The sequence below is a fragment of the Fulvivirga sediminis genome (assembly GCF_016757215.1).
Taxonomy (GTDB): Bacteria; Bacteroidota; Bacteroidia; order Cytophagales; family Cyclobacteriaceae; genus Fulvivirga; species Fulvivirga sediminis.
In genome coordinates this window covers 173014-230684 of record NZ_JAESIY010000001.1, presented here as the reverse complement: position 1 = coordinate 230684, position 57671 = coordinate 173014, and the positions used below count along the sequence as shown (strand labels likewise).

The window sequence follows — 57671 nt, the reverse complement described above, 5'->3', positions numbered from 1 at the left end:
ACAGGTATTCGGTTATTCCTGATTATGGTAGCCAAAATACTAGAAGCTTTTACCCAGACACAGATAACCTTGAGCCATTTCCTTCTACAGAAAGCAGAGCCAATCTATTTAGATCAGAAGCTAAAAAATTGGGAGAAGAAGCTGCAAACCAAGCTCTTGAAAATGTAAGTAGGAATGAAATAACTCATCTAATTACAGTAAGCTGCACGGGCATGTATGCTCCAGGAATTGACATAGAACTGATTGATCAACTGGGCTTAAATACCTCAGTAGAGAGAACGGGCATTAATTTTATGGGATGTTATGCTGCTTTTAATGCAATAAAAACTGGCCGTTCCATTTGCCTCGGCACCCCTGATGCTAAAGTACTCATCGTTTGTGTGGAGCTATGCAGCATTCATTTTCAAAAAGAAAAAATAGCAGATTACCTGCTGGCTAATGCCATTTTTGGAGATGGAGCTGCCGCACTGGTTATGGAAGGCAAACCTTCTAGAAAACCAGCTCTACAAACAATGGCTTTTCATTGCGACCTTAACCCAGGAGGCAAAAAGGACATGGCTTGGAAGATTGGCAACTATGGATTTGAAATGCGCTTATCTTCGTACATCCCTTCGCTTATAGAACAAGATATTCTTCTTTTAACTAACCGATTACGGCAAAAGCATAGCATTGAAAGCTTTCAATATTATGCGATACACCCAGGAGGGAAAAAAATATTAGAAGTAATAGAAAAGCAATTAGGCATAAGCAGAGAAGACAATCGATTTGCCTATCAGATATTAAAAAAGTATGGCAATATGTCATCTACCACTATCATTTTTGTACTACAAGAGATCATGAAAAATCTGAAAGCAGATGACAATAATAAAAAACTATTGGCTTTAGCTTTTGGTCCAGGTTTAACGCTGGAAAGCATGATTTTAAACATCATTACTTAACCTTACTCCTATGCCCTCTAAATTTGAAAACCGCAGTAACGAGCCTGAGCTCATGGACGACCTTAACAGCTCAGGGCAGGTAATAGATCAGACACTTAAAGAGCTGGAGGTAATCAATAAATGGCTGGGGGGCAATTACGTTACCACCAACGGAATTTCAAAATTAGCATCCAACAGAAAGCAAACAGACTCACCTCTGATTATTGTGGATTTAGGATGTGGCAGCGGGGATATGCTCAAGCGTATAGCCCGGTGGGGCAGAAAAACGAAATTAAAGCTTCAACTCATCGGGATTGATGCTAATCCGAATATTATTGAATGGGCTAAAAATAACAGCAAAGACTATGATGAAATTAGTTACAAATGCCTCAATATATTCTCGGATGAATTTAAAAATATCAAATGTGACTTTATCACTGCCACACTTTTTACACATCATTTTACTGATAAAGAATTGATACAACTTTTAAAGCAATTTAGGCATCAGGCTAAGTTAGGAGTGGTTATTAATGATTTGCACCGCCATTGGTTCGCCTTCCACTCCATAAAAATCCTCACATCTGTATTTTCCAAGTCAGCAATGGTAAAATATGATGCAGCTCTTTCTGTATTAAGATCATTCAGGAAAAAAGATCTTCAAAAAATCTTAAATGAAAGTGGCTGCACGCAATATTCTCTGAAATGGCTTTGGGCCTTTCGTTGGCAACTGATTATTCGATTTTAAAGCCTCAGATTAGGCTGCAGAGCTTACTTCCAACATCGTCTCCTGAAGTTCTCTTTTCAGGTTATAATGAAAGCTAGGGAAATTAAGTAAATCCACATGCCTATTTAAAGTTTTCAATACCGTAATAACAGCTGTAAGTGCATCTACCTCCTTAAAAAAGACCTTATGTTCACTGTTATCATCTTCATTAAGTACCTCCTCTGTAAATTCATCCAGATGTCTCAGTTGTATTCTCTCTTCCTTAGGCTTCCAGTTCATCACAAACATCACCTTAAGGTATTCAGGCAATCTTTTTATAAATTCGGCAGACTCCTGATAAGATAAACTTTTTCTTATCGTGTGCAACACACGACTTACAGCTAAACCAGCTCTTTCTGGGTTGCCGAACCCCAACACTTGGTTAATTTCTTTGATCAGGCCATTATCCTTCAGCGCAAGATCAGAATAGTTTAGAGCTATTGTATTTTCCATATATTTACCTGATGCTAAATATGTTACTATTTGTTTTTCAGTTTAGCATCAGGTAAATAATCGTGCCAATGAGTAACAGCGCTATTTAAATGACATATTAGCAGTATACCCCGTCACTTTTGGCAGATTGTTCGTAGACTGTTTTCACACTGTGGTGAGGCGTAATGCCACTATTCCACAACCCATTCTACTTTGTCAGCTATATCCTTTCTTCTGCCTTTAGGCCACTTATCAGACTTAGGCATACCGATATATAAAAAGCCTAGTAACTTATCATCTTCACCTAGGTTAAAAAAAGGCTTTACCTCCTCATTAAAAGTAATGCCGCCTGTACTCCAATAGCAGCCTATTTTATGAGCTGAAGCAGTAAGCAACATATTTTGCACAGCACAAGCAGTAGCGCATACCTCTTCTATTTCAGGTAAAATAGGAGTTCTTTTCATGCCTATAGCTATAATATGAGAGCATTCTAATGGTTTGGATAATAGCTTTTCATATTTTCCTTCATCAAATGAATCCTGATTTTTGTTCTTATAAAAATCTGCCTGAAACTGACCTAATTTTTTTAACCCCTCACCTTTATAAACCATGAATCTCCAAGGCTCAGTGAGCTTATGAGTAGGAGCCCAGTTTGCATTTTCAAGCATTTGTTCAATTATAGCATCATCTACCTCTTCACCCGAAAACATATTGGTATAAATAGATCGCCTATCACGAATCATATCATTAACCGCTGTTGTAAAATCCATCTTTTATCTTTTATTTATTCTTTAATTTTCAAACGCTAATCTCGCAGAATAGCTTATTTAATATAAAATTTAAAGTTAAATCAATGAAGTTTTTTATTGCACACCTTTTTTTGCTTTTGTTGATATCTCCCTATACGCATGGTCAGAAAAAGTCATTAAAAACCGTATTCGAAAACACCGAAGGAAAACAAACTGGCACCTACGAGGAAACTATTCAGTTCTACAAAAGGCTATCTGCAGAATCACCCTATATTTCTATTCAAGAGGTTGGCGAAACTGATAGTGGTTTCCCTCTGCATCTGGTTTTATTTGATACTGATGAAAATTTTGATCTGGAAGCCGCTAGGTCAAAAGGTAAAACCATCATTCTGATTAACAATGGCATCCACCCTGGTGAGCCAGATGGCATAGAAGCTTCTGAAATGCTACTGAGAGATTATGCCACTAATAAAAGAAATAGAGCGCAATTAAAGGACGTAACGCTAGCTATTATTCCTTTATATAACATTGGTGGAGCCCTAAAAAGAGGGGAGCATAGCCGGGCTAATCAAAACGGACCTAAGTCTTATGGTTTTAGAGGAAATGCCAGAAATTATGATCTTAACCGTGATTTCATAAAAGCAGACAGCAAAAATGCCCGAGCCTTCTATAAAATATATCAAATGGTGCTACCTGATATTTTTATTGATACGCATGTGAGTAACGGGGCCGATTACCAATACAGCATTACTCACTTGGCTACTCAGCACAATAAGCTAGGGAAAGATATGGGAGGCTATTTGCATGAAGAATTTACGCCTGCACTAGAGCAGAAAATGAGGGAAAAGAAAACCGAAATAACGCCTTATGTAAATGTTTACAATACCACGCCGGATGCTGAAGGTATCATCCAATTTATGGATTACCCAAGATATTCTACAGGCTACACCACACTTTTCAACACCCTGGGTTTTATGATAGAAACACATATGTTAAAGCCGTTTGATGTACGTGTAAAAGCTACTTATAACTTTCTTGAAAGCGTTATAGAAATAGCGATTAAAGACGGGAAAGAAATACAGCAACTACATCACAGTTATAGGTTAAACCCAGGAGATCTGCACTACCTAGATTGGGAAGTAGATAAGAAAAATCCAGAAATGTTTGCCTTTAAAGGATATGAAGGAGAAATGATTGAAAGTAAATTCACAGGCCAAAAAAGGCTTTTTTATGATCGTAAAAAGCCTTTCACCAAAGAAATACCTTACTATACTAACTTTAAAGGCACCACTAATGTAATAGTGCCGAAGGCCTATGTTATTCCTCAAGGATGGCATGAGGTAATAGACCGGTTAAAATGGTCTGATATAGATTTTTCAAGATTTGAAAATGATACTGTTATTAATGTAGAAACCTATCGTATCCAAAACTATACTACAGCTTCTAAGCCATACGAGGGCCATTATAGGCATTCAGATATAAAACTAATAAAGGATAAAAAGAATATCGATTTTCGCAAAGGAGATTATATCTTCTACATCAATCAACCAGGAGGCAGGTTTTTAATAGAAACATTAGAGCCACAAGCTCCTGACTCTTACTTCAGCTGGAATTTCTTTGACACCATTTTACAACAAAAAGAACATTTTTCTCCTTACGTTTTTGAAGATATTGCCTATGAGCTTTTACAAAATGACGCTCAGTTAAAAGACGCTTTTGAAAAAAAGAAAAAAGAAGATGAAGGATTTGCCTCTAGCAGTTACAGTCAGCTCAGCTTCATTTATGAGCATTCTCCATACTACGAAGAAGCACACCTTAACTACCCCATATACAGACTGGTAGATTAATAAAAATTATGTCATTTAGCAATTAGCATAGGTAACTAAAACATTATTCTAATGAGATTAATGAATCTGCATCCATCCACAAATTAATGCAGATTACTATAAGGTTTTTTGAGCCAAGCATTGTAAGCTATAAAAGTAATTGCTTATTTTGCTTACTTTAAAAATGGGATGTTAGCTCAGTTGGTTCAGAGCACTGCCTTGACAGGGCAGGGGTCGTTGGTTCGAGTCCAATACATCCCACTTTCCTTTCTCCCACCCAGTATTGGGCATTTTCACTTTTCATTTTGAAACATTATATGCCCTAAAAAAGTGGATTTGTTTCCCCTTCATGCTGCATTAGTTTTATTTTTATTCATAAAAAACTATTAATTTTCACTTTAGAAACTAAATCTATTATTTACAGATAATTTTCCATGAAACCCTCACGTATGAAACCAAACCACAAAATCACTTTTCCCACCATGGTTGTGATGTTATTACTTTGCTTTTGTTTTAGCAGCCATGGCCAGCAAAAAGTAGCAGACACTGACAAAAAGGTAGACGAACTTCTGTCTAAAATGTCTATCGAGGAAAAGGTAGGTCAAATGACACAGGTTACCATTGACTTGATTTTAAAAAACAATTCCACTACCGAAATCGATTCAGATAAACTAAACCAAGCTTTATTAGAAAAACATGTAGGTTCAATACTCAATGTAAAAGGACATGCTTATACCATGGAAACGTGGCATAAAATTCAAAAGGGCATACAAGATGTGGCCACCAAAAAAACTGAACATAAAATACCCGTTTTATACGGAATAGATGCTATACATGGAGCCAACTATATTGAAGGGGCAGTGCTTTACCCTCATAACATAGGTATGGCAGCTACTCGTAATCCTGAGTTGGTAAAAGAATCTGCTCGCCTTACAGCCATAGAAACCAGAGCCAGCGGTATTCGTTGGAATTTTGATCCTGTTTTAGGCCTGGGAAGACAGCCTTTGTGGTCTCGCTTTGAAGAAACCTTTGGTGAAGATGTTTACCTAGTATCTGAAATGGGAAGTGCGGCTATTAAAGCTTACCAAGGAGATGACCTTAGTGCCTACTCTTCTGTAGCTGCATGTCTAAAGCACTTCTTAGGATATTCATTACCTGCCAGTGGCAAAGATAGAACACCTGCTTATATCACTGATTATACAATCAATGAATACTTGTTGCCTCCATTCCAGGCAGCTGTAGATGCTAAAGCTGCCACAGCTATGATCAACTCGGCAGAAATCAATGGAGTACCTGTACATGGAAGCAAGTATTACCTAACAGAAGTTTTGAGAAATCAGTTAGGCTTCAAAGGTGTAGCCGTTTCTGATTGGGAAGATGTAATAAGACTACACACCAGGCACCACATAGCCTCCACCCCTAAAGAGGCTGTAAGAATAGCTGTAGAAGCAGGTCTTGACATGAGCATGGTGCCCATGGATTATTCATTTTATGATCTATTGGTAGAGCTAGTCAAAGAAGGCACCATAAAAGAATCAAGACTAGACCTTTCTGTAAGAAGAATTTTGAAACTCAAATATGAGCTTGGTTTATTTGACAATGCCTATCCTGAAAAGGAAGCTATGAAACTAGTAGATAGAAAGAAAGAAGAAGAAGTAGCCAAAACAGCCGCTTTAGAATCTATGACTTTATTAAAGAATGAAAATAGCGTATTGCCACTACCTAAAAACGCCAAAGTATTATTAGCTGGTCCTGCGGCCAATGACGTAACTTCTCTACACAGCTCATGGTCTTATGTATGGCAAGGCAGTGATGTAAGTCAATATCCGAAAAGCACTAAAACTATAAAAGCAGCTTTGGAAGAAAAACTAGGAGCAGCCAATGTTACATGCCAATCTACTGCAGACTACGCAGCTAAAGCTAATTATGATGTTAACCAGTTTAAAAACAAAGCCGCTGGTTATGACTATATTGTACTTTGCCTGGGAGAAAAAGCCTATGCAGAAAGCCCTGGTAGTATTAATGATCTTACCCTGCCGGAGGAGCAAATAGAACTTGCCCAAGCAGCCATAGCCTCAGGAAAAAAAGTGATCTTAGTATTGGTAGAAGGTCGTCCGCGCATTGTTTCTTCATTTGTAGATGACATCCTTGCAGTATTAATGGCCTACAGGCCTTCTACAAAAGGAGCCGAAGCGATTGCCGATGTACTAGTAGGAGACTATAACCCTAATGGTATACTGCCTTATTCTTACCCTAGGTACACTGGTGATCTTATTAAATATGATTTCAAGTATAGCGAGGCCATAAAAGAAGATGTGCCTAATGAATATACCTTAGGAGAATTTAGCGGTCAATGGCCATTTGGTCATGGTCTGAGCTATACCACTTTTGAGGTATCAGATCTTAAGTCTGATAAAACTACCTTCACGCAATCAGACGTATTGAATATTACAGCTAAGGTAAAAAATACTGGTAAGAGAGAAGGTAAAGTGGCGATTGAACTATATTCCAGTGATCTCTATGCCTCCATCACACCTAATAATAAAAGGTTAAAAGGATTTGAAAAAATCAGCCTAAAGCCTGGGGAAGAAAAAACGGTGAGCTTTAAAATAGATCCTAAAGACCTGGCTTTTGTAAATGCTGAAGGTAAAAAAGTGACAGAACCTGGTGAATTTGTATTCACGGTGAAGGACAAAAAAGTGAAGGTCACGTATAAGTAAACTTATTTTAAGAATAATGGCTGAGGCTGAAAAGCTTCAGCCTTTTTATTCTGAAGAATAATGAATAGGTATTATTATTTTAAAATAGGCGAAATTAGATTGATTAGCCACATACATTACACGTCCGCCTACGCGAGAAACCGCCATTTTAACCATATATAGCCCCAAGCCAACATTACCATGAATAGCTGCCGAACGGGTGAACATTTCAAATAGAGATGGAATATCGTCTTCTCTTATGCCAATACCATTATCCACAATGTTAATTTCCAGTACCTCCTCGTCTTGAAGAGCGTTTATTTCTATAGTATGTTTTTCTTTCGTAGTATCTATAAATTTTATAGCATTATCCAGCAAGTCTGAAAGGGCAAATTTTAATAGATTATAATCCGAATAAACATAAAGACTATCTTGACAACGCATCTTTACAGAAAAAGCCTCCAACCGTAGCTTGTTTTCCTTTACGAGTTGCTCTATTAATGAATTAACATCTATTTGTACGGGCTCTACCCGGGCCACACTTACATCATGCACTGATGACAATCTTGACAGAATCCTATTAAGATACTGAGAATCGTTATAAAACATATTAAAGTAGGCCCTGGCCTTCTTTTCCTTAACCTCCATAAGTGCAAGATTAGATAAACCTAAAAGCCTGGCTAGCGGTCCTTTTATGTCATGGGCTGTTTTATATATGAAAGTATCCAGCTCCTGATAAGACTTTTCCAGTTGCTTATTTTTCTGCTGTATGATTTTCCTTCTTTCCTCTGCCCTCCGGGTTTCCAGCCTTTCATTTTCTAAAGTCTGCTGTGCCAGTACGTTTTTTATCACATTAATTCTTTCTGCCAAACCTATAGAAAGCAAAGCTACCTCTAAAAGAATACCTATTTGAACAGCGTATTGACTCATGTCACTGGCCAATGCCCCACTTAAACGCTCTAGCGCAAAAACAATCCCGCCTACAAGAAAAAATGCATTAGCAGCCATAAAATAGCGGGCAGGTGTAAAGCCGCGCCTTATATTCTTGATGGCTAGTATAAAAATAAGTAAAAAGCTCGTAGCAGCAGAAATTATAACCAGCGTACGCCCTAGCTTCCAGAAACCAATGAACATGATCAGTACAAGTAAAACTTGCAGTATCATCATGACCAAAGTGGCCTTACTGAGCTTTCGATTTCTTTTATTAGTTTGTAAAAAACTTCTGGCAAAAGCCAGATAGGTGAAGGTTACAAAGGCAGGCGATAAGAACCTAATATAGAGATCTACTCTGGGCGAGTTCATTAATAAATAATCTGTCAGATAACCACTGTTGGAAGAAAAAAACAGAATCAGAAAAAACAGGAAGATAACATAGTACAGATAGCTGGCGCTTCTAAGAGTAGTAAAGAGAAAAAAGTTATAGAAGAACATTATAAAAAGTGCCCCATAAAACAACGCCTGAAATATTTTCTTTCGGTCAAAATTCAGGTAATAGGCATCTCCTGCATACAGCTTTATAGATTTTAAAGTGAATTTTTTAAACTGATAAGAAATGTCTGTAGTACTTTTTAGCTTTACGTATACCTTGCGAACACTTTTAGCAGGAATCTCAATATTATGAAAAACCATAAGCCCAGATTTAACAGGTCTGTCATTTACATTAAATAAATCACCGCTTTTGGCCTGCCTTATTAATAGATTACTTTCATTTAGTATATAAAAATCAACCCAGTCTGTAAAAGTGAAATTGATTTTACCCTGCACGTTATCTTCAAGTTGATTTTCTATGGTAAAAGAAATCCATTGACTTTTTTCCAGAGAGCTCCCCCTCTCAAATGCCACAAAATTTCCTTGAGTCAAAGCTTCTTCTAAAGACTCATCTCCATTAATATTCCAGTACCTCAAATATGGAGTAAGATCAGTAACACTATTTGGCTCCCTTAGTACGAGCCTATTGTGTTGAGCTACTACTCCATTAGCCACAACCAAATTCAGCAGCACACTCCAAAATATTATTACTGGTTTAAAAGCCATCAATATCCAGATTTATTTTAGACTTTAATTACAGCTGCCCCTACTAGTAGTAACCCTTTTATATCGGATGAAATATGATAAAATTTCCACTGAATATTATTTTCAAATGAAATTACAATTACTTCCTTTACTCCACTGGCGGTTAACGATTTATTTCTCGATTTTCACTGTTACATAAAAGTTACCTACTTTTTTCTCATGAAGCTACTTAGAAATTTTTCTATCAGTATATTTTTTTTACTGATTTGTGCGGAGGTAAATGGTCAGATTATCAGACTCAACAGTGAGCAAGAAGAAAAAATTGTGGCCATCAATCACTTAAAATTTTATCAGGATGCTACCGGAAAAACGTCATTCGAAAAACTGAAGCACGAACCTGAACTCTTCAGAAGCAATCAAAACTTTGCTGTGAAAGATTTTGACCCTAGCTCTACCTATTGGGTAAAAATGAAGGTGCGATTTCCTGAAGGAACACAAAAGCAGTGGATTATTGAGTTTTATGACCAAACTATAGACCACATAGAAGCCTATATACCCAATAAAAACGGAAAATATAAAAAGCTCATTTTAGGCGATCGCTACAATTTTGATCAGAAACCTTTTTTACATAAAAACTTTGAAATACCACTAGATTCAGAGCTTAAAGGTACACAAGAGTTTTATTTCATGTTTCGCTCAGCCACCAAGGCCGATGTGAGAATAGCCCTTAGAACCATCAACAGATTCATTCATTATTCACTTAATGAGTATTACCTCTATGGTCTATTTTATGGCATGATATTAATTATCAGCCTTTATAACTTACTCATTTACACAGCCATTCGCGAAAGCAAATATCTTTTTTACACATTTTATATTCTAAGTGTGGGCGTGTATGCTATGTGCGTAGATGGCATAGCGTACCAATACCTATGGCCTAACTGGCCTGACTGGAATCAGATTGCCTATGGTTTTGCTCTCTTTCTGCTTATTTTCTGGTCACTGGTATTTGGTCAGAGGTTTTTAAACACCAAAGTAAGGGCCCCTAAGTTGCATATCATTTTGCAATGGACTATTGTGCTGAGAACTGCATTATTTTTATATGCTCTTTTCATTGATAATTCTATGTTTGAGAAAAGAAACATAGAAATCATTCCGCTCTCTCTCATTTTCTATGCAGGCATTTACGTACTTATAAGAGGTTATAAACCCGCCCGTTTTTTCGTAATGGCTTATGGCATGTTGTTCTTGGGATTTTTGTTCAAAGCTTTGCTTAATCTTACCTTTTTGCCTTTCAATATCATCACCTATTACAGCCTGCACATATGCTTCTTGTTTGAAATGTTGTTTCTAAGCTTCGCCCTGAGCGATAGGGTAAGAATACTAAAAGATAACCGTGATAGGGCTCTTAAAAGAACGCTAATTCAGCACCAGGAAAATGTAAAACTGAAAGACAAGGTAAATAAGGAGCTGGAAAACCTGGTAGCCAAAAGAACCAAGCAGCTAGAAGAAAAAAATCTGCTTTTGGAGCAAAGCAATCAAAAGCTGTATGAGCAAACTAACGAGATTAATAAGATTAACTCTATGTTAGACCTGGATAACTGGAAGTTAAAAAACAATATAAAGGAAATTCTCCAAGACCGGCTAATCAATAAAAACCTGACTCCGGAACAGTTTAATAATATTTTCCCTGATAAAATTAGTTGTTATAAATTTCTTGAAAAGCTTAAATGGGGGGCTGGTTATGAATGTCAGAAATGTGGTAACACCAAATATTCAGACGGACAATCAAAATTAGCTAGAAGGTGTTCTAAATGTGGTTATGACGAATCGATAACCAGCCACACCGTATTTCATCGAATAAAATTTCCTATTGAAAAGGCCTTTTATATACTTTATATTACCAATAACAAAGATGTTGATTACACTCTAGACGAACTCAGTGAGATGCTAGATCTTCGTCGTAATACGGTTTGGAACTTCAAAAAGAAAATTGAAAGTGTATACCAGTCTGCAGACAGCTCGAACATACTTATCCATGATCTTTTTACTGCCCACCTGAATTAAAACAACTTATAATGGCCTCCTCTTCTAAAAAGCGAGGTATCCATTGTAGGGACATGACGCCCTTTCATGTGCCTCTCTACTGAAGCATGAAAAAGCTGTGAGATTATATCAGATATCTGCCCGGATCCACGCATCCTACGACCAAACTCACTATCATTTACATTTCCACCGTGAACTTCACAGATTTGGTTCCACACCTTATCAAATCGGTCAGGAAAGTTCTTCCTCAGCCAATCTTCAAAGACTTCTCCAATATATCCATTGAGCCTGACCACAGTGTAGCCTGCAGAAACAGCTCCATGATCTGCCGCAGCTTTTATGATCTGAGGAATTTCATGATGGTTTAAACCTGGAATAATAGGAGCATTCATAATCGACACTGGTACTCCTGCTTTGGTCATTTGCTCTATAGCCTTCAGCTTTCTGGCTGCACTTGCTGTCCGAGGTTCTAGTTTAGACCTCAACTTTTCATCTAAAGAGGTGATCGACAAAGTTACTCTCACCAAATTAAGCTTTGCCAATTCACTCAGGATATCAAGATCTCTGAGCATAGTTACATTCTTAGAAATAATGCCAACCGGGTTCCTGTATTTCAAAAAGACCTCTAGCAGTTTCCTTGTAATCCCTAATTTCCTCTCTATTGGCTGATAACAGTCAGTATTACCAGATAGCATAATGGTTTCAGGTTTCCATGATTTTTGAAGAAAATGCTTCTCTAGAAGCTCAGGGGCATTTTTCTTAACTATTATTTTTGTTTCAAAATCAAGACCTGCATTATACCCCCAATATTCATGTGTTTTACGAGCATAACAATAGATACAGCCATGCTCACACCCCTGATATGGATTCAATGAATAGGCCATACCTACGTCAGGGCTTTCTACCTTGTTTACTATTTTTTTGGGAGTCTCATATAAAATCTGAGTAGGAATTTGCTCCATCAGCAGTTCTTCATCCAGCCCTTCCCAGTGCTCTGTTACGTACTCCTGACTTAGATAAGGATTCTTGGTTTGAATTTGTGATCCTCTTCCTTTTCTATAATCTCGATCCATAAAGTAAATTTACCAATATTTTTAGTAATTACTACTTTATATAGTTTTAGCATAGAAATTTAAAGCCTACACCATGATGGTTAATAATCTCTACTGAATGATCATCTTTAAGGTATTTTCTTAGTTTAGAAATAAAAACATCCATGCTACGGCCAACAAAGTAATCATCACTTCCCCATACCTCCTTCAAAATATCTTCTCTCTTTACTACTTCCCCTTTATGAGAACATAGAACTCTTAGAACATCAGCTTCTTTTTGAGTAAGCATTTTTTCTTTACCATGCAATTTCAGACTAAGGTTGGAATGATCGAAGACATACTTGCCTATAGCGAAAGTGGAGACACCTGGCTTACGGCTAGTTCTCTTAAGAAAAACCTCAATCCTGTAAATAAGCTCTCTCATATGAAATGGCTTGGTAATATAGTCATCGCCACCTACCTCAAAACCTGTCAGTTTATCTTCCTGCATGGCTTTGGCCGTTAAAAAAATAATCGGCACTTCATTATCAATTTTTCGCAGCTCTTGTGCCAGGGTAAAGCCATCTTTCTTGGGTAGCATTACATCTAAAATGCACAAATCAAAGGACTCATTCTGGTATACAGACAGCCCCTCATCGCCGTTGTAACAACGAGACACTTTATAGCCATGTTGTATCAGGTTATCCTGAATTACAAAACCCAGACTACTATCATCTTCTACCAGTAAAATATTTCTATTTGACATTTAAAAAACTGATTTCAAAAGTACTTCCTCTATCAGGTTCACTGCACACTTCTATGGTTCCTTTATGAGCTCTGGTTACTATTTTAACATAATTCAAGCCCAGGCCAAACCCTTTTACATCATGAATATTTCCCGTAGGCACCCTGAAAAACTGATCAAATATTTTAGTTTGATGCTGCTTACTAATGCCTATACCATTGTCTTTTACTTCTATGAAAACGCGTCCATTTTCATTATGTGTACTGATCATAACCGTAGGGTTAGTAGCACAATATTTAATGGCATTATCTATCAAATTAAAAACTACATTAGTGAGGTGCAGCCTGTCGCCCATAATTTCGGCATTTTCTGCCTCTAGTTGGCAAATGATATCCCCCCCCTTTTCTCCTAAGCCAAGCATCATGCTCTTCTGAGTATCTTCTATGATATGATGCACATTCACCAACTCTGATTTCAGACTAATTTCATGCTTGTTTAAGTTGGCCATTTGCAGCACTCGCTCCACCTGATGCTTCAAGCGAAGGTTTTCATTTTCTATGATCATAGCATAATTTCTAAGCCTTTCTGGCTGCTCTACAATACTTGGATCTTTAAGTACATCTGTAGATAAAGCTATAGTAGCAATTGGCGTTTTAAATTCATGAGTCATGTTATTAACAAAATCCTTCTGAATTTCTGAAAGCCTCTTTTGTTTTAAAATCACGAAAAGAGCATAAGCAAAAAATATTACCACTGTGAAAAGCACAGTAGAAGAAAATATCCATATACCCATCCTATCAGTGATGAAAGAAGCTTTATTCGGAAACTGTACACCAAAATAATAATTCTGATTCTTCCACTTAGGTAGCATAGTGGTAGAGGAAACAGGCCTATCCGGAGTCATAGAAACATAACTACCATACACCATCTTATCGCTGGTGCAGTCATAAATACCGTATTCAAAATCTGCAGAGATATTCCTTTTTTCAAACTCAGATCTTAATAAATGCTCTAAAAGGCCCGCATCTATTTCATTGTTAATCATTACCACATAATAATTAGTAGAAAGCTGTTTGATGGGATTATTTGCAGGTTCTGCATCAGTTAATTTAAAAAAGCTTTGTGCTACATGATAAAGAGCCGTATTCACTTCTCTATCAAAACGCTCCGTTTCGGTATTAAAGGCCTGTTTAAACCAATAGGTTTGAGTCACTACAATACCTATGATAGATATAGCTGCCAATATGACTAGCAAACGGATGGTTGTTCTCCTCATAACTCAAAGCTACTTTTTATTCAATAACTGATTTGATAACAACTTTCAAAGAAATAACATTATAAAAATATCCTGCCTTTTTTCTTATATTAATTGACATAAATTGATCTTTTGAAAATCGTTCTTGAGTATTTCAACCTCTATTTGATGGAAATAAGAGCATGAATTACCGCCTGAGGAGCGTTTAATTACACTAAAAAAATTTCTCAAACAATTAGTATGCATGCATAACATATTTAGTTATATTTGTTAAGCGCACTTTAAAACGATTGCAGTGAAGAGAGAAGAAACTATAGATCATAATATAAAGACCACTTGGCATGCTATATCAAGAATGTATAATCAGCAAGCGGCCAAGGAAGAAATAACTACTTCAATAGGATTTGTCCTTCTCAATATTTCATCAAAAGAGGGCACACCTGCAACCAAAATAGCGCCGCTTATGGGTTTAGAATCCCGAAGCCTCACGAGAGTGCTGAAAAATATGGAAGAGAAAGGTCTAATCTACAGAAAACCCGATGCCTCTGATAAACGATCTGTTAGAATACACCTCACTGATGTAGGCAAACGCAAAAAGGAATTTTCAAGACAAACCGTACTGGCTTTTAATAACCATCTTAAGGAAGAAATTTCAAATGAAAAATTAAACACCTTTTTTGAAGTTATTGAAACCATTAATAGGACTATAGAACATAATAAAATATAAACAACTGAAAACCGTAAAATCAACAATGAGAAGAATTAACAAAGTAGCCGTGTTAGGTTCGGGAATCATGGGTTCCCGCATAGCATGTCACTTCGCGAATATTGGAGTACAGGTGCTCTTGTTGGATATTGTCCCTCGTGAACTCAACGAGCAGGAAAAGAAAAAAGGACTCACCCAAGAAGACAAAGTAGTAAGAAACAGGATTGTACAACAATCTTTTGACACTGCTATAAAATCTAAACCTGCACCACTGTATGACAATGCCTTCGCCAGCAGAGTTTCTTTAGGAAACTTTGATGATGACATGGAAAAGATCAAAGACTATGACTGGATCATAGAGGTAGTGGTAGAAAACTTGGATATTAAGAAAAAGGTATTTGACCAAGTAGAAAAGTACCGCAAGCCAGGCACGCTTATCACATCTAACACTTCTGGTATTCCTATCCACCTCATGCTTGATGGTAGAAGCGAAGACTTTCAAAAACACTTCTGTGGCACGCACTTTTTCAACCCACCACGCTACTTAAAGTTACTTGAAGTTATCCCAACACCTAAAACAGATCCTGAGATAGTAGATTTCTTCATGAACTATGGAGATTTGTATTTAGGAAAAACTACCGTACTATGTAAAGACACGCCTGCCTTTATAGCTAACCGTGTAGGTATTTATGCCATCCTTAAGGTAATAGATACTATGCAAAAGCTAGATCTCAATGTAGATGAAGTAGACAAACTTACAGGACCGGTAATAGGAAGGCCAAAATCCGCTACCTTTAGAACCTCTGATGTAGTAGGTCTTGATACATTAATAAAAGTAGCTAACGGACTATATCAAGGGCTGCCTAATGATGAAGGAAGGGAAATTTTCAAACTACCAGAAGTAGTTTCCAAATTAGAAGAAAACAAGTGGCTTGGAGATAAAACAGGACAAGGCTTCTATAAAAAGACTAAGGATGAAAAAGGTAAAACTCAAATTCTTACCCTTGACCTAAAAACTTTAGAATATAAGCCTAAAGCTAAAGCTAGCTTCGCCACCCTTGAAGCCACCAAACCTATAGACAATTTAAAAGAAAGGTTCAAAGCCCTATTTGCCGGTAAAGATAAAGCAGGTGAATTCTATAGAGACTCATTCTATGCTCTATTCACCTATGTGTCTAACCGTATTCCGGAAATTGCCGATGAGCTTTATAAAATTGATGACGCTATCTGTGCTGGTTTTGGTTGGGAAGTAGGCCCATTTTCTACCTGGGACGCTGTAGGCGTAAAAAAATCCATTGAAAAAATGGAAGAAATGGGCTATAAGCCTAACCAATGGGTATACGACATGCTCGATGCAGGGTTTGACGCCTTTTACACCGTTAAAGATGGCCTGAAGCATTATTATGATATAGAGTCTAAATCATATAAAGCTATACCTGGAGCCGAAGAATATATTATTCTAGATGATATCAGAGGAAGCAAAAAACTTTGGAGTAATGCTGGAGCTTCCATTTTCGACCTTGGAGATGGAGTTCTCAATATAGAATTCCACAGTAAGATGAATACACTGGGCAGCGAAGTAGTAGAAGGAATTAACAAAGCCATTGATATGGCAGAAAAAGACTACCATGGCTTGGTTATAGGAAACCAAGGCGCACAGTTCTCAGCAGGGGCCAACCTCGGGCTTATCTTCATGTATGCCATAGAGCAGGAATATGATGAAGTAGACTTCATGATCAGGCACTTCCAAAACACCATGATGCGCGTAAGGTATTCATCGGTACCTGTAGTAGTAGCTCCTCACGGACTTACTCTCGGTGGTGGTTGTGAAATGACTATGCACTCTGATGTAGTACAAGCAGCAGCAGAAACCTACATAGGTCTGGTGGAAGTAGGCGTTGGCCTTATACCTGGCGGCGGCGGTACTAAAGAACTTACTAAGAGAGTATCTGACTCCCTAGAGGCTGGTGATGTAGAGCTCAATGCATTACAAAACTCATTTATGAACATAGCTACAGCCAAAGTAGCCACGTCAGCTCATGAGGCCATAGGCATGAACATATTAAGTTCAAAAGATAAAATAACTATTAATAAAGACCGACAAATAGCCGAAGCCAAAGCAACTGTACTAGAACTAGCTGAAGCAGGCTATACGCAACCTATTCAGGCAACCAATATTAAAGTACAAGGTAAAACAGGTATGGCTTTATTTATGGCAGGTGTTCACGGCATGAAAATGGGAAGATACATCTCTGATCACGATGTGAAAATAGCCAATAAAATAGCCTATGTAATGAGTGGAGGAGACCTTTCTTATCCTCAGGAAGTATCAGAACAATATCTTCTTGATTTAGAAAGAGAAGCCTTCCTTTCTCTCACTGGAGAAAAGAAAACATTGGAAAGAATTCAGAGTATTTTAACTACTGGAAAACCATTGAGAAATTAAAGAATATAGTATTGAGCAGATAGTAATTAGTACATAGAAGTTAGTAACAATTTAAAAATGAGTAGCTATAAGGATATAAAGGTTGAGCAAAAGCAGTGTCCAGCCTTTGAAAAGTCCCTAATAGACTAGGAGCTATTTACTAAATACTAATCACTAAAACTAAAGAAACAATGAACGCATATATAATAAAAGGATATAGAACAGCAGTAGGTCGGGCTAAAAAGGGTGGCTTTCGTTTCACCCGTCCAGATGACCTGGCTGTAGAAACCATCAAACATTTAGTAAACTCTATTGATGGCCTGGAAAATGAAATGGTGGACGACCTCATAGTAGGTAATGCCGTACAAGAGGCAGAGCAAGGCATGCAGATGGGTAGAATGATTTCCCTCATGGCCTTAGGTATAGACACTCCAGGCATGGTGATCAACCGTTATTGTGGCTCTGGCTTAGAGGCTATTCATCTAGCTTCAGCAAAGATTAATGCAGGCATGGCTGATGTCGTGATTGCAGGAGGAACAGAATCCATGTCTATGGTGCCAGTAATGGGGTATAAAACTGCATTAAATTATAAAATTGCTGCTGAGCACCCTGACTATTACACGAGCATGGGGCTTACCGCTGAGCAGATAGCTCAAGAATGGAAAATCTCCAGAGATGAGCAAGATGAGTTTGCCTATAACTCTCATATGAAAGCTGTGGCAGCTCAGAAAGAAGGAAAGTTTAAAGATGAAATATTGCCGATTACCGTAAAAGAAACTTATGTAGAAGACGGTAAAAAGAAGAATAGAGAATACACCGTAGATACTGACGAAGGCCCAAGAGCGGATACTAGCGTGGAGGTTTTAGGCAAACTAAAGCCTGTATTTGCCGCTGGCGGATCAGTAACAGCAGGAAACTCATCTCCTACTAATGATGGTGCTGCTTTCGTAGTAGTGATGTCAGAGAAAAAAGTGAAAGAACTCGGACTAGAGCCAATTGCCAGATTAGTAAGCTACGCTGTAGCCGGAGTAGAGCCCCGTATTATGGGCGTAGGTCCTACCTATGCAGTGCCTAAAGCACTTGACAGAGCAGGCCTAAAACTTAAAGACATTGACTTAATAGAACTAAACGAAGCTTTCGCTGCTCAATCTTTATCCGTAATACGTGATCTGGAAATGGACATGTCTAAAGTAAATGTAAACGGTGGAGCTATTGCCTTGGGGCACCCACTTGGTAGCACAGGAGCACGCCTATCAATCACTTTGCTCAATGAAATGAGAAGAAGACAAGGCAGCAAATATGGTATGGTCACCGCTTGTGTAGGCGGAGGACAAGGAGTGGCAGGAATATATGAATTCCTGAAGTAAAAAGTGTATAAGACCTAAAATTGAATCAAGCACTTTAAAACATTAATCAACAAAAAATTTGATTTGAGCTATAAGCCTCAATACTACCTTCTAAAAATCTAATTACTTATGAGCACTACAGCAACGGAACAATCAAAAGAAACTACAGAAGCCATAAAAGGTGGTGAGTTTTTAATTAAAGAGACAGACGCCAAAGATGTATTTATTCCTGAAGAATGGAGTGAAGAACAGAAAATGATAGCTCAAACCTGCAAAGATTTTCTAAAACAAGAAATTCTTACCCGATTAGACGAAATAGACTCTATGAAGCAACCTGAGCTTATGCCTTCTCTGCTAGATAAAGCGGGTGAGCTAGGTCTTCTAGGGACCTCTGTACCAGAAGAATACGGTGGATTTGGAATGAATTTCAACACTTCCATGCTAGTAACAGAAGTACTCGGCGCAGGTCACTCCTTTGCAGTAGCCATTTCTGCACATACCGGTATAGGTACACTACCCATTTTATATTATGGCAATGATGAGCAAAAAGCCAAATACCTTCCTAAACTAGCTTCAGGAGAATGGAAAGCTTCATACTGTCTTACAGAACCAGATTCAGGATCTGATGCTAACTCAGGCAAAACCAAAGCCAAGCTTACTGATGATGGAAAACACTACATTATCAACGGACAAAAAATGTGGATAACCAATGGCGGCTTCGCTGATGTATTCATAGTTTTTGCCAAAATTGATGATGACAAAAACCTCTCTGCCTTTATCGTAGAAAAAGACTTCGGCGGTATTACCATGAATGAAGAAGAGAAAAAAATGGGAATTAAGGGCTCTTCTACCAGACAAATCTTTTTCAATGACTGCAAAGTACCAGTTGAGAACATGCTTTCTGAAAGAGAAAACGGCTTTAAAATAGCAGTAAACATTCTTAACATAGGCAGAATTAAACTAGGTGCAGCAGCCATAGGTGGTAGCAAGGCAGTAATAGATAATGCTGTAAATTATGCAAATGAAAGAAAGCAATTCGGCACAGCTATCTCCAGCTTTGGCGCTATCAAACATAAATTGGCTGAAATGGCCACTAAAGTTTATGCCTCTGAATCAGCTCATTATCGCGCAGGCCAAAATATTGATGATGCTTATGAAAGACTAGTGCAAAATGGCATGGAACCGGCTAAAGCCAGATTAAAATCAGTAGAAGAATTTGCTATTGAATGTGCAATCTTAAAAGTTCACGGTTCTGAAATACTAGATTATGTTACAGATGAGGGTGTACAAATCTATGGAGGTATGGGTTTCTCTGCAGAAAGCCCTATGGATCGCGCTTATCGTGATGCACGTATAAACAGAATATTTGAAGGAACCAATGAGATCAATAGAATGCTCTGTATTGATATGCTCCTAAAAAGAGCTATGAAAGGCCACTTAGATCTTATGAAACCCGCCATGGAGGTACAAAAAGAACTGATGTCTATTCCTGACTTTGGGGCCTCTGACGATGAAACCTTATTTGCTAAAGAGAAAAAAGCATTACTCAACCTGAAAAAAGCAGGACTTATGGTAGCGGGAGCCGCCGTTCAAAAGTTCATGCAAAAACTTAGCAGTGAACAGGAAATTCTCATGAATCTCGCTGACATGCTTATTGAAGGCTATGTGGCAGAATCTTGCTTATTGAGAGTGGAAAAACTAGTAGCCCAAAAAGGTGAAGATGCTATGAAAATAGAAGCTGACATGATGAGAGTATATCTCTATGAAGCAGTTGAAAAAGCAGCATCTGCTGGAAAAGAGGCGATATATGCTTTTGCACAAGGAGATGAACAGCGTATGATGCTTATGGGATTAAAAAGGTTTACCAAGCTAGAGCCTTTTAACCTTAAAGATGCTCGCAGAAGAATTGCTGATCATATCATCGAAAAAAATGAGTACACCTTCTAAAAGAAATAAAAAAACTCTCTTGTAATTGCAAGCCATAGATTCTTTAAGAATTTATGGCTTCTTTTTTTAATATAAATCAAATCCAGAAACATTATTTTTAATATATATGTTATGATCCTTCAGTGACCCAAATATAATCTAGTGTATAAAAACAGGGTGAAATATTTTGCTTATGGCTCTAACATGGATATAGAGCATCTGGAACGATTAAAAGTGAAAGTGTTTAAAGCAGAGCCTGCAATTTTACCAGAATACCAACTAACCTTTAACGTGAAAGACTATGATTTGCCAGGGGTTGGGTATGCTAATATTATTCAAAGCTATACTGATCAAGTGGAAGGCATTTTGATCACTACAGACGAGGCATCAGTAACTTATATAGATCTTTATGAAAACTTTCCGGTAGACTATAAAAAAGAGAACCATAAAGTGAAGCTTAGGAATGGAGAGACTGAAACAGCTTATTTGTATATAGCCAATGATTCTCGTTGTGAGGAAGGATTGAAACCTCTTAATAATCATTTATTTCATCTGCTAAAAGCAAAGCACTTTATAAGTGAGGAATATTATGAAAAACTGAAGCAAATAGATTCTATCCCTGTATCTGAGTATAAATAACTTTTAACAATTTGAAGCTGTTAGCTTATACATGGAAGCCTCCATTGTATTTCCACATCAGCTATACTACCCTAACCCTGCCATAAAGAGTGATAGGAAGGTTTACCTTATTGAGGACCATCTTTATTTTACCCAGTTAAAATTTCATAAGAAAAAAATATGGCTGCACCGCGCTTCCATGAAATATTATGAAAGCTACCTAAATCAAAAAGAATATACCACCAAATATATTGATGCTCATTCACATACTAGCCTAAACCACTTTTTCGAAAAAATCCTGGATAAAAGGGTCAATGTGATTCATTATGTAAAAACAACTGACTTCCTCCTCGAAAAAAGACTTCGAATAAGTGCCAGAAAATATTCAATTGATCTTATAGCTTACGATAGTCCTGGCTTCCTATCCACACCTGTAGATTTAAAGGAAATGTTGCCAGATAGAAAATATTTCATGGCTAGTTTTTATAAAAAGCAACGTATTAAACATGATATCTTAATTAACAATGGCGAGCCTCAAGGAGGCAAATGGAGCTATGATGAGGAGAACAGAAAAAAATTACCAAAAGATATATCTATTCCCGAGCCATATCAACCACAAGAAAATCATTACGCGCAAGAAGCCAAAGAATATGTAAAAAAACACTTTGATCAAAACTACGGTAGCTTAGAGGGAGTGAGCTACGCTATTACTCATTATCAGGCAGAACAATCACTCATAGACTTTTTAGATAACCGCATGCAACTCTTCGGAGATTATGAAGATGCTATAAGTAAAAATGACCACTTCCTTTTTCATTCTGTACTTACACCTGCTTTAAATATTGGCTTAATTACACCAAAAAAAGCTATAGAAACTCTTTTCAAAAAACATGAAGAACACAATTACCCACTTAACTGTCTAGAAGGGTTTGTTAGGCAAATAATAGGCTGGCGAGAATTTATGCGTGGCATTTATGCCTTTGAAGGAGTTTTTGAACGAACCAATAATCATTTTAACCACAACAGAAGAATACCTCAGTCATTTTGGGGTGCCACTACAGGCATAGAACCTATTGACAATACTATTAACAAAGTGCTACAAACGGGCTACTGCCATCATATAGAGCGACTAATGATTTTGGGCAACTTCATGCTGTTGTGCGAATTTGATCCTGACGATATTTACTCTTGGTTTATGTCTCTTTTTATTGACGCTTATGACTGGGTTATGGTACCCAACGTATATGGCATGACACAATACGCCGATGGGGGACTTATTACCACCAAGCCTTACATTTCCAGCTCTAATTATGTACTCAAAATGAGTAACTATAAAAAGGGCAAATGGTGTGAAATATGGGATGGCCTCTATTGGCGCTTTTTAAATACCCATCAAAATGAATTCCGTAAAAATCATCGCATGTCATTTGTGGTTAAAATGTTGGAAAAAATGGATAAAAAAACGCTTCACCAACATATAAACATAGCAGAAGAATTTTTAAATAATCTCTAGAGAGTCAGTATTTTCATTTTAACACTAATTGGTTTTCCTGCCTCTCCTTTCTCCTCTTTACTCCATTTTAGCTTTATGCGATCTTCTTTTACACCTCTTCCTTCAATATAGGTTTTAATTGCTTCAGCCTGTTTCTCGCTACGGTCATTATGATAAATCTTGATCAACCTAAAAGCAGGTTCATGATCGTCCATCTCCAAACTATCTCTTTCCTCTATCCCAACTTTAGCAGTATTTATACTCTGCACTGTATCCATTGAGGCTTTTGTATTAGAATGAGCCTCATAAGTGGTATCCATTTTCACCTCAGTCAGCATCTCTGAAGCTACGGAATCTTCCTGATAGTTATTGGAAACCACCTCAATTTCCACCTTCATTTCTCCATTCTTTCTAAGCAAATCAGCCACACGCCTCAACTCAAAAACACCATCTTCATCCAGAACAGCGGAATTTTCTTCAAATAGTACATCCAGCGGATATTGTGATCCTGCTTTCATAGGTTCAAGAGAAATATTTAAAATCTCTTTGTCACGAGAGCCTACTTCTTTAAGGTCATATATTTTTGAAAAATACATATACCCTTTATTTTCAACATCTAAAGAAACATCATATACAGAACCTTCTTTGAGAACTATGGCAAATTCTCCCTTTTTACCTACCTTCTCATTCCATAACCGATCTCTCATATCTACGTTGAAAACAGTAAGGTTGGCGTTTAGAGGTTCATTTGTTACTCCATCAGTTACTTTTCCCCTAATTCTCATCACCTTGCTCGGTTGAAATTCTTCAGGTATAAGTATCTCTGCTATTTCTCTATCCTTTATACCATCTATCTCTGCATACATATACCTTCCTTTAGCCGGAATACTAATAAACTGATCATCTTTCTCAGTATTAATAAAATCCATCGGAACGGGATCGGACCAGCCATCACCTTCTTTCCGACTCATGAACAAATCAAAACCTCCTTTTCCTCCCATTTGATCAGATGAAAAAATCAAAGTTTCACCATCCGCTAATATCCTTGGCACCTGCGAGTTACCAGTATTAATATTATCCGGCAAAGGCACTGGCTCCTCCCAGCCATTATAAGTTTTTTTAGCTACCATGAGTTTACAACCACTGGCTCCTTGATAGGCTTCCATTTGATCACACCTCATAAAATAAAGATATTCACCATCGGGCGAAAGCATTCCACAACCATCATTGGTACTACTATTGATAGGTTTACCAAAGTTTTTAGGAGCTTCCCAGTCATCTCCTCTGCGGTTACTATACCATAAATCAAAGCCTCCCAAACCAGATTTTCTAGAAGTAAAAATCATTAAATCACCATCAAAGCTAAGACTATAGCCTCCTCTGAAATTTAAAGTGGCCCTATTAATCAACTTATTGACTTCCAACCCGTCATTCCAGGTAGAAACTGTTTTTTTTGTGGCCCAGCGCATGCCATGGTAACCGTCATCGGTATAGTCAGATAAAAAAACAATAGTTTTACCATCTCCACTAATAAAAGGAGCAAACAAGTTAATGGAAGGCCTATTAATGTTAGGAGGAAGTGGTCGAACCTCAGTTTGAGAAACCCCTTTTAAAGCAACAACATAGCACAAAAGCACAGAAAAAAAGATGCCTTTCATAGAAACAGCTATTTAGTTATAAATCTAAATATAAGGATTTTAGCAAAAACATTTCCAAAACAAATCCCTAACTTCAAGCTTGCAAATAAGAATACGCCAGTGAGAGTCTACTTACTTTTAATTATCACCTTCCTGCTAGGCTGTGCTTATAAGAGTATGTCACAACAGCTAGAGACTGTTATTCAACGAGGTCATTACGGGCCTATCAAATCAGTGGCCTTTACTCCTAATGGAAAGTACCTGCTCACGGGCAGTAAAGATAACACCATTAAACTCTGGGATTTTGAATCAGGCCGTGAGATAAGAACCTATTTTGGACATACCGCCACGGTAAAAGACATAGCAATTACCTCAGATGGACTCCATTTTGTTAGTGGCAGTGAAGACGGCACCGCCAAACTATGGGAAATAGTATCTGGCAAAATCATCCGAACTTACGAAACACCTAAAACTCAGCTTAACAAAGTTGCTTTAAGCAATGATGACCAAATGCTTTTTACTGGTGGGTATTCTTGGAAAGGATACATTTGGAATCTACAAACCGGAGATACCATAAGAAGCTTTCGCACCGATGCTGATCATAGCATGGGGTATGGCATATCTGCAGATTTCAGTAAAAATGGAAAATACCTGGCTATAGGAAATGATAATAACACCACCACTATTTTTGATGTGCAAAGTGGTGAACAGATGGGTCAAAACCAACCGAAAAACCACAGCTGCGCAGGATGTGCCACTAAAGTTCAATATAGCCAAGACGGACAGCTACTTGTGATGGCCCCCAATAGGCAGCCCATTCAAATACAGGATTTGGAAACTAATGAAGGCTTTTCTATTGATACCCAACTACCTCACTATGAAGCTATAGACATTCAATTTGACAATAGCGCTATTTTGATCTTGGGTGAAGATTCGTTAAAAGTATATGAATGGCCACAAAAAACATTGTTATATGCTATTGCACTAGAGTATGAAAAGTCTGCTACTGATGCTGTCTTTAGTCCTGATGGTAAGCAAATTGTAATAGTAAGTGATGATCAAAGTATTAACATATACGATGCCTTCACTGGCCAGCTCATAAAAAAGATGGGAGGGTACTTGGTAAACCAAGACAAAGGAGGTCTAGACTATGACCCTAATTCTCGCTGGGATTATTACATAAAAAAATACACGGACCTTAAAAATGATTTTGCCATTTCTCCTGATGGGAAATACCTGGCCAAAGGTAAAATTGGCAATGTGGTAAGGCTTTGGGATATAAAATCTGGCACCTTGATACGCGAGTTTATAGGCCATGAAAAAGCTATAATTACCTTAGTATTTACCCCTGACGGCAAACAACTGATAACCGGAAGTGCTGACCGCACCATAAGAATATGGGATGTAGCTACTGGAAAGCAACTAACAATATTAAAAGGCCATAGAGATGTCATATTTTCTCTCAATGTAAATCAGGAAAATAATCAAATAATAAGCGGTAGCTGGGATGGCACCGCTAAGAGATGGAACTTAAATACCGGAGAGCTTATAAAAAGCTATAACTTTAGCCAGGCCTCTCCTTACAAAATAGATTTCTTTAAATCCGACCTCTATGCAATAGTGGCTAGCCTAGATGAAAAACTAAGTCTATACGAGATGGACTCAGGTACTCCTGCCAGAGAGTTTATAGGACATTCGGATGTTATCAGCTCCTTCGCCGTTACGCCTGACCAGCAAAATGTAGCCTCTGTATCCTGGGATGGTAGGCTTAAATTTTGGAACGTAGCTACCGGATTACAAGAATGGAGACTCAATTTTAATGTTCCTCTTTATTCCGTTTGCTATAATAAAAACGGCAACCAATTAGCTGTAGGAAGTAATGACAGGGTCATACGCATTGTTGACCCGAACACAAAACAAGTAACAAAAAAACTAAAAGGGCACCAAGCTGCAGTTACCAACCTATCTTTTTCTGATGATAATGAATACCTTATTAGCTCAAGTGAAGATGGCATGATTAAAATTTGGGACACTGAAAGTGGGCAAGAAATTATCACATATATTATTCTGAACGGAAAGGACTGGATGGTCATCAGCCCTAAAGGGTATTTCAATGGCACCCCTGATGCTTTTGATAAAGTAGCTTTTGTAGATGGCATGAAAAGTTATAGTGCCAGCCAGTTTTTTGAAAAATATTATGAACCTGATTTATTAGAAAAAGTCTTCAACAAATCATCTAAAAATCACTTACACATCAATGAACAGATAAAAAAGTCTCCACCTCCCAAAATTGATATACTTACTCCTCATCAGGGAGAAACACTTAAATCCGGAAAGGCTTCAGTACTTATTCGAATAATTGATCAGGGTGGAGGCATAGATGAAATTATACTGATGAATAATGGGAAAGCAGTACCGATTGAAAATCAAGTTCAGAAAGGCAATACTATAGTCGTCAATCAGGAAATAGAGCTAGTGCCAGGTAAAAATGAAATATCAGCAATAGCATTTAGCCAAGGCAGAGTACAATCAGACATTAAAAAAGTGAGCATTCAAATGGAGGGAAGGCTTAGCTCTACGCTTTACCTGCTCTCCATTGGCATTAATAAATATAAAAACACAGACCTTAACCTCAACTATGCGGTAGCAGATGCCTCTGGGTTTTCGGATATAATCTCTCATAAATCAAAGAAACTTTTTGAACGAATAGAAGCTATATCTTTGATTAATGAAGAAGCTTCTCGAGAAAAAATACTCACCACACTGGATCTTCTAGCCAAGAGAGCTAAGCCACAAGATGTTTTGTTTTTTTATTATGCCGGCCATGGCAGCATGTCAGACTCAGAGTTTTACTTTATCCCCTCTGATAACATCAAGCTATATCATAAAGATAAACTAGCTAAAGATGCCATTAACGCTTATGAAATTCAGAGCAAACTAAAATCAATAGCCGCTTTAAAGCAAGTGCTTTTTATTGATGCCTGCCAATCTGGTAGTGGAGTAGAGGTACTAGCCGAAAGAGGATCAGAAGAGGAGAAAGCACTAGCACAGCTCGCCAGAAGCACCGGAACCCATGTGCTTGCATCAGCAGGAAGTGAACAGGCAGCAGTGGAATTTAAGGAACTAGGACATGGAATCTTCACTTATGTGCTGCTAAAAGCACTTAATGGTGATGCCGACGGTGCCCCTAAAGACGGGAAAATTACTGTATATGAACTCAAATCCTTTTTAGAAGATCAAGTGCCAGAGTATTCCAGAAAATATAAGGGTAAAATGCAGTTTCCTAACTCCTTCTCACATGGCCATGATTTTCCTATAGTAATAGATTAATTAGTGACTATTGCATAGCTAATGCGTTAACTTAGCAAAGTAGAACCTAATAAGTTATTATGGAATTAAATTATAAAGCAATAGGAGAGGGAAAGCCTCTAATCATACTACACGGCGTATTTGGGTCAGCAGATAACTGGCTCACTATAGCTAAAGAACTAGCAGAACATCACTTTAAAGTATATTTATTAGACCAAAGGAATCATGGAGATTCACCACACAGTGATGAATTTTCTTACCAGGCTATGGCCGATGATCTGCATGAGTTTATTGAGAAGCATGAGCTGGATAAGCCATTTATATTAGGCCACTCCATGGGCGGAAAAGCAGCCATGAAATTTTCGGTTAACTATTCTGATGAGTGGGAAAAAATGATAGTGGTAGACATAGCCCCAAAAGCTTACCCTGTACATCATGACAAAATATTAACAGGATTAAAATCAATTGATCTTGATGCCATTAAATCGAGAGGAGATGCTGACAAACAACTCTCAGAGTATGTTCCTGACCTCGGCACCAGGCAATTTCTTTTGAAAAACCTGGCTCGAAATGAGAGTGGAGGCTATAAATGGAAGATTAACCTGGATGTAATCAACGAAAAAATAGAGGCGATAGGAGAAGGTCAGGAAGATAGACTAGCTATTGAAAAAGAAGTACTATTTATCAGAGGAGGCAAATCAGATTATGTTCAGGATAGCGATATTATTCTTATCACTCAGCTATTTCCTAATTCAGAAGTAAAAACAATAGAAGGGGCAGGACACTGGGTGCATGCAGAGAAAAGCGAAGAAGTGATTAAGCTCATTCTGGACTTCCTTAGATAAAAACAGTTTATCCTTTCAGCTTCTGGATAATAAAAACAATTAATGACAGCAGCACACTTAATATAATGCTGCTCATCACAGGAAAGTAGAACCGAAAGTTTTCCCTTTTGATATCAATATCTCCAGGGAGCTTTCCTAAAAAAGGTATTTTTATTTCAAAATGGAGTATCATGCCTATGATAACCAGAATGACTCCTATAATTATCAGAAATTTAGCCATCATACCTTAAAATTGACAAACAATTAGCAAACGTACAAAATAAAAAAACCGTCCCTTTCGAGACGGTCTTTCCCTCATGAATAAACGCTACTACTGTTATTGTATATCAATTGATTTCGTAAATAATCTGCCTGCCAGGTTAAATCTCAAAGTGTAGATACCCGGATCAAGCTTCGACATATCATATCTTTTGTTAACAGATTGGCTATCAGCCAAAGTGTCTTCATAGATAATGTCGTTGGTGTTGTTAAGAATGCTAAACTTCATTGGTACATTTAAGTACTTTAGCATTGCTATATCCACCTGGTTTCCTTTTTGGAATACCTGCGGTTTGAAGATAGCTACTCTGTTATCACTCTCAATACTCAACTTCCCTTGAGCTATCTCTAATGAATAAACATCTATTTTCTGAGCATTTTCAATTTCAAGAAAATAGCTACCGTCAGGTAAATCGGCCACATCAAACTTTTTGGCGTAACCATCTTTTACATCCGCATGTCTCTCTGCGTAAAGTTCAAAATCATTTCTGTCTCTTAATGATATCTGAAGATCAGTGGGATTAGCAGATTTTACTATTACTACAAATTTCTTCCCATCAAATCTCTTCACCTTTACATATGGAGAAGCACCGGAGGCAAACGAAAGTAGTGATGTTGAGAACAAGATCACTAGTAGGCTGTTTTTAATAAGTTGTTTCATCTCTTATTGCGTTTTGTTTGCAAATAAATCTTTTACAAACATAGACGTAAAAATGACGGTTCACTACTACCCGATTTACAACTTTATGTGCTAAATTAACTTCATATAAAGTTAACATTATAGGGCGGGTTAATATTGCATACAATGGGGTTAATTTTATATATTTGCGCTATTAAAGCATGATTTTTAACGGGTATCGTAGATGGCAAAAAAACCGAGATTAGAAAAGATTAACCCTGCGTTTGGAACATCATTTCACGTGAAGAGATACGCAGATCCGTGCAGAAACAAGCTACCTTATTGGCACATACACCCTGAAATGGAGATTGCCTATGTAAAAGGTGGTAGTGGTAAGAGACATATCGGTAATCAGATGTCCTATTTTAGCAATGGAGATTTGATATTTATCGGAGCGAATTTACCACACTTTGGGTTTACTGATAGGCTTACAGCTAATAGCTCAGAAACTATCATTCAAATGAGAGAAGATTTTCTTGGGCCAAATTTCTTTGACATACCTGAGATGTCCGCTATTAAAAAGCTTATGGAACGCTCCAAGAGAGGAGTTGTTTTTCATGGCGAGACCAAAGAAAACACAGGAGCTAAAATTGAAAACCTAGTTAACCTAGACCCTCTGGAAAGAATCGTAAGCTTATTAAGTATTTTAAAGGAACTAGCCATATCGGAAGAATATACAATACTTAACGTAGACGGCTATGCTATGGAAATTGAACCTCAAGACAATGAAAGGATCAATTTAGTATATAAATATGTGAGAGAAAATTTCCAAAGGCCTATAAGTCTGGAAGAAATATCTGACAAAGTGAGCATGACCGTTCCTGCCTTTTGCAGATACTTCAAAAAGATATCTGGTAAAACCTTTACACAGTTTGTAAATGAGTACCGCTTGGTACATGCTTCCAAGCTACTTTCTGAAAGCCATACTAGCATCACAGAAATATCTTTCGAATGTGGGTTTAACAACTTTTCACACTTCAATAAGCAGTTTAAAGCCTTTACAGGCAAAAGCCCTTCTAAATACAGAAGTGAATTAAAAAAAGTATTGAATTAATTTCCTATAGATGGCATATGGCATTTTGTACTTGATACCCTCAAGTATTTCAGAGAACCAGACTGACGTAATACCCGAACAAGTAAGACAAGTAATAAAGAATACTGAACACTTTGCAGTAGAAAATGTAAGAACGGCGAGAAGGTTTATCAGTAGCCTTAAACTGGGCCTAACCATTGAAGAACTGCAATTTGAAGTTCTTGATAAAAAGACCACCGATAGCACTGTAGAAAAAATTCTCAAACCCTTGCTACAAGGAAAAAATGTAGGAGTAATATCAGAATCTGGATGCCCAGGCATTGCCGATCCTGGCTCTAGAGCAGTAGCTTACGCGCATAAAAAAAATATCAGAGTAGTTCCTTTAGTAGGGCCTTCCTCTATTTTTCTGGCTTTAATGGCTTCTGGTTTTAACGGTCAAAAGTTTGCTTTTCATGGGTACCTTCCTATAAAAAAGAAAGAGCTCGAAACCGCGATCAAGCAACTAGAGGCGGACTCAATCAAGCATTTGCAAACACAAATATTTATTGAAGCTCCGTATAGAAACAATCAAATGCTGGAAACATTGACCAAAACCTGCCGCCCTTCTACTCAAATATGTGTAGCCAAAGATGTTTCAGGAACTGAAGAGTTTATAAAAAGCCAAACAGCAGCAGAGTGGAAAAAGCAAAAAATAGAGCTTCATAAAGTACCTACTGTATTTATTTTATTTTCCAGTTAATTTGAGCAATTGATACGATTTTTTTTTACTTTAAATTCAGGTAATTTTGCCCGACTTTAAAACCAAACAATTATAAAATAACGAATGCCCTACTTATTTACTTCCGAATCGGTTTCAGAGGGCCATCCTGATAAAATAGCGGATCAAATCTCTGACGCACTTATAGATAATTTTCTTGCTTTTGATGCTAATTCTAAAGTAGCTTGTGAAACACTGGTAACTACCGGCCTTACCGTACTTAGCGGAGAGGTGAAATCTGAGGCTTATCTTGATGTTCAGCAAATCGCACGAAATGTCATTAATCAAATTGGCTATACCAAAGGCGAATATATGTTTGACGGCAATTCTTGTGGCGTTATCTCAGCTATTCATGAGCAATCTCCTGACATTAATCAGGGAGTAGATAGAGGTAATCCTGAAGATCAGGGAGCTGGCGATCAGGGTATGATGTTTGGATATGCTACCAGTGAAACTGATGAGTATATGCCATTAGCGCTTGACCTATCTCACAAAATGCTTAAAGAGCTTGCTATTTTAAGAAGAGAAGGCAGTGAGATAAATTACCTGAGACCAGACGCCAAAAGCCAAGTAACTATTGAATACTCTGATGACAACGTTCCTCAAAGAATAGTGGCTATAGTACTATCTACTCAACACGATGAATTTGACAGTGAAGAGAAGATGCTAGCAAAAATCCGCGAAGATATTATTAATATTTTGATCCCAAGGGTAAAAGCTCAGCTAAAACCAGAGATTCAAAAATTATTTAATGATGATATTAAATATCATATTAACCCTACCGGAAAGTTTGTTATAGGCGGACCACATGGAGATACAGGCCTTACTGGCAGAAAGATCATTGTTGATACCTACGGAGGCAAAGGAGCACATGGTGGAGGCGCATTTTCCGGAAAAGATCCTTCAAAGGTAGATAGATCCGCTGCTTATGCCACTAGGCATATTGCTAAAAATCTGGTAGCCGCAGGAGTAGCTGATGAAGTATTAGTTCAGGTTTCTTATGCTATTGGTGTGGTAGAACCTATGGGTATATTCATTAACACCTACGGCTCATCTAAAGTAGACCTAAATGACGGTGAAATAGCTAAGAAAGTGGAAGAGATATTTGACATGCGCCCTTACGCTATAGAAACAAGACTTAAGCTTCGTAACCCTATTTACTCTGAAACTGCTGCATACGGCCACATGGGCCGTGAAAACAAAGTAGTTACTAAAACCTTTGTAGCTGCCAATGGTACCGAAATCACCAAAGAAGTAGAGCTATTCCCATGGGAAAAGCTAGACTATGTAGATAAAGTAAAAGAAGTATTTGGCCTTTAATGGTCAAATCTTTTTTCCCTTTTAACATCCTCAATGTTATCCCCAGCCAGCACAGCTCTGGTTTGTGGTAAGCATTGAGGATAATTTTTTTGTATAAAGTCTATCATATGCTCCCTTACATGACACCTTAAATCAAAAGCCGTTGGGGAGTTTTTAGCGGTCATAAGGAGCCTTACGGTCATAGTTCGCTCACTGGTATCCGTTATCTGAAAAGCTTTAGCATCCTTATCCCACAGGTCCGTTTCTGATAGGACCTTCTCAAAATGCTGCCTTAACGGATCTAACGGTAGCGTATAATCAACATATAAAAAAACTGTTCCTAATATCTGAGCTGTAGTACGCGTCCAGTTCTGAAAAGGCGTTTCAGTAAAATAGGTTATAGGCAATACCAATCTGCGCATATCCCAAATGCGCACCACCACATAAGTAAGGTTAATCTCTTCTATCCATCCCCACTCATTTTCAAGCACCACTGCATCATCTATCTTTATAGGCTGGGTAAAGGCTATCTGTATACCAGCAAATAAATTAGCCAGCGTTTTCTGCAGAGCAAAACCTATTATAATACCTGCCACCCCAGCACCAGTAAGTATGGTAGCTCCATATTTCCTTACACTATCAAAGCTGAGAAGTATTATCGCTACGGCTATTACGGCTACCACTACCATAGCCATTTTTTTTACATAAATAATTTGGGTACGAGCCTTTCTTGCTTTTAGGTTATCGGCCTGAGACATGTCATATTTCGCAAAAAGGACATCTTCTATCACCCCTATAAGTCTAATAAGGATAATTGCAATAGAAATAATAATGATTACCTCTAGGATCTTCTTAGCAATGATTACATATTCCGGGTCAAGTGATAGATAGCCTATAGCAAAATGAAGCACTATACATGGGAAAAATAAAAAAACAGAACCTCGTAATCGCTTTTCTAAAGAGTCAAATAAGATAAGATCATCTGTTCTCGCATAATGCTTGAATATTTTAAATAATATAAAGCGACCAACCAGTGTAAACAGAAACGCCAGAATAAATATGCCAATAGCACTAATTGTAGGATGTTCCAGCATGAGTGTTTCTATATCCATAATAAATGATTTTAGGCAAGAAAATAAAAAAGGGGATCATTTCTGAACCCCTTTTTTAAATTTATTAAAATTTAACGTCTTAATGTGCCATTTGTTTAACCTTAAATTTCCTGAGCTGTCTTCTCAATGCCTCTGTTGCAAGATCAGTAGCCTCTTCGAAACTTTTAGCATCTTCCTTCGCAAAAAGTTGATTTCCGGGTATATTTAATTTTATTTCTACGGTTTTATTTTCAACTCCAGAGTTGTTTAACCTAAAAAACACCTCTCCATCAATCACTCTATCGTAAAATGTCTCCAACTTATCTACTTTCTTCTGGACGAAATCGATCAGTTTTTGATCGGCATCGAAGTGGATTGAGTGCATTTGTAACTTCATAATCTTAAAGTTTAAAGGTTATAAAAAAAATTAAGCTTTTGGATGCGCCTGTTCGAAAACAGCTTTTAGCTTATCCAATGAATTATGGGTATAAACCTGCGTCGCCGCCAAGCTAGTATGACCAAGCAAATCTTTTACCGCATTAAGTTCAGCTCCTTTATTAAGGAGGTGCGTAGCAAATGTGTGACGCAACACATGTGGACTACGTTTTTCTATTGTTGTAAATAGATTCAAATAATTTTTTACTGTACGATAGATCATCATCGGATAGCAGTCTTCTCCCGAATCAGTAACGACCAATCTTGTACTATCTTTTATTAAATCGTGCTTATTTTTTAAAGACAAATATTCGTCCAGGGTTTTACTAAGAGACACAGAGTATGGCAACACTCTTTCTTTATTTCTCTTCCCTAAAACTTTTAATGTACGGTCGGCCAAGTTAATATCAGAAACCTTCAGAGAAATAAGCTCAGAAAGCCGTATGCCAGTACCATAAAGTAGCTCCAAAATCAACTGATCTCTCTTTTCTGGAAAGTTCGTTCCAAATTCAAAATTATCCAGCAGCTTCATCATTTCATTTTCTTGAACAAACTGCGGCAATTTCTTACTTGTCTTTAATACCCGAAGTTTAGTGGTAGGATCTTTATCTATAGCCTCTGACTTAAGCAGAAATTTGTAGAAAGATCTAAGGCAGGCAATTTTTCTATTAATAGAACGAGGTTCCATTTTCTGATCTACTAAATCAAGAATCCAAGTTCTTAATACATTGTGGGTAACAGAAACTAACTCCAGACCTGTAAAGTTAGCATGAACAAAATCTTCTAATTGCTCCAAATCATGACTATAAGAAGCAATAGTGTGTTTGCTGTAACGCTTTTCGTATTGTAAGTATTTTAGGAATTTTTCCCGCATAAAAAAAAAGTACTATCCCTAATAGGATAGTACTAATTTAATGATTTGGGACTTAAAAATATAACCGATTAATAATTTTCTTCGGCGTATTTTTTTTGTCTGTATTTTGCTTTAATAATTTCTGTTCTTCTTTGTACAGAAGGTTTTTCATAGAAAGTTCTACCTCTTAATTCTTTAAGAACTCCAGTTTTTTCGAATTTCTTTTTGAATCTTTTAAGAGCTTTCTCTATTGATTCGTTCTCTTTTACGTTTACTACGATCATTTTATTACACCTCCTTTCAAATGAACTGCAAACTTAGCCATGAAATATTAATTATCAAAGAGATAATTAATATACCGTAATTTTTATTTTAAAATAGCTCTTGAAATTACTAGTTTTTGAATCTCAGAAGTACCCTCTCCGATAGTACACAGCTTTGAATCTCTGTAATACTTCTCTGCAGGATAATCTTTAGTATAGCCATATCCACCAAATATCTGAACTGCCTCAGTGGCATTTTCTACGGCTACCTCTGAAGCATAGTATTTGGCCATAGCAGATTCTTTTTTCACATCTTTCCCTTTATTCTTTAGATCTGCTGCCTGAAATGTAAGCAATTTAGCAGCCTCTAACTTAGTGGCCATGTCTGCCAGTTTAAAAGATATACCTTGATAACTGGCTATAGGCTTATTAAACTGCTGTCTTTCTTTGGCATATTGTATAGAAACATCTAATGCTCCCTGGGCTATTCCTAAACTTAAAGCGGCTATACTTATACGTCCGCCATCTAGCACCTTCATGGCCTGAATAAAACCATCTCCTACCTTGCCAAGAATATTAGCCTTAGGTACCTTACAATCCTGAAATATGAGCTCAGTGGTTTCAGAAGCTCTCATACCTAGTTTGTTTTCTTTTCTTCCTGCTGAAAAACCGGGTGTTCCTTTTTCTATTATAAAGGCAGTCATACCATGTGAATCGCCCACCTCTCCCGTTCTTGCAATCACTACTGCCACGTTTCCTGATTTACCATGAGTAATGAAATTCTTCGCTCCATTGAGCACATAAAAATCACCTTCTTCTTTAGCCACAGTACGCATATTAGCTGCATCTGATCCAGTATTAGGCTCAGTAAGCCCCCAAGCACCTATCCATTCGCCAGTAGCCAGTTTAGGCAGGTAGGTTTGCTTTTGCTCTTCGCTACCAAATTGTAGAACATGACCAGTACACAGAGAATTATGAGCAGCCATAGAAAGCCCTATGGAACCATCTATCCTTGCTAATTCTAAAATAGCAGTGACATATTCAAGGTAACCAAAGCCCGCACCTCCATATTCCTGAGGTACCAACACACCCATGAGCCCCAGGCTACCTAATTTTTTAAAGAGCTGAAGAGGGAATTCTTGTTTTTCATCCCAATCCATCATAAATGGTTTGATCTCTCTCTCGCCAAAATCATTGATCATTTCGGCAATCATTTTTTGATTCTCAGTTTGCTCCATACTGATAGTCGGGGAAATTTCTGCTGTTACCATAAATCTGTCTCTTACTTGATTTCAATCGTTTTAAGTGATAATAACAAATATAATATATCCAATGAATCAACCAAACGAATGTTAGTTTGTATAAAAAAATTAAACTTTTTTTAAAACATTTTATCGTGCAGATTTATTTAATTTAAAATTTATTTTTACGAACTAGTAGAATCTAAAAACTTAAAAACATGAAAATAGCAGTAGTCGGAACAGGCTATGTCGGCTTAGTTACAGGAACTTGTTTTGCAGAAACAGGAAATGATGTAACATGTATAGACATCGACGAGAAAAAAGTAAACAGCCTTAAAAACGGCAAGATCACGATCTACGAACCAGGTTTGGAAGTTATTTTCCAAAGAAACCTTGAACAAGGTCGATTAAACTTCACCACTGATCTAGCGGAAGGAATCGAAGGAGCAAAAATTATCTTCCTTGCTCTGCCTACACCTCCTGGAGAAGATGGTTCTGCTGACTTGAAATATGTTCTTACTGTAGCTTCTGACTTAGGTCCAATACTTAAAGAATACGCCGTAATCGTAGACAAAAGTACTGTACCTGTAGGTACTGCAGATAAGGTACATGCTGCTATTAAAGAAAATGCCAAGGTAGATTTCGATGTAGTTTCTAACCCAGAATTCTTAAGAGAAGGGGTAGCTGTAGACGATTTCATGAAGCCTGACAGAGTGGTAATAGGTACTACTTCAGAAAAAGCAAAAAAATTAATGGAGACCTTATATGCACCATTGGTGAGACAAGGTAATCCTGTAATTTTCATGGATGAAAAATCTGCTGAATTAACTAAGTATGCTGCTAACTCATTCTTAGCTACCAAGATTACTTTCATGAACGAAATCGCCAACATGTGCGAATTACTTGGTGCTGATGTTGATTCCGTAAGAAAAGGTGTAGGTACTGATACCAGAATAGGTAAGCGCTTCTTGTTTGCAGGTATCGGTTATGGTGGATCTTGCTTCCCTAAAGATGTGCAAGCACTAGCTAAATCTGCTCAGCAAGTAAACTATGACTTCCGTATCCTAAAATCAGTTATGGATGTTAACGAAGATCAAAAAACCAAACTTATCCCTAAAATAAAGGAATATTTCGGTGGCGATCTAAAAGGAAAAACCATTGGTCTTTGGGGACTTTCTTTTAAACCTTATACTGATGATATTCGTGAAGCTCCTTCATTATATAATATTGAGAAATTAGTAGAAGCTGGTGCGCAAGTAAAAGCTTATGACCCTGAAGGAATGGAAAATGTACAAGGACAAATCGGTGAAAAAATCACTTATTGCCATGATGCATATTCTGCCATTAACGGTGCTGACGCATTACTAATTGCTACTGAGTGGCCTGTATTCAGAACTCCAGATTTTGAGAAAGTTGCAAAACTTCTTAACAACAAAGTTATCTTCGATGGAAGAAATCTTTACTCACCTGAGCAAATGAAAGATTTAGGATTCACTTACGTAAGCATAGGAAGAGAAACTATCAATGGATAAAAAAAGAGTATTAATAACGGGAGCAGCAGGATTTCTGGGCTCCCACCTTTGTGACAGGTTCATGAAAGAGGGCTTTTATGTCATCGGAATGGACAACCTGATCACTGGTAATTTAAAGAACATAGAGCACTTATTTGCGGATAAGAATTTTGAGTTTCATCATCATGATGTATCTAACTTTGTTCATGTTTCAGGCGAATTAGACTACATCTTACATTTCGCATCTCCTGCCAGCCCTATCGATTATCTCAAAATACCTATTCAGACTTTAAAAGTAGGTTCATTGGGTACTCACAATCTTTTGGGTTTGGCTAAAGCCAAAAAAGCAAGAATGCTGATTGCCTCCACTTCTGAGGTGTATGGTGACCCTATGGTACACCCTCAAACTGAGTCTTACTACGGTAATGTAAACCCTATAGGACCAAGAGGAGTATATGATGAAGCCAAAAGATTTCAGGAAGCCATGACTATGGCTTACCATACTTATCACGGTGTGGAAACGCGAATAGTACGTATTTTCAATACCTACGGACCAAGAATGCGCTTGAATGACGGACGTGTATTGCCTGCATTTATAGGCCAGGCCCTTAGAGGTGAAGATCTTACTGTTTTTGGTGATGGTTCTCAAACCAGATCCTTCTGCTATGTAGATGACCTAATTGATGGTATTTATCGCTTGTTATTCTCTGATTACGCTTACCCGGTAAACATTGGAAACCCTGATGAGATTACTATTGGTGAATTTGCAGAAGAAATAATTAAGCTTACAGGTACTGATCAAAAAGTGATCTATGAGCCACTACCTAAAGATGATCCTATGCAGCGTAGGCCAGACATTACTAAAGCTCAGGAGATATTAGGTTGGGAACCGAAAGTAAACAGAGCCGAAGGTCTGAAAATTACTTATGACTATTTTAAAACCCTTACAGAGGAAGAGCTTTTTACTAAAGAGCATAACACCTTTGATGGGTACATTAAAAAATAATGGCATTAGAAAAATCATTAAACTTTCTAACCCAACTTAACGATAATAACGATCGCGACTGGATGCAGGCAAATAAGCCTGCATATCAGGCTGCGAGAGAAGAGTTTATAAGTTTTGTTGGTGAAGTTATTCTCAAAGTAGCCTCTTTTGATCCTTCAATCTCAGGTCTGGAACCCAAGCAATGCATTTTCAGAATAAACAGAGATATACGCTTCAGCAAAGACAAAAGACCATATAAAAACAACTTTGGTATGCTGCTCAATGAAGGAGGGAAAAAGAGTGGCAATGCGGGTTATTATCTTCATATACAGCCTGGTAATCAATCTTTCATAGCCGGCGGCTTATATTCGCCTGACGCCGAAAGGTTAGCCAAGGTGAGGCAAGAGATAGACTACAACCCGGAAGAATTAAAAGACATTATTTCAGATGCTTCATTTCAAAAAGACTTTGGCTCAATTCAAGGAGATAGCTTAAAAAGAGCTCCTAAAGGATATGATGAAAGCCATCCTAATATTGAACTACTGAAGCTTAAAAGCTATATTGTGCTTAAGCACATCAGCGATAATGAAGTAAAAAAGTGGACTTCAGCAGATCAGGTAGTGGAACGATTTCAGCAAGTTGAGCCAGTTATAAGATACCTCAACGTAGCTATAAGTTAACCAAGTCAATTAATCATCACCCCAGTCGAAATAGTCATCTTCTTCAAGTTCTATTTCTGGGGTTTCTTCTTTCCCTTTATTTTTAAAGGCATCTTTCAGCTCCCGTGCTTCCTTTTTAATATCACTCACTATTTTCTTCTTCACACTTTCCTTATCATACAGCACCAGATAATCTGACGTATTTCCTATTATTTTAAGATAAAGCATGGTACGTCCGCTATTATCTTCTTCTATTGCCCCGAAGGCCTCATCCTTATCTATCTTTTTCTTGCTTCTAAGGGGCGCTATTACACGATAATCGATATTCTGATCGAAGGTATGTATGCCACTGATCTTAATGTCTGTGACGTTGGTAGAAACCTCCATCTGAGGAAGGTAAATCTTTTTATTTTCTATATGAATATCATTTCTCAACTCTGAGAAAACCAGATGATCCAATTTATCTTCATCAAGGTATTTAGACAAACGCTGCATAGGCTCAAAATTATTGAGCTGCCCGCCAATAATTGTAGTGCTAATATTACTTACCAGGCTTCCCGGATAGAGGTGCAGGTTATCACTAAAAGTCATGCTAGCTTGTACATCCGCCTTAATTTTGCCTTTAAGGTGTTTGTCTTGCAGAAAGTCTTGATTGAAATTTTCAAAAACGTAAAAAATACTATCTACATCAATATTATCCAGAGCAAAAGAAGTATTTACCCTCAGTAGCTTATCATAAGAAGCATCCACTTTACCATCTAAAGTAATGCTACCCCCCATCGCATTAAACCGAATGCGATTAGACTGAGCTATCTTATTCCTAACGATAAGATCTCCCTTGATATTCTTAGGAGCAAATCGTCTGAATTTTAATTGATCTACATCACAATCAAACTTAAGGACCAACTTAGGAGAAATGGTAAATTTATATTTGGAGTCACTTTCCTCTCCTGGATTAGCCGCCAACAGCTCGTCTAGGTCAATAAATTTAGAGCGAAGGTCTGACTCTATACCTACAGGCTCATTTTCAAAAAGCAAGTAGGCTATAATATTTTTAAAAAATCCATTGAGTAAAAAATCACTATTGCCCAACTTACCAGAGACATCGCTAAGAGCAAGATCATTATTGTTAAATAACAGATTCCCAGACACATTATCTAACTTCAAAGGGTAGTGAGCTAACTTTAAGCTTAGCCTATTTAAATTAATATCTCCTGTAGTTTTAAATCTCCCTGAACTCGCCTTCTTTTTCAGATCCTTCACCTGTCCTTCAAAATTCAAATGGGCATCTAATTGGCCGCTGCCGGCTTCCACACTTTCTGATTTATAAAATTTAAAAACAGATTCAAGATCCAACTTACCTTCAAAATTTCCTTTTACATAAGGAGTTTCGAAATTTTTCAGATATAGGTTAGCCTTAAAATTATGGTCTTCTACTATGCCATTTATATCCTTTAAATCAAGCACTGAGTTATTTATATTATTAAGATCAGCAGCTATAAATGTGCCTCTTAGTAAAGCATGAGTAATTTTCACCCGAGTATCAGGGTGATAAAGTTCACTATCATTAAGCCCAAAATTAATAGTCATCTTAGGCGATGTTTTCTCCCCAATTTCACCATCAAGCACCATAGAAAAATAGACATCTCCCTTACTTTGATACTTATCAAAATCTTTCACCATACTATGCGGTAAAATAGAAAGCAAAGTCTGTATATCCGTATCTTTACCATCTACATTCAGTGAAATAAGCTGCTTTTCCAAAAATTGATAAGTTCCTTCTACGGCAAAGTCAGACTCATTAATTGTAATAACAGAGGGCCTAATGAATAAATCCTTTAATTCATCATTATACTTTAAATCAGCCTCAACGTAAGTCTGCTTATTTTCTGCCCAAATGGTGTTATTCACACTAACATGATTCACGGCTACTTCACCTTCGGCCAAGATATCGTACACACTACCTACAGCATTTAGCTTCGCTGTGAGAGACGGGGTAGTAAAATCTAAATCAACGTTTCGAAGCCAGTTCTGATACTTGAAAGTGGTTTCTTCTAATACAATTTTTGAAAGATCAACTTTAACGGTTTGAGTAGAGGAAGTAGTATCTGGTTGTTTGAAGATGTCATAATTTATATTTCCGTTTTTATCCATCTTCAAGTGGAAGAAGCCCTTTTTAATAAAAACCTTTTCCACTGTATAGTTTTTTCTAAAAACAGCGATGGGATTAAAAGTAAAATCAATTTTTTCTGCTTCTAAAAGCGGTGCACTACTCTTATCAAAACTTTCTTCAATATAGACACCATCAAAAGTAAGGGAGATAAAGGGGAAGTTTTTCAACGAAGAAACGCTTATTTTATCCACATGCACAGGAGTGTTCAAACTCTTGTTTGCCTCCCTGATGAAGTGATCAATTAACCGATCCTTATATAGATAAGTAGCTAATATACTAGCTGTTACCACCACTACAACGGTAAGCACCAGATAAAATATAATCTTTTTTACTACTCTTTTTATGTCCAATGAAATATGACTTAAAGCAAATCTAGATTGAAAGCTACGTTATTCGCTTAAAAACATCAAAACTAATGCCACCAGAAAAAATTTATTATTTTTTTAACGGTAATGTTTGCACAAAATTAAAAGTTAACTACATTTGCACTCCCATTCACAAATAGTGAAACACTAAATGAAAGGGCGCTTAGCTCAGCTGGTTCAGAGCATCTCGTTTACACCGAGGGGGTCGGGGGTTCGAATCCCTCAGCGCCCACAAAGAAAGGCAGTCAATTATGACTGCCTTTCTTCATTTTAAGTACTTTCATATTCTTAGAAATGCAAGTTCGACTTAGAATTGCGCTACCTCATTTCAGTAATTCCATATTCGTTGAAACAAGAACGATAAAGGAAATAAGATAATGTTTGCACAAATTAAAAAGTTCACTACATTTGCATTCCCATTCACAAATAGTGAGACACTATATGAGAAAAGGGCGCTTAGCTCAGCTGGTTCAGAGCATCTCGTTTACACCGAGGGGGTCGGGGGTTCGAATCCCTCAGCGCCCACAAAGAAAGGCAGTCAATTATGACTGCCTTTTTCATTTAAAGCATTCCCACCTTTCTTTAAAATTTGAGTGCAATCAATTGATTTTCAGATTATTTAACACCAAAACTCCTATGTCTATTGATCTTTTAAGATTTCTACCGGATTGGTTTTAGCCGCCTTGTAGGTTAAATACGAAAGGGTAAGCCAGGCAATTAAAACCAATAAAACGCCAGCAAATACAAACACAAAAGGGTTGATTGCTATCTTATAAATAAAATTATTTAACCATTTTTCTGATAAGTACCAAGCCAATGGTATTGCCAAAATAATTGCCAGCATTATCATCTTAGAAAAATCCTTTAATAATAATGCGAGAACGGAAAATACTGAAGCGCCGAGTACTTTTCTAATGCCTACCTCTTTAGTTCTAGCTTCGAAGGACAGGCTAGCCAAACCAAACAAACCGAAACAAGCAATAAGTATAGCCATAAAAGAAAAGCCGCTGAAGATCTTTGCTGTTTTCTCTTCTGATAAATACTGAAAGCTTAAATCATCAGAAAGAACGCTATATTCAAAATCAAAACGATCTATATAATCACCCCATAGTGTACGGATTTGAGTTATTGTATTTTGATAATTATCACCTTCAATTTTTACAAGCATATAATTATAGTCCTCTGAATATTTGAGCACCAAGGGCTTCACCTCTTCGTGCAAAGATTGATAATTGAAATTCTTTACCACACCTATGATAGTCTGCTTAGTTAATCCTGCACCAGTGTATCGCTCCCACATCACTTCCTTACCCACAGCATCATCTATCTGCAATGCCTTTAAAACAGCTTCATTCACCACCAAAGCATCTTCTGCATCGGTACTCACATTTCTAGAGAACATTCTACCCTCCAAAAGAGTAAGCCCTAAAGCCTCCACCAACTCATCATCACTAAACATTTCTGACACGTTAATAATATTCTGTGGACTAGAAAGCGCATATATAAAATGCTGATTAAACTGTAAGCCAGGAACATTAGACATACCTGAGACGAACTCAACGCCAGGAATTTTTTTCAGCTCATTTTTCATAGCAAAAAATTTCTCATCTAAATCATCATTTTTCAAAGGAATATTCAGAAGTCGACTCTTATCAAAACCAAGGTCTTTATTTTCCATAAAATACAGCTGATCATTAATAATGATACTACCCGTAATAAGAATCATAGAAATTAAAAATTGAAACACTACCAGACTATTTCTCAGCCAAAAGCCAGAAGCCTTTACTCTTTCAACACCTTTCATACTCACTACCGGATCAATTGACGACAGGAAAAGCGCCGGATAAAGGCCTGCCGCCAAGCCCACAAAAGCTCCTATACCAACCAGTAGCAATAATGAAAATGAATGATGAAGATATTGAGTATGCAGTTGCTTTCCTGTAATGTAATTGAAGCCTGGGAGTGACACCTCAGCCAGTAGGCCGGCCAGAATAATAGCCATAGCAGATATCAACAATGACTCCCCAAGAAACTGCCGAGTAAGCTGACTTCTATGTGCCCCTAAAGACTTTCTAACTCCAATCTCTTTAGATCTGGCCACAGACTGGGAAGTACTTAAATTCATGAAATTGACGCAGGCAATAATTAAAATAAGTGAAGCCGCAGTAGCCATTATATACACATACTCAATATTACCATTAGGCTCTAACTCCCACCGAATATGCGATTTCAAATGTATATCTGTAAGCGGATCTAGGAAAAAGTGCATTTGCTCCTGAGCAATCCGATGCAAGGTTTCATCTGACCAGTCCACATAATTACGTATCCAAGTCAGTAGCTGAGCTTCCAGTTGCGAGGCATTAGCATCTGCTTTTAATTTGATATAATTATAATGACCAAAATCGTCCCAGCTATAAAAGGCGCTATTAGGATTCATGGCCTTGAGCGTAACGTAAGAAAGTAAAATATCAAAATGAAAATGAGAATTATGAGGCACATCCTCAAAAACTCCCTCCACCTGAGCGAGAGTCTTGTCACTATTAAATGATAAATATTTTCCTATAGGATTTTCATCTTCAAAATATTTATGTGCATAGCTTTCGGAAATTAGCACGCCCCCTACATTTCTTAAAACATCATTCTTATTACCATGAATAAGCTTAAAATCAAAAACTTTTAAAAAAGTGCTATCCACCCCCAGAATGCCACGTTCATCATAAGCCACATCATTTTCAGGGTTCTTAACAGAAAACACTTTTTTAGTTAGACCCGCCCCCCAAAGCGGCGTAAGTGAAGTAGCCTCCATAACTTCGGGAAAATCCTGCTTCAAAGCCAAGGCCATAGGGTATGGTGTTCGGGTTTGCGGCACATCCCCAAACCACTCTACCCGATAAATATGAGTAGCACCTGTATGAAACCGATCATAACTCCATTCATCAGCCACATATAGAGATATGAGCATAACACACGCCAAGCCAAAGGCTAGACCAAGAACATTAATCAAAGCATAAAGCTTATTCTTAACAAGGTTTCTAAAAGCAATCTTTAAATAATTTTTCAACATATCACCAAGCATTTTCCCTACTATATACCAACAGCATACCTAACTAAATATGACATTGAATATCAGTTGATTACAATCAAAAAGAAAATATAATGACCTCAATCTGTTTCGTTATGAAACATAAATTTGTTCCAAATAAGAACAACTTCTATCTTCATCATAAAAATAAGTTACTAAACTAAATGACCAGGCTGGCAGCGAATATTTTAATTATTGATGATGATACAGATGTATTACATTCTGCACGCATGGCATTAAAGCCTACCTTTACGCAAATAACAGCAGAAAGCCAACCGCAGCAAATCAACTACCTACTGAATCAACATGAGTATGATGTCATTCTTCTGGACATGAACTACACTGCCGGAGCTACCAGCGGCAGAGAAGGCCTCATGTGGCTTCAAAATATAATAGAACGAAAACCGGCACAACAAGTAGTGATGATTACCGCTTATGGGGACATAAAGCTAGCCGTTGAAGCCATGAAAATAGGAGCCACAGATTTTGTAGTAAAGCCCTGGGATAACGAAAAGCTACAAGCTACCGTTCGTGCGGCCTACCAGCTCAGCAAATCACAACAGGAGGTAAAGCAGTTACACGAAAAGCATTCTGGGATGAAAAGCCTGCTCAATCAAACAAAAGTTGAAATCATTGGGCGATCACCAGCCATGAAAGAGCTCTTTCGCATGACTGATAAAGTAGCTGACACTGATGCCAATATTATAATTTTCGGTGAAAATGGGACAGGAAAAGAATTATTAGCAAAGTCTATCCATGAAAAATCTGACCGTCGAGATAACGTATTTGTAAAAGTAGACCTAGGCACTATAAGTGAGACCTTATTTGAATCGGAAATGTTCGGTCACATTAAAGGATCATTCACAGATGCACGCCAAGATAAGATAGGAAGATTTGAGCTAGCACAAGGAGGAACACTTTTTTTAGATGAAATCGGCAATCTATCGCTACCACTACAAGCTAAACTACTCACAGCCATTCAACATAAAACCGTAACCAGAGTTGGCTCTGCAACACCTATAGATATTGATTGCAGAATAATTTCTGCTACTAACAATAATCTCTTTGAGATGGTGACAAATAGTGAGTTTCGTGAGGATTTACTATATAGACTCAATACCGTGGAGCTTTCTGTACCAGCCCTCGCCGAAAGACCTGAAGACGTTCCTTTGCTAGCAGATCATTTTCTACAAATATTCGCTCATAAATACCGTAAAGGCACTTTAAAGCTAAGTAACAAAAGCTATTCCTTACTTCAACGCCATCTTTGGCCTGGAAACATAAGAGAGTTACAGCATGCTATGGAAAGAGCGGTAATTATGAGTGATGACTCGATCCTGCAGCCACACCATTTTTTATTACAAAGCTCTAAGCCAAAACCTTCTTATTCCAGCACCATAAACCTCAATGAAATAGAAAAAGAAACTATAGAAATAGCTATAGCTAAACATAAGGGCAATATATCCAAAGCCGCCAAAGAACTGGGGCTTGGCAGAACTACCATCTATAGAAAAATGGATAAATACGGCATAAAATACTGAAGCATGAATTTTAAATCCTTTAGAATTTTCATTCTTATAGCTGTATGCACAATAGTAATACTAGCCTTTGGTATTGCATATGCCACCATTTACACTCAATGGATTTTCACCCCTTTAGCCTTAACCATAATACTTATTGCCACAAGTCTATATATCATAAAGCATACTGAAAAAACCAACCTTAAACTCACTCAATTTTTACTTTCCATTAAGCAAGGAGGTTTTAACTCTACCTTTTTAGAAAATAACGGTAATCACCCTGATGTAAATCTGAACTCTGCACTTAATGACATTATCAAAGAATTTCAAAAGCTGAATATTGAAAAAGAAAGGCAATATCAATATTTGAAAACACTTAATGAAAATATAAGTGTAGGACTTGTGAGCTATGAAGAAGATGGATCTGTAAAAATGATAAACCCAGCCGCTAAAGCATTATTACAAAAACCATTATTGAGAAATATTAGCGAGTTAACCACCATAGACAGCAAGCTTCACAAAACAGTTACTAACTTGAAAGCGGAAGAGAAAAAAGTTATCAAAACTTTTATCGGACAAGAAAGTCAGCAATTATCTGTACAGCTCAAAGAGTTCATAGTTGATCAAAAAAAAGTGAGACTCTTATTGATTCAAAATTTAGTTTTTGAACTCGATCAAAAAGAAGTAGAAGCCTGGCAAAAATTGATAAGCGTGCTTACCCATGAGATTATGAACTCCGTTACTCCTATTGCCTCACTCACTAGCTCGGTCAATCAACTGCTACAACAGAATAACAAACAAGAATTATCTAAAGATGACAGAGCAGATATTTACTACAGCCTGGATACCATAGAAAAAAGAAGCAAAGGGCTTATCAAGTTCATAAATGTTTATAAGGATTTCTCTAAAACACCTGAACTTACTTTCAGCAAATTCGACCTAATAAGCACTACTCACCACCTGCTACAGCTGATAACCCCAGATTTAGAAAAAAAGCAAGTTCAATATAACCTTCAGAATACTGCTAGGGCAGTGAAAATATGGGCTGATCAGCAGATGATAGAGCAGGTAATGATCAACTTATTAAAAAATGCTCTGGAAGCGATAAAAGAAGTGGAGAAGCCTTGCTTAAAAATAATTATAGAGGCTGCGGCCAACAAAACCAAAGTTAGCATCTCCAACAATGGCCCCTGGATTCCGCCCTCCAAACTGGAAAAGATCTTCATCCCATTTTACAGTACTAAAAAAGGAGGATCGGGCATTGGCTTAAGTCTAGCCCGGCAAATCATGAAACTACACAATGGAAATATACAGGTGTACTCAGCCGAAGGTGTAGGATCTACCTTTACTTTAACCTTCATTAATTAAATACTATAACCACGCCCTAAAATATAAGGATAACATGCAAAGACAAAAGCCACCATTTAAAAATATTTAATAGGCCTGTGCAAAGACCATATTGTATAAGGAGTCCGATTTTCTAAAAAGGGTTAAAGCCATCATTGGTAATCACTTATGACATTAAATAGCTAAAGCAAGATTCAGCACCATCCCATTGCAATTGGTTCGCCCATGAGGCTAAGTGAACAGCCACGTGGCACAAGCGCTTCTACGGAGGTAATTATGAAACAGAAATTTTGAAGACAATAATTTCCATTTTTCCACCTGTCTTACCATCCAGCATTGCCCCCGAATCTACTGCATTTCTCTGTGTTATTGTTTACTTTTGCAGTAATCACAACTAAAAGGAGAGTACTATCAAAAAGTTCGATATACCCGCATATTATAAATCTTCCATTACAGGCAAAATAAAGGAAGCACGTAGAATCCTGGATCCTCGCAAAAAGGATTTCACCCCTACTGAGTTAGATTTTGGCCCTGTAAAATTTTATATAGCCAGGCATTTTGGCTTTTGCTACGGCGTAGAAAATGCCATCGAGAAAAGCTATAAAGCTTTGGAAGATAATCCTGATAAAAAGGTATACCTGCTCAGTCAGATGATCCATAATCAGGAAGTTAACCGAGATTTACAATCTAAGGGTATAGAATTCATTATGGATACTGATGGTACTCAGTTTATCCCTTGGGAAAATCTGAAGCCCGAAGATATCGTAATCATCCCTGCTTTTGGCACTACCCTTGAAATAGAGCAAAAGCTAGAGCAAATTGGCATAGAAATACAGAAATACAACACTACTTGCCCTTTTGTAGAGAAAGTATGGAAAAGATCTGCCAAACTGGGAGAGGAGCAGCATACGATAATTATTCATGGTAAGCACAATCATGAAGAAACTAGAGCCACTTTCTCACACAGTGCAGAAAAGGCACCCGCTGTAATAGTAAAAAACCTAAAAGAAGCTGAGCTAATAGGAGAGGTTATTAAGAAGAACATTAGCAAAGCCGATTTTTACAAGCTATTCGAAGGTAAATATTCTGAGGGCTTCGATCCAGATATTCACTTCAACAAAGTGGGAGTAGTCAATCAAACCACCATGTTGGCTACAGAAACACAAGAAATAGCAGATTATATAAAAAATGTAATGATCGAACTTTACCCAGAAGATCATAAAGAACATTTTGCTGACACCAGAGATACACTTTGCTATGCCACTAACGACAACCAGGATGCTACTTACGGCTTGCTAGAACAAGATGCTGACCTCGCGCTGATAGTGGGTGGATACAACAGCTCTAACACATCTCATATTGTAGAACTATGCGAAAGGAAGTTTCCTTCTTATTTTATAAATTCTGCCAATGAAATAGCCTCTCGAGAAGAAATCAATCACTTTGACTATATAAATAAAAAAGGATTGGTAACACGAGGGTGGTTACCCGAAAATGAACCCGTGAAAATAGTACTTACCAGCGGAGCTTCCTGCCCTGATACATTGGTAGATGAAGTAATGCTAAAAGTATTATCATTTTTTGAAAACACTATTACGGTAGAAGCATTACTATCAGAATTTGAAGTAGGATAACCATATACTTCTTAAGGCTATTAAAATAAGGCATACTATAAATACAGAAGATCTTAGTGCCCATGATTACAGCATATAAACGCTTATTATTAGAATTAGGAAGACATAAGTCGGAGTACATACTATTTATTGCTTCACTTATTATTCCGGCCTTTATCTGCATTGTTTCATTAGATGTCTTTTTGGAAATAACAGAAAGAATGAAGGCCAATGAGCTTTTGCAGTTCGACAATAACGTAACCGATTTTGTATATAAGTACAGGGCGGAAACCACCACTCAATGGGTTCGCTTTATCACCAATCTGGGCAATGCATGGACGTACATGACTATTATCCCTATTATAGCCGCATTGCTCTACTACCGTGGACACAGGTGGAAGGTATCTATACAAGCCTCTATAGTTCTTGCTACCGCCTTTTTACTAAATATTACTATTAAGCACATACTGGTACGCCCACGGCCTTTAGAAGCCATGCGATTGGTAACAGCTCATTCCTATAGCTTCCCTAGCGGCCATAGCATGAGCGCCATGGCCTTTTATGGCTTTCTGGTATACCTTACTTATAAATATATGCCCAATCTGTGGGTTAAAATAGCTTTGATCATTGTAGAATTATCCCTAATTATACTGATAGGACTAAGCAGAGTTTACCTAGGCGTGCACTATCCCAGTGACGTACTTGCCGGATTCATAGCAGGCTTGTTCTGGCTTATTATCTGTATTGTGGTGTTCAAGTTTATCAACTTCTACAGGCAACAGCGAGCCAAAAAACTAGCTCTAAAAAAAGATGAGTAAATATTAACCTCTCTGCAAAAGAAAGGTAATATACCAAGCATAAGCAATTAGAAAGAAGAACCCTTCCCAGCGGCTAATAACAGGCTTTTTACCAATCACTACAGCCAAAATCAGCAGCGTGCTGGAAGCTATAATCATAAATATATCTGCATTGCTAATCACGTCATAAGGAATAGGCTTAATAGAGGCACTAACTCCCAGGATCCACAATAAGTTGAAAATATTGGATCCTACTACGTTACCAACAGCTATATCTGTGTTTTTTCTAAAGGCAGCCATGGCGGAGGTAACTAGCTCTGGCAACGAAGTACCCAAAGCAATAATAGTCAGTCCTATAAAACCCTCGCTCATATTAAAATAGCGCGCTATAGTAACTGCACCATCAACCACCCAAATACCTCCAAAATACAAGCCTACCATGCCGATAAGTATAAATATGATTGATTTTGCTATAGGCATTTGAGTAAACTCCTCAGAACTAAACTCCGTCCTTTTCTGCTTGGAGACTATATATACATAGCCCATAAAGAGTACAAAAAAGAAAAGCAGAATAAAACCATCATACTGACTAATGATAAAGTCATTGGTTTTACCAAAGAAAGAGGCATTAGCCAAGAATCCTACTAAAAGAGTAGCCGTTAAGGAGAACGGCACTTCTATAAAATAGGTATTTTTATTAATAGGCAAAGGGTTGATTATAGCAGCCACACCCAATATAAGTAATATATTAGCAATGTTGCTACCCAAGACATTTCCCACTCCTATATCAGGGTTATCATTATAGCTTGCTATAAGATTAACCAATAACTCTGGCAAAGAAGTACCAAATGACACTATAGTGAGCCCGATCACGATGCTAGATATATTGAGTTTTCTCCCAATGGAAGTAGCCCCTTCTACCAGTAAATCGGCTCCTTTAATTAAAAATATAAATCCAACTATAAATAAAGTATAAACCAGCATATAAACAATATGGTCTTTTTCTTCCAAAAAAGCTTTTAACAAAATTGCCTTTTTTTTTACGAATAGCTAGAAATAAAGACCAAAAAGATAATAAAAACTGCCCTTTTAAGAGTCAAGGGCAGTTTTGAACCTATTGTAGACCTTCCACTGGCTTTTTATTGATATTATACCAATCAATATTTCTAGAAAAATACATGACACAAGCTAATGCCACGAACAGACCTACACTACCTACAAGTAAGGCAAAATCCTGAAGTTGAAGAATGATATAAATAAAGAAGTAAATGACAGAAAGCAGTATGGTCGTTATTAATGTAATTTTTATTTGTTTGAAAACTGCCGAAATATAGACTGAAATAAGTGCAACAACCGCAGCACTTGATATTAGATATGCGACATTAAAGCCAGTATGCTCTGAAAAGGAGAGAAGCAGACTATAAAAAAGAACTATCGCCAAACCCACCAATACATATTGAAAAGGATGAAATTTCTTTTTATTAAGAATTTCTACCAAGAAAAATATGGCAAACGTAAACGCAATGATTAACATAGCATACTTGGCTGACCGCATATTCTTTTGATAATCATCTACTGGCAGCATCAAATGCACACCAAAAGAAGCAGCCCCGATGGAGTAAGCATCATTTATCCACTGTTGAGGAAAATTTCTATTCAAAGAAAAAATCTTCCACTTCGCCTCAAAACCTTCATCGCTCACCTCTCTTTCAGTTGGCAAAAAATTACCTGAAAAACTAGGATCAGCCCATGATGACTTCAAGTTAACATCAGTGCTTTCACCTAAAGGAATAAAACTTAGACTTTCGTTACCATTTAAATCTAAGGTAAAGTTAAATGAGTGATTCTCCTCATTAGAATTTGAAAGTGCCACTCTAGCTGTAATACCTGACCTTACAATATCGTAATCTGCCACACCACCCTCTACAGGAAGTTTACGCTTATCCCACAAAACATTCACCTGCTCCTTTACTCCAGACATGTCAGGAATACCGATTGATAGATAGGCATCATCCCAAAGAATATCTTCATCATTAACATTCCACATGGAAAAGTCTGGCTTAGAAAAGACACCTGTAAAATTGAGTTTGGTATTATAAAGTACTACTTCATAAATACCCCTTTTTAATGAATTAGGGGTAACCTCGCCATCAATATTAAGCTTTTCTGGCAAAAAATGAGCTCGCTTAACCTCATACTTTAATTCATCATCACTTTTATAATACATTTTATAAGGCACTGTAAGGTAAGGTCCGGTAAGCTCCTGCTCACCTCCCCACTTAGAGCTTACTTCTTTAACAGCCTCTATACGGTTAAACTGCCTCTCAGAAATTAACGACTGTATACTACTAGCCGGTATGAGTAAAAACAAAGCGATAACAGTAATAGTAACTACCTTTAAAATAATAGAATTCTTAATTCCATTATTGATCTTTTCTAGTGTGTTTTGTTCTGACTTTTCCATAGATATATCCCATTAAAAAGTACTTTGAAATACAAAGTACATGTATAAAAAAATTTATTTTGATTGTTCTTTAATTAATTGCTCTAATGCATCCAGGTGTTCGGAAAATGCTGTTTTTCCTACCTTCGTTATCATATATGAAGTATTTGGTTTTCTCCCTATAAATGACTTCCTCACCTCTATAAATTGCTCCTTTTCTAAGGCCTTTAAATGACTGGCCAGATTACCGTCTGTTACTCCTAACAGCTCACGCAGATCATTGAAACTCACAGATTCGTTTACCGTCAAAGCAGACATTACTCCAAGTCTGGTTCTGTTTTCAAATGCCTTATGAAGATTATTTAAATAACTTTTCACCGCTCGTATTTAAAATACATTACCCCACCATAAATGATGTGCAATACCCCGAAACCAATAGTCCAAAAAAGCAGACCATAACCTATGAAATAGCAACTAAGCAACCCAAGTAATATTTCTAACAAGCCTAACTGGCGGATATCTGAATAAGTATACTTACTACCGTTAACCAGTGCCAAACCATAAAATATAAGAGTGGCCGGAGCTAACAAGCCAATGGCTCCTTTAAAAAACATGATTAATACAAATATACCACCTGTAGCAAGAGGAATACTGAAATTAATAAGCATACGCCTAGCGGCAGCATCCCACATTTTCTGCCCATTTCTTCTTGCCCTCCTGTATGACAATAAAAATCCCGTACCCACAGCCAAAATCAAGGTCGATAAAGCTACCAAGAACAACTTGATAACATTAGCTGATACTTCTCTATAGGTTAGAGACTCATAAATTATCTCGTCAGAGAAATAAAAAATCTGATAAGATATATACGCGGCAATTAACGCATAAACGCCAGCCATTACACCAGAAAGACCACTCAGCGCCATAAATCGCGATGACTTCTCCATCATACTTCTGATCTCAAATATATCCTGACTGTAATTTTTTCCTGCCGTTGCCTTATCTTTATCCATGTTAATATAATTTACAACAGCACAAATAAACTAAAAGTACTTTGAAATACAAAGTGACTTTAAAATATTAATTTTCAACTTAACTCAACCTTCCTTGTTAAGGAAATATTGATTTTATTAGTACATGGAAATATTTAACTCATACACGGCCATTATCACCATTTCAATCATCGTGATAATGTCTTATTTTTTTAATATCATCTCTAAGAAGACCAATATACCCAGCGTATTATTACTCATTCTTTCAGGTGTATTGATTAAACTTGGCCTTAATTACTTCCAAATACCTACTGGCGAGGTATTATTCCAGATTCTAGAGATACTCGGAATAGTAGGACTTATAATGATTGTTCTAGAAGCCTCTCTTGACTTAGAGCTTACTTGGGAAAAATGGCCATTGATATGGAAATCATTTGCCGTAGCTTTTCTGGCTTTATTAGTCTGCTCCTTCATAATTTCCTATCTGCTTCAAATGCTTATAGGCGTCTCTTTCATAACAGGGCTATTATATGCCATTCCGCTAGCCATTATGAGTAGCGCCATCGTAATCCCCTCAGTAGGGGAGCTTACTGATGAAAAAAAGGAATTCATGGTTTATGAAAGCACATTTTCGGACATACTCGGAATTATGTATTTCTATTTCCTTACTGGCAACATCAATAATGACAATGTCAACTCCGTAGTCTGGGATGTCTTCTCTAACATATTCATCACAATTGTTCTATCTGTGATCATAAGTTATGCCCTGGTACTCATTTTCCAGAAAGTACAGACGCAAGTGAAATTATTCTTGCTCATAGCAGTTTTATTGCTTCTATATTCAATCGGCAAGCAGTTTCACCTGTCCTCATTACTCATCATACTCATATTCGGTCTTGTACTTAATAATCATAAGATATTTTTCAGAGGCAAACTCCGCAAACTGCTTCATACCCCTTCACTTGGAAGCATTTTAAGAAATTTCCACCTGGTCACCTTAGAATCGGCCTTTGTAGTAAGAACCTTCTTCTTTGTTATATTCGGTATTACTATAGATCTAAATTCATTGTTAAACCTCAATGTTTTACTCATCAGTGCCTGCATTATTGTAGTAATATTAGGAATTAGAGGCCTCGCCTTATGGGTCTTTAAAGGCAAAAACTTAATGCCTGAAATACTAATAGCCCCTAGAGGTCTCATCACTATTCTTCTTTTCTTCGATATACCTTTGGAGTTTCAAAGCGATAATTTTAATTCTGGAATTCTACTCTACACCATACTGATCACCAGTGTAGTTATGGCCATTTCTCTGATTTCTACAGGAAAACATATAGAACCTGTAGATGCCGTAAAGATGGCCTACTGGAAAGAAGTTGATAAGCAGATTGAATCCATTCCCGAACAAGACAAAAATAAGTCTGTTGAAAAAAAGAAGGAGGAAGCAGAAAACGACAACCTTGAACAAGACATAAAAGCCAATGAATAAAATAGCGGTAAGAATTGTAGCAGGTATACTCATAGTCCTTATGCTCGTATGGCTACTTGCCTGGACTTTAGGATGGTACTAAAAAAAGGGCCCCTATGCAATGCATAAGGGCCCTTAAACTATATTAAAACTTGAATTATAGTTTCTTTTTAGCTTTATCTATTTTGCTCTGCAAAACATCGGTATCAGCATAAAAATCTTTTTGCTTTAATAATTTCATGCTTTTTACATAAGAGGTTATAGCCTGTTCGTACAACTTGTTACTCATATAATAATCTCCAGCTACTTCATGGCCAAGAGCACTTTCTTTAATCTCTAATGAGGTATCTAACCATGCTTTAGCCTCTTTCAGGTTCACGCCTTTTTTGAAGCACATATGTGCAGACTCTGCCAACGTTTCCCAATCATCAGGAGCTGCCTTACTCACTGCCTCCCTTGCCTTCTCTGTAGTTCTATCAGGGCTAGTTGCCATTACAGATACTGACATCATAAATACTGCGATTAATGCTAAAGCGGAAGTTTGGATTAAAGTTTTCATAATTCTAAAAATTTGAGTTTTTGATTTAATGTTGTTGTCTTCTCTTATTACCAGCATCGTGCCAAACTACAAAAAAGGCTGTAAATCAGCTGTTTACAAAACAACTAACCTACAGCCACTCAAATTATTGATCACAGACAATACAGCCTATGTTCACTTTCGTTCAGATAACCTTTTAAATTTTATATCGTAACCTATTTTTTCTTTATAGCCAGATCCTCTATAATCACTTCGGCATGCACGCGCGAATTCTCAATAAACCACTTATTAGTTTTCAAGCCTCCGCATACTACTCCAGCCAAGTATATATTTTCTACATTGCTCTCCTGCGTCTTATCATTAAAAATAGGAGTATGCAATTCATCTTTCTGAAACTCTACTCCCATAGCTTCCATTAATGAAAAGTTGGGCTTATAACCCGTCATAGCCATCACATAATCATTCTCCACTGTTTTTGGTCCATCAGGCGTCATTATATCAACTTCGTGGGGCCTGATTTCAGTTATCTCAGAATTGAAGTAGGACTTAATCGACCCCTCCTCAATTCTATTTTCAATATCAGGCTTAACCCAGTACTTTACCGTATCTAAAATACCAGATTCACGCACCACCATAGTTACCTCCGCTCCTTTACGATAGGTCTCCAAGGCCACATCTACAGCTGAGTTGGCGGCACCTACCACAATAATCTTCTGACCAAAATAAGGATGAGGCTCTTTATAATAATGCGCCACTTTAGGCAAGTCCTCTCCAGGAACATTCATAAGGTAAGGAATATCATAAAAGCCAGTAGCAATAATTACCGCTTTGGTTTTATATACCCCTTTCGAAGTAGTAATAGTAAAAATACCATCTTCTTCTTTAACTGCAGTTTTCACTTCTTCATACAGCCTCACTTTAAGGCTCCAGGTCATGGCTACTCTTCTGTAATACTCTAAAGCCTCAAATCTATTTGGTTTATTCAAATGAGAAATAAAGGGCACTCCTCCTATCTCTAGCTTTTCAGAACTAGAAAAAAATGTCATTCCTAGCGGATAATTATATATTGAATTTACGAGGCATCCTTTATCAATAATTACATATTCCAACCCAGCTTTTTCAGCTTCTATACCACAGGCCAAACCTATTGGCCCTGCACCTATTATCAAAACATCATGCATTTTGTAACTATTTAAATTTCTCAAAGTATTATCAATAACAATATTAGGTCAAAAAACTCAATTTAAATGGAAAAATCGGCAGAAATGGCCGCATTTCTTCTGTCACAATTTGTATATTTAAGGCTATGATAAACATACAAAGGGCGGATACCTCTCACATAAACATTATTATAGATTATCAGAAAAAAATGGCTTGGCAAACAGAAGAGCTAGAGCTCGATGATGACACTCTTCAAAAGGGGGTAACAGCTGTTTTTAATGATCCGACCAAAGGCCAATATTATGTAGCGATTCATAATGAAGAAGTAATA

47 protein-coding genes and 3 tRNA genes (2 of these 50 only partly in view) are annotated in these 57671 nt (G+C 37.3%); 28 read left to right on the top strand and 22 right to left on the bottom strand.

The features are described from left to right. On the top strand, nucleotides 1–938 hold the 3' portion of the coding sequence (locus JL102_RS01040) for a type III polyketide synthase (protein WP_202241739.1). 151 nt of this gene lie to the left of the window's left edge; the window shows 938 of its 1089 coding nt (coding positions 152–1089); the start codon falls outside the window, past its left edge; its stop codon occupies nucleotides 936–938. Nucleotides 939–948: 10 nt separating this feature from the next. Next, nucleotides 949–1662: a methyltransferase domain-containing protein gene (locus tag JL102_RS01035; protein WP_202241737.1), complete on the top strand. Its 714-nt coding sequence runs from the start codon at nucleotides 949–951 to the stop codon at nucleotides 1660–1662. Between the two features lie 9 nt (nucleotides 1663–1671). Here JL102_RS01035 and JL102_RS01030 read toward each other — a convergent pair whose 3' ends face one another. Next, on the bottom strand, nucleotides 1672–2133 hold the full coding sequence (locus JL102_RS01030; protein ID WP_202241735.1) for a DUF2267 domain-containing protein: 462 nt from the start codon (nucleotides 2131–2133) through the stop codon (nucleotides 1672–1674). A 170-nt stretch (nucleotides 2134–2303) separates the two neighbouring features. After that, nucleotides 2304–2882 carry a nitroreductase family protein gene (locus JL102_RS01025; RefSeq protein ID WP_202241733.1) on the bottom strand — a complete coding sequence of 193 codons (579 nt, stop codon included), beginning with the start codon at nucleotides 2880–2882 and terminating at the stop codon, nucleotides 2304–2306. Between the two features lie 83 nt (nucleotides 2883–2965). Between JL102_RS01025 and JL102_RS01020 the strand changes: the two genes are divergently transcribed. The 3 genes from JL102_RS01020 (at nucleotide 2966) to JL102_RS01010 (ending at nucleotide 7407) form a co-directional block, all read left to right on the top strand. Beyond that, entirely contained in the window at nucleotides 2966–4708 is a 1743-nt protein-coding gene (locus JL102_RS01020) for a M14 family metallopeptidase (RefSeq protein ID WP_202241731.1), read from the top strand. A 165-nt stretch (nucleotides 4709–4873) separates the two neighbouring features. After that, nucleotides 4874–4948, top strand: a tRNA-Val gene (locus JL102_RS01015). A gap of 188 nt (nucleotides 4949–5136) precedes the next feature. After that, the gene (locus JL102_RS01010) at nucleotides 5137–7407 is read left to right on the top strand and encodes a glycoside hydrolase family 3 N-terminal domain-containing protein (protein ID WP_237390282.1); all 2271 of its coding nucleotides are present in this window, start codon (nucleotides 5137–5139) and stop codon (nucleotides 7405–7407) included. A 45-nt stretch (nucleotides 7408–7452) separates the two neighbouring features. On the opposite strand, the gene JL102_RS01005 is transcribed toward JL102_RS01010, so the two are convergent. Then, nucleotides 7453–9420 (bottom strand): sensor histidine kinase, encoded by a 1968-nt coding sequence (locus JL102_RS01005; protein WP_202241729.1) that lies wholly within the window; start codon nucleotides 9418–9420, stop codon nucleotides 7453–7455. A gap of 198 nt (nucleotides 9421–9618) precedes the next feature. Here JL102_RS01005 and JL102_RS01000 point away from each other — a divergent pair, with 198 nt between their 5' ends. Next, a complete protein-coding gene (locus JL102_RS01000) occupies nucleotides 9619–11466 on the top strand; it encodes a 7TM diverse intracellular signaling domain-containing protein (protein WP_202241726.1) in 1848 nt (615 codons plus the stop codon). Here JL102_RS01000 and JL102_RS00995 read toward each other — a convergent pair. The 3 genes from JL102_RS00995 to JL102_RS00985 are packed head-to-tail and all read right to left on the bottom strand — an operon-like array spanning nucleotide 11463 to nucleotide 14497. After that, nucleotides 11463–12518: a PA0069 family radical SAM protein gene (locus JL102_RS00995; RefSeq protein ID WP_202241725.1), complete on the bottom strand. Its 1056-nt coding sequence runs from the start codon at nucleotides 12516–12518 to the stop codon at nucleotides 11463–11465. The two genes, JL102_RS01000 and JL102_RS00995, sit on opposite strands and share 4 nt — an antisense overlap. 46 nt (nucleotides 12519–12564) lie before the next feature. Continuing rightward, the gene (locus tag JL102_RS00990) at nucleotides 12565–13242 is read right to left on the bottom strand and encodes a response regulator transcription factor (protein WP_202241724.1); all 678 of its coding nucleotides are present in this window, start codon (nucleotides 13240–13242) and stop codon (nucleotides 12565–12567) included. Further along, entirely contained in the window at nucleotides 13232–14497 is a 1266-nt protein-coding gene (locus JL102_RS00985) for a sensor histidine kinase (RefSeq protein WP_202241723.1), read from the bottom strand. The genes JL102_RS00990 and JL102_RS00985 overlap by 11 nt, the downstream gene beginning before the upstream one ends. A gap of 274 nt (nucleotides 14498–14771) precedes the next feature. Between JL102_RS00985 and JL102_RS00980 the strand changes: the two genes are divergently transcribed. The 6 genes from JL102_RS00980 (at nucleotide 14772) to JL102_RS00955 (ending at nucleotide 23010) form a co-directional block, all read left to right on the top strand. After that, nucleotides 14772–15203 (top strand): MarR family winged helix-turn-helix transcriptional regulator, encoded by a 432-nt coding sequence (locus JL102_RS00980; RefSeq protein ID WP_202241722.1) that lies wholly within the window; start codon nucleotides 14772–14774, stop codon nucleotides 15201–15203. Between the two features lie 25 nt (nucleotides 15204–15228). After that, entirely contained in the window at nucleotides 15229–17628 is a 2400-nt protein-coding gene (locus JL102_RS00975; RefSeq protein ID WP_202241721.1) for a 3-hydroxyacyl-CoA dehydrogenase/enoyl-CoA hydratase family protein, read from the top strand. 170 nt (nucleotides 17629–17798) lie between these two features. Continuing rightward, nucleotides 17799–18974: a thiolase family protein gene (locus JL102_RS00970; RefSeq protein ID WP_202241720.1), complete on the top strand. Its 1176-nt coding sequence runs from the start codon at nucleotides 17799–17801 to the stop codon at nucleotides 18972–18974. A 108-nt stretch (nucleotides 18975–19082) separates the two neighbouring features. Continuing rightward, entirely contained in the window at nucleotides 19083–20900 is a 1818-nt protein-coding gene (locus JL102_RS00965; protein WP_202241719.1) for an acyl-CoA dehydrogenase family protein, read from the top strand. Nucleotides 20901–21041: 141 nt separating this feature from the next. Further along, nucleotides 21042–21518 carry a gamma-glutamylcyclotransferase family protein gene (locus JL102_RS00960; protein WP_202241718.1) on the top strand — a complete coding sequence of 159 codons (477 nt, stop codon included), beginning with the start codon at nucleotides 21042–21044 and terminating at the stop codon, nucleotides 21516–21518. A gap of 31 nt (nucleotides 21519–21549) precedes the next feature. After that, nucleotides 21550–23010: a cryptochrome/photolyase family protein gene (locus JL102_RS00955; protein WP_202241717.1), complete on the top strand. Its 1461-nt coding sequence runs from the start codon at nucleotides 21550–21552 to the stop codon at nucleotides 23008–23010. Here the strand turns inward: JL102_RS00955 and JL102_RS00950 are convergent. Further along, nucleotides 23007–24647: a TolB-like translocation protein gene (locus JL102_RS00950; RefSeq protein WP_202241715.1), complete on the bottom strand. Its 1641-nt coding sequence runs from the start codon at nucleotides 24645–24647 to the stop codon at nucleotides 23007–23009. The genes JL102_RS00955 and JL102_RS00950 overlap by 4 nt on opposite strands. Nucleotides 24648–24746: 99 nt before the next feature. Here JL102_RS00950 and JL102_RS00945 point away from each other — a divergent pair, with 99 nt between their 5' ends. Both JL102_RS00945 and JL102_RS00940 read left to right on the top strand, forming a co-directional pair. Beyond that, nucleotides 24747–27956 (top strand): caspase family protein, encoded by a 3210-nt coding sequence (locus JL102_RS00945; RefSeq protein ID WP_202241713.1) that lies wholly within the window; start codon nucleotides 24747–24749, stop codon nucleotides 27954–27956. A gap of 59 nt (nucleotides 27957–28015) precedes the next feature. Then, nucleotides 28016–28780 carry an alpha/beta fold hydrolase gene (locus JL102_RS00940; protein ID WP_202241711.1) on the top strand — a complete coding sequence of 255 codons (765 nt, stop codon included), beginning with the start codon at nucleotides 28016–28018 and terminating at the stop codon, nucleotides 28778–28780. A 7-nt stretch (nucleotides 28781–28787) separates the two neighbouring features. Here the strand turns inward: JL102_RS00940 and JL102_RS00935 are convergent, their stop codons facing one another. Further along, the gene (locus JL102_RS00935) at nucleotides 28788–29003 is read right to left on the bottom strand and encodes a DUF2905 domain-containing protein (RefSeq protein ID WP_237390281.1); all 216 of its coding nucleotides are present in this window, start codon (nucleotides 29001–29003) and stop codon (nucleotides 28788–28790) included. Between the two features lie 93 nt (nucleotides 29004–29096). Continuing rightward, the gene (locus tag JL102_RS00930) at nucleotides 29097–29699 is read right to left on the bottom strand and encodes a hypothetical protein (RefSeq protein ID WP_202241709.1); all 603 of its coding nucleotides are present in this window, start codon (nucleotides 29697–29699) and stop codon (nucleotides 29097–29099) included. A 202-nt stretch (nucleotides 29700–29901) separates the two neighbouring features. Here JL102_RS00930 and JL102_RS00925 point away from each other — a divergent pair, with 202 nt between their 5' ends. The 3 genes from JL102_RS00925 to metK all read left to right on the top strand — a co-directional run bounded on the left by JL102_RS00925 (nucleotide 29902) and on the right by metK (nucleotide 32827). Continuing rightward, the gene (locus JL102_RS00925) at nucleotides 29902–30771 is read left to right on the top strand and encodes an AraC family transcriptional regulator (RefSeq protein WP_202241707.1); all 870 of its coding nucleotides are present in this window, start codon (nucleotides 29902–29904) and stop codon (nucleotides 30769–30771) included. A 10-nt stretch (nucleotides 30772–30781) separates the two neighbouring features. After that, complete coding sequence (locus tag JL102_RS00920) at nucleotides 30782–31489, top strand: SAM-dependent methyltransferase (protein ID WP_202241705.1); 708 nt, start codon at nucleotides 30782–30784, stop codon at nucleotides 31487–31489. An 84-nt stretch (nucleotides 31490–31573) separates the two neighbouring features. Beyond that, nucleotides 31574–32827, top strand: coding sequence for a methionine adenosyltransferase (gene metK / locus JL102_RS00915; RefSeq protein WP_202241703.1), 1254 nt, complete (start codon nucleotides 31574–31576; stop codon nucleotides 32825–32827). Here the strand turns inward: metK and JL102_RS00910 are convergent. From JL102_RS00910 to JL102_RS00890, 5 genes are all read right to left on the bottom strand, one after another. Further along, nucleotides 32824–33918: a mechanosensitive ion channel family protein gene (locus JL102_RS00910; protein ID WP_202241701.1), complete on the bottom strand. Its 1095-nt coding sequence runs from the start codon at nucleotides 33916–33918 to the stop codon at nucleotides 32824–32826. The genes metK and JL102_RS00910 overlap by 4 nt on opposite strands. Before the next feature lie 79 nt (nucleotides 33919–33997). Further along, nucleotides 33998–34294 carry a ribosome hibernation-promoting factor, HPF/YfiA family gene (gene hpf, locus JL102_RS00905; protein ID WP_202241699.1) on the bottom strand — a complete coding sequence of 99 codons (297 nt, stop codon included), beginning with the start codon at nucleotides 34292–34294 and terminating at the stop codon, nucleotides 33998–34000. Between the two features lie 30 nt (nucleotides 34295–34324). After that, nucleotides 34325–35206, bottom strand: coding sequence for a tyrosine-type recombinase/integrase (locus JL102_RS00900; RefSeq protein WP_202241697.1), 882 nt, complete (start codon nucleotides 35204–35206; stop codon nucleotides 34325–34327). Between the two features lie 68 nt (nucleotides 35207–35274). After that, nucleotides 35275–35469 (bottom strand): 30S ribosomal protein S21, encoded by a 195-nt coding sequence (gene rpsU / locus JL102_RS00895; RefSeq protein ID WP_202241695.1) that lies wholly within the window; start codon nucleotides 35467–35469, stop codon nucleotides 35275–35277. Nucleotides 35470–35552: 83 nt separating this feature from the next. Further along, nucleotides 35553–36719 (bottom strand): acyl-CoA dehydrogenase family protein, encoded by a 1167-nt coding sequence (locus JL102_RS00890; RefSeq protein ID WP_237390279.1) that lies wholly within the window; start codon nucleotides 36717–36719, stop codon nucleotides 35553–35555. Nucleotides 36720–36907: 188 nt separating this feature from the next. On the opposite strand from JL102_RS00890, the gene JL102_RS00885 reads away from it, so the two are divergent. Genes JL102_RS00885 through JL102_RS00875 form a run of 3 tightly spaced genes read left to right on the top strand, consistent with a single transcriptional unit; the run spans nucleotide 36908 to nucleotide 39865 of the window. Then, nucleotides 36908–38221, top strand: coding sequence for a UDP-glucose dehydrogenase family protein (locus JL102_RS00885; RefSeq protein WP_202241693.1), 1314 nt, complete (start codon nucleotides 36908–36910; stop codon nucleotides 38219–38221). Continuing rightward, a complete protein-coding gene (locus JL102_RS00880) occupies nucleotides 38214–39206 on the top strand; it encodes a UDP-glucuronic acid decarboxylase family protein (RefSeq protein ID WP_202241691.1) in 993 nt (330 codons plus the stop codon). Before JL102_RS00885 ends, JL102_RS00880 begins: the two co-directional genes overlap by 8 nt. Then, nucleotides 39206–39865 carry a DUF2461 domain-containing protein gene (locus tag JL102_RS00875; protein WP_202241689.1) on the top strand — a complete coding sequence of 220 codons (660 nt, stop codon included), beginning with the start codon at nucleotides 39206–39208 and terminating at the stop codon, nucleotides 39863–39865. The genes JL102_RS00880 and JL102_RS00875 overlap by 1 nt, the downstream gene beginning before the upstream one ends. Nucleotides 39866–39874: 9 nt before the next feature. On the opposite strand, the gene JL102_RS00870 is transcribed toward JL102_RS00875, so the two are convergent. Further along, nucleotides 39875–42367: an AsmA-like C-terminal region-containing protein gene (locus tag JL102_RS00870; protein ID WP_202241687.1), complete on the bottom strand. Its 2493-nt coding sequence runs from the start codon at nucleotides 42365–42367 to the stop codon at nucleotides 39875–39877. A 172-nt stretch (nucleotides 42368–42539) separates the two neighbouring features. On the opposite strand from JL102_RS00870, the gene JL102_RS00865 reads away from it, so the two are divergent. Both JL102_RS00865 and JL102_RS00860 read left to right on the top strand, forming a co-directional pair. Beyond that, nucleotides 42540–42614 (top strand) — tRNA-Val (locus JL102_RS00865). Between the two features lie 218 nt (nucleotides 42615–42832). Beyond that, nucleotides 42833–42907: transfer RNA gene (locus tag JL102_RS00860), tRNA-Val, on the top strand. Between the two features lie 115 nt (nucleotides 42908–43022). Here the strand turns inward: JL102_RS00860 and JL102_RS00855 are convergent. Next, nucleotides 43023–45446: an ABC transporter permease gene (locus JL102_RS00855; protein WP_202241685.1), complete on the bottom strand. Its 2424-nt coding sequence runs from the start codon at nucleotides 45444–45446 to the stop codon at nucleotides 43023–43025. Nucleotides 45447–45628: 182 nt separating this feature from the next. Here JL102_RS00855 and JL102_RS00850 point away from each other — a divergent pair, with 182 nt between their 5' ends. The 4 genes from JL102_RS00850 (at nucleotide 45629) to JL102_RS00835 (ending at nucleotide 50762) form a co-directional block, all read left to right on the top strand. After that, nucleotides 45629–47005: a sigma-54-dependent transcriptional regulator gene (locus JL102_RS00850; protein WP_202241683.1), complete on the top strand. Its 1377-nt coding sequence runs from the start codon at nucleotides 45629–45631 to the stop codon at nucleotides 47003–47005. A gap of 3 nt (nucleotides 47006–47008) precedes the next feature. Beyond that, the gene (locus tag JL102_RS00845) at nucleotides 47009–48352 is read left to right on the top strand and encodes a sensor histidine kinase (RefSeq protein WP_202241681.1); all 1344 of its coding nucleotides are present in this window, start codon (nucleotides 47009–47011) and stop codon (nucleotides 48350–48352) included. Between the two features lie 389 nt (nucleotides 48353–48741). Then, nucleotides 48742–49965, top strand: a complete 1224-nt coding sequence (locus JL102_RS00840) for a 4-hydroxy-3-methylbut-2-enyl diphosphate reductase (protein WP_202242397.1) — start codon at nucleotides 48742–48744, stop codon at nucleotides 49963–49965. A 62-nt stretch (nucleotides 49966–50027) separates the two neighbouring features. Further along, nucleotides 50028–50762, top strand: coding sequence for a phosphatase PAP2 family protein (locus tag JL102_RS00835; protein ID WP_202241679.1), 735 nt, complete (start codon nucleotides 50028–50030; stop codon nucleotides 50760–50762). Between the two features lie 3 nt (nucleotides 50763–50765). On the opposite strand, the gene JL102_RS00830 is transcribed toward JL102_RS00835, so the two are convergent. From JL102_RS00830 to JL102_RS00815, 4 genes are all read right to left on the bottom strand, one after another. Then, a complete protein-coding gene (locus tag JL102_RS00830; RefSeq protein ID WP_237390277.1) occupies nucleotides 50766–51767 on the bottom strand; it encodes a calcium/sodium antiporter in 1002 nt (333 codons plus the stop codon). Between the two features lie 88 nt (nucleotides 51768–51855). Continuing rightward, on the bottom strand, nucleotides 51856–53205 hold the full coding sequence (gene creD, locus JL102_RS00825) for a cell envelope integrity protein CreD (protein WP_202241677.1): 1350 nt from the start codon (nucleotides 53203–53205) through the stop codon (nucleotides 51856–51858). A gap of 54 nt (nucleotides 53206–53259) precedes the next feature. Beyond that, entirely contained in the window at nucleotides 53260–53562 is a 303-nt protein-coding gene (locus JL102_RS00820; protein WP_202241675.1) for a winged helix-turn-helix domain-containing protein, read from the bottom strand. Then, nucleotides 53559–54197: a hypothetical protein gene (locus JL102_RS00815; protein ID WP_202241673.1), complete on the bottom strand. Its 639-nt coding sequence runs from the start codon at nucleotides 54195–54197 to the stop codon at nucleotides 53559–53561. The genes JL102_RS00820 and JL102_RS00815 overlap by 4 nt, the downstream gene beginning before the upstream one ends. A gap of 178 nt (nucleotides 54198–54375) precedes the next feature. On the opposite strand from JL102_RS00815, the gene JL102_RS00810 reads away from it, so the two are divergent. Then, nucleotides 54376–55662: a cation:proton antiporter domain-containing protein gene (locus JL102_RS00810; RefSeq protein ID WP_237390276.1), complete on the top strand. Its 1287-nt coding sequence runs from the start codon at nucleotides 54376–54378 to the stop codon at nucleotides 55660–55662. A 136-nt stretch (nucleotides 55663–55798) separates the two neighbouring features. On the opposite strand, the gene JL102_RS00805 is transcribed toward JL102_RS00810, so the two are convergent. Both JL102_RS00805 and JL102_RS00800 read right to left on the bottom strand, forming a co-directional pair. After that, nucleotides 55799–56200: a hypothetical protein gene (locus JL102_RS00805; protein WP_202241660.1), complete on the bottom strand. Its 402-nt coding sequence runs from the start codon at nucleotides 56198–56200 to the stop codon at nucleotides 55799–55801. A 194-nt stretch (nucleotides 56201–56394) separates the two neighbouring features. Further along, nucleotides 56395–57360 carry a YpdA family putative bacillithiol disulfide reductase gene (locus JL102_RS00800; protein WP_202241658.1) on the bottom strand — a complete coding sequence of 322 codons (966 nt, stop codon included), beginning with the start codon at nucleotides 57358–57360 and terminating at the stop codon, nucleotides 56395–56397. 125 nt (nucleotides 57361–57485) lie between these two features. Between JL102_RS00800 and JL102_RS00795 the strand changes: the two genes are divergently transcribed. Beyond that, nucleotides 57486–57671 carry the 5' portion of a GNAT family N-acetyltransferase gene (locus JL102_RS00795; protein WP_202241657.1) on the top strand. 270 nt of this gene lie beyond the right edge of the window, so only the first 186 of its 456 coding nucleotides appear in the window; the start codon lies at nucleotides 57486–57488; its stop codon lies beyond the right edge, outside the window.

Bases quoted from the DNA above. Each gene is read 5' to 3' on its own strand.
- JL102_RS00835 (WP_202241679.1), top strand. From the start codon at position 50,028: ATGATTACAGCATATAAACGCTTATTATTAGAATTAGGAAGACATAAG.
- metK (WP_202241703.1), top strand. From the start codon at position 31,574: ATGCCCTACTTATTTACTTCCGAATCGGTTTCAGAGGGCCATCCTGAT.
- JL102_RS00845 (WP_202241681.1), top strand. From the start codon at position 47,009: ATGAATTTTAAATCCTTTAGAATTTTCATTCTTATAGCTGTATGCACA.
- JL102_RS00920 (WP_202241705.1), top strand. From the start codon at position 30,782: ATGGCATATGGCATTTTGTACTTGATACCCTCAAGTATTTCAGAGAAC.
- JL102_RS00935 (WP_237390281.1), bottom strand. From the start codon at position 29,003: ATGATGGCTAAATTTCTGATAATTATAGGAGTCATTCTGGTTATCATA.
- JL102_RS00850 (WP_202241683.1), top strand. From the start codon at position 45,629: ATGACCAGGCTGGCAGCGAATATTTTAATTATTGATGATGATACAGAT.
- JL102_RS00985 (WP_202241723.1), bottom strand. From the start codon at position 14,497: ATGAGGAGAACAACCATCCGTTTGCTAGTCATATTGGCAGCTATATCT.
- JL102_RS00910 (WP_202241701.1), bottom strand. From the start codon at position 33,918: ATGGATATAGAAACACTCATGCTGGAACATCCTACAATTAGTGCTATT.
- JL102_RS00925 (WP_202241707.1), top strand. From the start codon at position 29,902: ATGGCAAAAAAACCGAGATTAGAAAAGATTAACCCTGCGTTTGGAACA.
- creD (WP_202241677.1), bottom strand. From the start codon at position 53,205: ATGGAAAAGTCAGAACAAAACACACTAGAAAAGATCAATAATGGAATT.
- JL102_RS01000 (WP_202241726.1), top strand. From the start codon at position 9,619: ATGAAGCTACTTAGAAATTTTTCTATCAGTATATTTTTTTTACTGATT.
- JL102_RS00805 (WP_202241660.1), bottom strand. From the start codon at position 56,200: ATGAAAACTTTAATCCAAACTTCCGCTTTAGCATTAATCGCAGTATTT.
- JL102_RS00965 (WP_202241719.1), top strand. From the start codon at position 19,083: ATGAGCACTACAGCAACGGAACAATCAAAAGAAACTACAGAAGCCATA.
- JL102_RS00950 (WP_202241715.1), bottom strand. From the start codon at position 24,647: ATGAAAGGCATCTTTTTTTCTGTGCTTTTGTGCTATGTTGTTGCTTTA.
- JL102_RS00975 (WP_202241721.1), top strand. From the start codon at position 15,229: ATGAGAAGAATTAACAAAGTAGCCGTGTTAGGTTCGGGAATCATGGGT.
- JL102_RS00955 (WP_202241717.1), top strand. From the start codon at position 21,550: ATGGAAGCCTCCATTGTATTTCCACATCAGCTATACTACCCTAACCCT.
- JL102_RS01005 (WP_202241729.1), bottom strand. From the start codon at position 9,420: ATGGCTTTTAAACCAGTAATAATATTTTGGAGTGTGCTGCTGAATTTG.
- JL102_RS00900 (WP_202241697.1), bottom strand. From the start codon at position 35,206: ATGCGGGAAAAATTCCTAAAATACTTACAATACGAAAAGCGTTACAGC.
- JL102_RS01025 (WP_202241733.1), bottom strand. From the start codon at position 2,882: ATGGATTTTACAACAGCGGTTAATGATATGATTCGTGATAGGCGATCT.
- hpf (WP_202241699.1), bottom strand. From the start codon at position 34,294: ATGAAGTTACAAATGCACTCAATCCACTTCGATGCCGATCAAAAACTG.
- JL102_RS00995 (WP_202241725.1), bottom strand. From the start codon at position 12,518: ATGGATCGAGATTATAGAAAAGGAAGAGGATCACAAATTCAAACCAAG.
- JL102_RS00875 (WP_202241689.1), top strand. From the start codon at position 39,206: ATGGCATTAGAAAAATCATTAAACTTTCTAACCCAACTTAACGATAAT.
- JL102_RS01010 (WP_237390282.1), top strand. From the start codon at position 5,137: ATGAAACCAAACCACAAAATCACTTTTCCCACCATGGTTGTGATGTTA.
- JL102_RS00890 (WP_237390279.1), bottom strand. From the start codon at position 36,719: ATGGTAACAGCAGAAATTTCCCCGACTATCAGTATGGAGCAAACTGAG.
- JL102_RS01020 (WP_202241731.1), top strand. From the start codon at position 2,966: ATGAAGTTTTTTATTGCACACCTTTTTTTGCTTTTGTTGATATCTCCC.
- JL102_RS00930 (WP_202241709.1), bottom strand. From the start codon at position 29,699: ATGAAACAACTTATTAAAAACAGCCTACTAGTGATCTTGTTCTCAACA.
- JL102_RS00800 (WP_202241658.1), bottom strand. From the start codon at position 57,360: ATGCATGATGTTTTGATAATAGGTGCAGGGCCAATAGGTTTGGCCTGT.
- JL102_RS01030 (WP_202241735.1), bottom strand. From the start codon at position 2,133: ATGGAAAATACAATAGCTCTAAACTATTCTGATCTTGCGCTGAAGGAT.
- JL102_RS00815 (WP_202241673.1), bottom strand. From the start codon at position 54,197: ATGGATAAAGATAAGGCAACGGCAGGAAAAAATTACAGTCAGGATATA.
- JL102_RS00855 (WP_202241685.1), bottom strand. From the start codon at position 45,446: ATGTTGAAAAATTATTTAAAGATTGCTTTTAGAAACCTTGTTAAGAAT.
- JL102_RS00940 (WP_202241711.1), top strand. From the start codon at position 28,016: ATGGAATTAAATTATAAAGCAATAGGAGAGGGAAAGCCTCTAATCATA.
- rpsU (WP_202241695.1), bottom strand. From the start codon at position 35,469: ATGATCGTAGTAAACGTAAAAGAGAACGAATCAATAGAGAAAGCTCTT.
- JL102_RS00810 (WP_237390276.1), top strand. From the start codon at position 54,376: ATGTCTTATTTTTTTAATATCATCTCTAAGAAGACCAATATACCCAGC.
- JL102_RS01035 (WP_202241737.1), top strand. From the start codon at position 949: ATGCCCTCTAAATTTGAAAACCGCAGTAACGAGCCTGAGCTCATGGAC.
- JL102_RS00885 (WP_202241693.1), top strand. From the start codon at position 36,908: ATGAAAATAGCAGTAGTCGGAACAGGCTATGTCGGCTTAGTTACAGGA.
- JL102_RS00990 (WP_202241724.1), bottom strand. From the start codon at position 13,242: ATGTCAAATAGAAATATTTTACTGGTAGAAGATGATAGTAGTCTGGGT.
- JL102_RS00970 (WP_202241720.1), top strand. From the start codon at position 17,799: ATGAACGCATATATAATAAAAGGATATAGAACAGCAGTAGGTCGGGCT.
- JL102_RS00880 (WP_202241691.1), top strand. From the start codon at position 38,214: ATGGATAAAAAAAGAGTATTAATAACGGGAGCAGCAGGATTTCTGGGC.